Source organism: Cupriavidus sp. 01L415 (assembly GCF_056400065.1).
Map to the genome: position 1 here is coordinate 1 of NZ_JBFTSP010000036.1, position 48,103 is coordinate 48,103.

Annotated in this window: 49 protein-coding genes; 23 read left to right on the top strand and 26 right to left on the bottom strand. The window is 65.2% G+C overall.

The annotated features are described in order from the left end of the window. Positions 1 to 216 precede the first annotated feature (216 nt). The 4 genes from AC1DOX_RS27795 to AC1DOX_RS27810 form a co-directional block, all read right to left on the bottom strand. On the bottom strand, positions 217 to 1,023 hold the full coding sequence (locus AC1DOX_RS27795) for a TOBE domain-containing protein (RefSeq protein ID WP_441623398.1): 807 nt from the start codon (positions 1,021 to 1,023) through the stop codon (positions 217 to 219). A gap of 67 nt (positions 1,024 to 1,090) precedes the next feature. Continuing rightward, entirely contained in the window at positions 1,091 to 1,333 is a 243-nt protein-coding gene (locus AC1DOX_RS27800) for an RNA recognition motif domain-containing protein (protein ID WP_092136211.1), read from the bottom strand. A 247-nt stretch (positions 1,334 to 1,580) separates the two neighbouring features. Next, entirely contained in the window at positions 1,581 to 2,360 is a 780-nt protein-coding gene (fabI, locus tag AC1DOX_RS27805; protein WP_441623400.1) for an enoyl-ACP reductase FabI, read from the bottom strand. 33 nt (positions 2,361 to 2,393) lie between these two features. Next, entirely contained in the window at positions 2,394 to 4,646 is a 2,253-nt protein-coding gene (locus AC1DOX_RS27810; RefSeq protein ID WP_441623402.1) for a DUF3141 domain-containing protein, read from the bottom strand. 282 nt (positions 4,647 to 4,928) lie between these two features. On the opposite strand from AC1DOX_RS27810, the gene AC1DOX_RS27815 reads away from it, so the two are divergent. Together AC1DOX_RS27815 and AC1DOX_RS27820 are read left to right on the top strand one after the other, a co-directional pair. Next, the gene (locus AC1DOX_RS27815; RefSeq protein WP_441623404.1) at positions 4,929 to 5,879 is read left to right on the top strand and encodes a phosphate acetyltransferase; all 951 of its coding nucleotides are present in this window, start codon (positions 4,929 to 4,931) and stop codon (positions 5,877 to 5,879) included. A 35-nt stretch (positions 5,880 to 5,914) separates the two neighbouring features. Then, positions 5,915 to 7,159, top strand: a complete 1,245-nt coding sequence (locus tag AC1DOX_RS27820) for an acetate/propionate family kinase (RefSeq protein WP_441623406.1) — start codon at positions 5,915 to 5,917, stop codon at positions 7,157 to 7,159. Between the two features lie 71 nt (positions 7,160 to 7,230). Here the strand turns inward: AC1DOX_RS27820 and AC1DOX_RS27825 are convergent, their stop codons facing one another. Further along, complete coding sequence (locus AC1DOX_RS27825) at positions 7,231 to 7,995, bottom strand: tyrosine-protein phosphatase (protein WP_441623471.1); 765 nt, start codon at positions 7,993 to 7,995, stop codon at positions 7,231 to 7,233. Positions 7,996 to 8,480: 485 nt separating this feature from the next. Here AC1DOX_RS27825 and AC1DOX_RS27830 point away from each other — a divergent pair, with 485 nt between their 5' ends. From AC1DOX_RS27830 to AC1DOX_RS27845, 4 genes are all read left to right on the top strand, one after another. After that, positions 8,481 to 9,998 carry a DASS family sodium-coupled anion symporter gene (locus tag AC1DOX_RS27830; RefSeq protein ID WP_092136694.1) on the top strand — a complete coding sequence of 506 codons (1,518 nt, stop codon included), beginning with the start codon at positions 8,481 to 8,483 and terminating at the stop codon, positions 9,996 to 9,998. A gap of 25 nt (positions 9,999 to 10,023) precedes the next feature. Beyond that, complete coding sequence (locus tag AC1DOX_RS27835) at positions 10,024 to 11,073, top strand: Ldh family oxidoreductase (protein ID WP_441623408.1); 1,050 nt, start codon at positions 10,024 to 10,026, stop codon at positions 11,071 to 11,073. Between the two features lie 160 nt (positions 11,074 to 11,233). Continuing rightward, entirely contained in the window at positions 11,234 to 11,929 is a 696-nt protein-coding gene (locus AC1DOX_RS27840; RefSeq protein ID WP_441623410.1) for a transglycosylase domain-containing protein, read from the top strand. Positions 11,930 to 12,090: 161 nt separating this feature from the next. Further along, on the top strand, positions 12,091 to 12,561 hold the full coding sequence (locus AC1DOX_RS27845) for an MgtC/SapB family protein (protein ID WP_441623412.1): 471 nt from the start codon (positions 12,091 to 12,093) through the stop codon (positions 12,559 to 12,561). Positions 12,562 to 12,619: 58 nt separating this feature from the next. Here AC1DOX_RS27845 and AC1DOX_RS27850 read toward each other — a convergent pair whose 3' ends face one another. From AC1DOX_RS27850 to AC1DOX_RS27870, 5 genes are all read right to left on the bottom strand, one after another. After that, the gene (locus AC1DOX_RS27850) at positions 12,620 to 12,865 is read right to left on the bottom strand and encodes a formate dehydrogenase subunit delta (protein ID WP_441623416.1); all 246 of its coding nucleotides are present in this window, start codon (positions 12,863 to 12,865) and stop codon (positions 12,620 to 12,622) included. An 8-nt stretch (positions 12,866 to 12,873) separates the two neighbouring features. Then, on the bottom strand, positions 12,874 to 13,722 hold the full coding sequence (fdhD, locus tag AC1DOX_RS27855) for a formate dehydrogenase accessory sulfurtransferase FdhD (RefSeq protein ID WP_441623419.1): 849 nt from the start codon (positions 13,720 to 13,722) through the stop codon (positions 12,874 to 12,876). Between the two features lie 12 nt (positions 13,723 to 13,734). Further along, positions 13,735 to 16,605 carry a formate dehydrogenase subunit alpha gene (fdhF, locus tag AC1DOX_RS27860; protein WP_441623421.1) on the bottom strand — a complete coding sequence of 957 codons (2,871 nt, stop codon included), beginning with the start codon at positions 16,603 to 16,605 and terminating at the stop codon, positions 13,735 to 13,737. 75 nt (positions 16,606 to 16,680) lie between these two features. Beyond that, positions 16,681 to 18,237 (bottom strand): formate dehydrogenase beta subunit, encoded by a 1,557-nt coding sequence (locus tag AC1DOX_RS27865; protein WP_441623423.1) that lies wholly within the window; start codon positions 18,235 to 18,237, stop codon positions 16,681 to 16,683. Beyond that, positions 18,234 to 18,758, bottom strand: a complete 525-nt coding sequence (locus AC1DOX_RS27870) for a formate dehydrogenase subunit gamma (protein WP_441623425.1) — start codon at positions 18,756 to 18,758, stop codon at positions 18,234 to 18,236. Before AC1DOX_RS27870 ends, AC1DOX_RS27865 begins: the two co-directional genes overlap by 4 nt. 193 nt (positions 18,759 to 18,951) lie before the next feature. Between AC1DOX_RS27870 and AC1DOX_RS27875 the strand changes: the two genes are divergently transcribed. Continuing rightward, complete coding sequence (locus tag AC1DOX_RS27875; RefSeq protein WP_441623427.1) at positions 18,952 to 20,043, top strand: substrate-binding domain-containing protein; 1,092 nt, start codon at positions 18,952 to 18,954, stop codon at positions 20,041 to 20,043. Between the two features lie 87 nt (positions 20,044 to 20,130). On the opposite strand, the gene AC1DOX_RS27880 is transcribed toward AC1DOX_RS27875, so the two are convergent. From AC1DOX_RS27880 to AC1DOX_RS27890, 3 genes are all read right to left on the bottom strand, one after another. Further along, positions 20,131 to 21,873 carry a M30 family zinc metallopeptidase gene (locus AC1DOX_RS27880; protein ID WP_441623429.1) on the bottom strand — a complete coding sequence of 581 codons (1,743 nt, stop codon included), beginning with the start codon at positions 21,871 to 21,873 and terminating at the stop codon, positions 20,131 to 20,133. A 271-nt stretch (positions 21,874 to 22,144) separates the two neighbouring features. Continuing rightward, positions 22,145 to 23,095 (bottom strand): polyphosphate kinase 2, encoded by a 951-nt coding sequence (gene ppk2, locus AC1DOX_RS27885; RefSeq protein ID WP_092136181.1) that lies wholly within the window; start codon positions 23,093 to 23,095, stop codon positions 22,145 to 22,147. Between the two features lie 103 nt (positions 23,096 to 23,198). After that, positions 23,199 to 24,251 (bottom strand): transporter, encoded by a 1,053-nt coding sequence (locus AC1DOX_RS27890; protein WP_441623431.1) that lies wholly within the window; start codon positions 24,249 to 24,251, stop codon positions 23,199 to 23,201. Between the two features lie 258 nt (positions 24,252 to 24,509). On the opposite strand from AC1DOX_RS27890, the gene AC1DOX_RS27895 reads away from it, so the two are divergent. After that, positions 24,510 to 24,794, top strand: coding sequence for a hypothetical protein (locus AC1DOX_RS27895; RefSeq protein WP_092136177.1), 285 nt, complete (start codon positions 24,510 to 24,512; stop codon positions 24,792 to 24,794). Positions 24,795 to 24,820: 26 nt separating this feature from the next. On the opposite strand, the gene AC1DOX_RS27900 is transcribed toward AC1DOX_RS27895, so the two are convergent. The 5 genes from AC1DOX_RS27900 to AC1DOX_RS27920 all read right to left on the bottom strand — a co-directional run bounded on the left by AC1DOX_RS27900 (position 24,821) and on the right by AC1DOX_RS27920 (position 27,401). Next, entirely contained in the window at positions 24,821 to 25,090 is a 270-nt protein-coding gene (locus AC1DOX_RS27900) for a hypothetical protein (RefSeq protein WP_255371140.1), read from the bottom strand. A 41-nt stretch (positions 25,091 to 25,131) separates the two neighbouring features. Further along, positions 25,132 to 25,377 (bottom strand): hypothetical protein, encoded by a 246-nt coding sequence (locus AC1DOX_RS27905; RefSeq protein WP_441623434.1) that lies wholly within the window; start codon positions 25,375 to 25,377, stop codon positions 25,132 to 25,134. 187 nt (positions 25,378 to 25,564) lie between these two features. Then, the gene (locus AC1DOX_RS27910; protein WP_441623436.1) at positions 25,565 to 25,936 is read right to left on the bottom strand and encodes a hypothetical protein; all 372 of its coding nucleotides are present in this window, start codon (positions 25,934 to 25,936) and stop codon (positions 25,565 to 25,567) included. Between the two features lie 116 nt (positions 25,937 to 26,052). Then, complete coding sequence (locus AC1DOX_RS27915) at positions 26,053 to 26,340, bottom strand: hypothetical protein (protein WP_092136692.1); 288 nt, start codon at positions 26,338 to 26,340, stop codon at positions 26,053 to 26,055. Between the two features lie 599 nt (positions 26,341 to 26,939). Then, on the bottom strand, positions 26,940 to 27,401 hold the full coding sequence (locus AC1DOX_RS27920) for a hypothetical protein (RefSeq protein WP_441623438.1): 462 nt from the start codon (positions 27,399 to 27,401) through the stop codon (positions 26,940 to 26,942). Between the two features lie 219 nt (positions 27,402 to 27,620). Here AC1DOX_RS27920 and AC1DOX_RS27925 point away from each other — a divergent pair, with 219 nt between their 5' ends. The 3 genes from AC1DOX_RS27925 to AC1DOX_RS27935 all read left to right on the top strand — a co-directional run bounded on the left by AC1DOX_RS27925 (position 27,621) and on the right by AC1DOX_RS27935 (position 29,155). Next, the gene (locus AC1DOX_RS27925; protein ID WP_092136167.1) at positions 27,621 to 27,824 is read left to right on the top strand and encodes a cold-shock protein; all 204 of its coding nucleotides are present in this window, start codon (positions 27,621 to 27,623) and stop codon (positions 27,822 to 27,824) included. A 508-nt stretch (positions 27,825 to 28,332) separates the two neighbouring features. Then, positions 28,333 to 28,713: an SDR family NAD(P)-dependent oxidoreductase gene (locus tag AC1DOX_RS27930; protein ID WP_441623440.1), complete on the top strand. Its 381-nt coding sequence runs from the start codon at positions 28,333 to 28,335 to the stop codon at positions 28,711 to 28,713. Between the two features lie 7 nt (positions 28,714 to 28,720). Next, positions 28,721 to 29,155, top strand: coding sequence for an SDR family NAD(P)-dependent oxidoreductase (locus AC1DOX_RS27935; RefSeq protein ID WP_441623442.1), 435 nt, complete (start codon positions 28,721 to 28,723; stop codon positions 29,153 to 29,155). A gap of 148 nt (positions 29,156 to 29,303) precedes the next feature. Here AC1DOX_RS27935 and sodB read toward each other — a convergent pair whose 3' ends face one another. Further along, positions 29,304 to 29,885, bottom strand: coding sequence for a superoxide dismutase [Fe] (sodB, locus tag AC1DOX_RS27940; protein ID WP_092136163.1), 582 nt, complete (start codon positions 29,883 to 29,885; stop codon positions 29,304 to 29,306). Positions 29,886 to 30,050: 165 nt separating this feature from the next. Beyond that, positions 30,051 to 31,436: an exodeoxyribonuclease VII large subunit gene (gene xseA / locus AC1DOX_RS27945; RefSeq protein ID WP_441623445.1), complete on the bottom strand. Its 1,386-nt coding sequence runs from the start codon at positions 31,434 to 31,436 to the stop codon at positions 30,051 to 30,053. A gap of 1,089 nt (positions 31,437 to 32,525) precedes the next feature. Here xseA and AC1DOX_RS27950 point away from each other — a divergent pair. From AC1DOX_RS27950 to AC1DOX_RS27980, 7 genes are all read left to right on the top strand, one after another. Then, a complete protein-coding gene (locus AC1DOX_RS27950) occupies positions 32,526 to 33,146 on the top strand; it encodes a MotA/TolQ/ExbB proton channel family protein (RefSeq protein WP_092136160.1) in 621 nt (206 codons plus the stop codon). A gap of 16 nt (positions 33,147 to 33,162) precedes the next feature. After that, positions 33,163 to 33,594 carry an ExbD/TolR family protein gene (locus AC1DOX_RS27955; protein WP_092136158.1) on the top strand — a complete coding sequence of 144 codons (432 nt, stop codon included), beginning with the start codon at positions 33,163 to 33,165 and terminating at the stop codon, positions 33,592 to 33,594. Between the two features lie 167 nt (positions 33,595 to 33,761). After that, positions 33,762 to 34,880 (top strand): tetraacyldisaccharide 4'-kinase, encoded by a 1,119-nt coding sequence (lpxK, locus tag AC1DOX_RS27960; RefSeq protein WP_477101626.1) that lies wholly within the window; start codon positions 33,762 to 33,764, stop codon positions 34,878 to 34,880. Beyond that, a complete protein-coding gene (locus AC1DOX_RS27965) occupies positions 34,861 to 35,070 on the top strand; it encodes a Trm112 family protein (protein ID WP_092136155.1) in 210 nt (69 codons plus the stop codon). The genes lpxK and AC1DOX_RS27965 overlap by 20 nt, the downstream gene beginning before the upstream one ends. A gap of 25 nt (positions 35,071 to 35,095) precedes the next feature. Then, a complete protein-coding gene (gene kdsB, locus AC1DOX_RS27970; protein WP_441623450.1) occupies positions 35,096 to 35,905 on the top strand; it encodes a 3-deoxy-manno-octulosonate cytidylyltransferase in 810 nt (269 codons plus the stop codon). 348 nt (positions 35,906 to 36,253) lie between these two features. Then, complete coding sequence (adk, locus tag AC1DOX_RS27975; RefSeq protein ID WP_092136152.1) at positions 36,254 to 36,919, top strand: adenylate kinase; 666 nt, start codon at positions 36,254 to 36,256, stop codon at positions 36,917 to 36,919. Positions 36,920 to 37,090: 171 nt separating this feature from the next. After that, the gene (locus AC1DOX_RS27980) at positions 37,091 to 37,849 is read left to right on the top strand and encodes a 3-hydroxyacyl-CoA dehydrogenase (RefSeq protein ID WP_441623452.1); all 759 of its coding nucleotides are present in this window, start codon (positions 37,091 to 37,093) and stop codon (positions 37,847 to 37,849) included. A gap of 59 nt (positions 37,850 to 37,908) precedes the next feature. On the opposite strand, the gene AC1DOX_RS27985 is transcribed toward AC1DOX_RS27980, so the two are convergent. Next, a complete protein-coding gene (locus AC1DOX_RS27985) occupies positions 37,909 to 38,736 on the bottom strand; it encodes a helix-turn-helix transcriptional regulator (protein WP_441623454.1) in 828 nt (275 codons plus the stop codon). Between the two features lie 134 nt (positions 38,737 to 38,870). Here AC1DOX_RS27985 and AC1DOX_RS27990 point away from each other — a divergent pair, with 134 nt between their 5' ends. Next, the gene (locus AC1DOX_RS27990; protein WP_441623456.1) at positions 38,871 to 39,641 is read left to right on the top strand and encodes a class I SAM-dependent methyltransferase; all 771 of its coding nucleotides are present in this window, start codon (positions 38,871 to 38,873) and stop codon (positions 39,639 to 39,641) included. Here AC1DOX_RS27990 and AC1DOX_RS27995 read toward each other — a convergent pair. Continuing rightward, entirely contained in the window at positions 39,635 to 40,540 is a 906-nt protein-coding gene (locus AC1DOX_RS27995) for a LysR family transcriptional regulator (RefSeq protein ID WP_092136146.1), read from the bottom strand. The genes AC1DOX_RS27990 and AC1DOX_RS27995 overlap by 7 nt on opposite strands. A 94-nt stretch (positions 40,541 to 40,634) precedes the next feature. Between AC1DOX_RS27995 and AC1DOX_RS28000 the strand changes: the two genes are divergently transcribed. Further along, complete coding sequence (locus tag AC1DOX_RS28000; protein ID WP_441623459.1) at positions 40,635 to 41,660, top strand: bile acid:sodium symporter family protein; 1,026 nt, start codon at positions 40,635 to 40,637, stop codon at positions 41,658 to 41,660. A gap of 89 nt (positions 41,661 to 41,749) precedes the next feature. Here the strand turns inward: AC1DOX_RS28000 and AC1DOX_RS28005 are convergent, their stop codons facing one another. Together AC1DOX_RS28005 and tsaE are read right to left on the bottom strand one after the other, a co-directional pair. Next, the gene (locus AC1DOX_RS28005) at positions 41,750 to 43,252 is read right to left on the bottom strand and encodes an N-acetylmuramoyl-L-alanine amidase (RefSeq protein ID WP_477101627.1); all 1,503 of its coding nucleotides are present in this window, start codon (positions 43,250 to 43,252) and stop codon (positions 41,750 to 41,752) included. Next, positions 43,246 to 43,779 carry a tRNA (adenosine(37)-N6)-threonylcarbamoyltransferase complex ATPase subunit type 1 TsaE gene (gene tsaE, locus AC1DOX_RS28010; RefSeq protein WP_441623463.1) on the bottom strand — a complete coding sequence of 178 codons (534 nt, stop codon included), beginning with the start codon at positions 43,777 to 43,779 and terminating at the stop codon, positions 43,246 to 43,248. Before tsaE ends, AC1DOX_RS28005 begins: the two co-directional genes overlap by 7 nt. A gap of 16 nt (positions 43,780 to 43,795) precedes the next feature. On the opposite strand from tsaE, the gene queG reads away from it, so the two are divergent. Next, entirely contained in the window at positions 43,796 to 44,998 is a 1,203-nt protein-coding gene (gene queG, locus AC1DOX_RS28015) for a tRNA epoxyqueuosine(34) reductase QueG (protein WP_441623465.1), read from the top strand. Here queG and AC1DOX_RS28020 read toward each other — a convergent pair. Further along, complete coding sequence (locus AC1DOX_RS28020; RefSeq protein WP_441623467.1) at positions 44,991 to 45,884, bottom strand: AEC family transporter; 894 nt, start codon at positions 45,882 to 45,884, stop codon at positions 44,991 to 44,993. The two genes, queG and AC1DOX_RS28020, sit on opposite strands and share 8 nt — an antisense overlap. A 246-nt stretch (positions 45,885 to 46,130) precedes the next feature. Between AC1DOX_RS28020 and AC1DOX_RS28025 the strand changes: the two genes are divergently transcribed. Further along, a complete protein-coding gene (locus tag AC1DOX_RS28025) occupies positions 46,131 to 46,739 on the top strand; it encodes a chalcone isomerase family protein (RefSeq protein WP_255371138.1) in 609 nt (202 codons plus the stop codon). A 145-nt stretch (positions 46,740 to 46,884) separates the two neighbouring features. After that, positions 46,885 to 47,865: a tripartite tricarboxylate transporter substrate binding protein BugE gene (locus AC1DOX_RS28030; RefSeq protein WP_441623469.1), complete on the top strand. Its 981-nt coding sequence runs from the start codon at positions 46,885 to 46,887 to the stop codon at positions 47,863 to 47,865. Positions 47,866 to 47,988: 123 nt separating this feature from the next. Here the strand turns inward: AC1DOX_RS28030 and AC1DOX_RS28035 are convergent, their stop codons facing one another. Then, on the bottom strand, positions 47,989 to 48,099 hold the full coding sequence (locus tag AC1DOX_RS28035; RefSeq protein ID WP_441618306.1) for an IS3 family transposase: 111 nt from the start codon (positions 48,097 to 48,099) through the stop codon (positions 47,989 to 47,991). Between the last annotated feature and the right edge of the window lie 4 nt (positions 48,100 to 48,103).

The following is a 48,103-nucleotide window of genomic DNA, read 5'->3' on the forward strand; positions in this document are numbered from 1 at the left end:
CGGTTCGTGTCCCTCGGCTCGCAGCTTCGCTCCACGCTTCCTCCCCACGATCGGTCACCCTTTCGCAGTTGCGCTTCGCTTCGTTCGCGGTGATCAACTTACGGTGGGACTTGCACCCACAAGAGTGCGCCCATGCTGGGCGCACAAAGGAAACGGGCGCCCGCAAGGCGCCCGAAGTCCGGTCATTCTACACGCGGCTCCGGCGAGCCACGGTCCTCAGGCCATCGTTCCCAGGATCACGCTCGAGGCCTTGAAGATGGCCAGCGCCTGCATGCCTTCGGCCAGCCCGAGGTCGGTCAGCGCCGTGTTTGTGATGATGGCCGCCACGGTGCCACCGCCATCGAGGTCCAGCACGACTTCCGCATTGACAGCCCCGGGAACCACACGCGACACCACGCCCGGCAACTGGTTGCGCGCGGAAAGCCGCACGCCGGGATCCGGCAGGCCGATCATCACGGACGAGGCCTTGACGAGCGCGAAAGCCTCGGCGCCGGCCACCAGGCCCAACGTCTCGACACTCTCATGCGTGATCGTGGAGACGATGCGCTGGCCACCGGGCAGCGCCAGCGTGATCTCGTCATTGACCGCGCCGCCACGCACGGACTCCACCCGGCCGAACAACTTGTTGCGCGCACTGGTCTGGATCATGAATCGTTTCATCAGGTGAATATCGTCGGCATCCGCATCGGACAGCGTACTGCCCACCTTGCCGAGCCATGCGACGAAGCGCTGGTGCTCCTCCGCCATCGCGCGATAGGTGCGGATCAGCCGTTCGGCCCGGTCGGTCAGGCGCGTACCGCCGCCGCCCTTGCCGCCCGCCGCGCGCAAGACCAGCGGCTCCCCGGCACTGTTGTTCATCGCGTCGATGGCATCCCAGGCGGCCTTGTAGCTGATGCCGACCGCGCGCGCCGCCGCAGTAATCGATCCGTGCTCGCCAATGGCGGCCAGCAATGCAATGCGATCCTTGCCGCCCCAGTCCTGGGCACCGGCGCGAAACCAGATGGCGCCTTCGAGTTCAAGCATGAGCGAATGAGGAAGAGTCGGAAGAACGGCTATGGTAATGCGAATTGCCGCCAGCCTGACGGCGCCGCTAACTCTGGTGTGCCGGGATATACCAGCGCATGACGCTGCCAGCGAAGTACTGCTTGTCGAACTGACGCAGCAGGCGCCACGCGGTGAACGGGTCGATCGCCAGATCCACCCACGCCCACGGATGATCGGGGTCACCCTCCCGCACGATCTCCACGGAATTCACCGGTGCGTAGTCTTTCAGCTTGTCCCGCAGCATTTCCTCGGTCACATCACGATGCAGCCCGCGGATCAGTACCTGCATTGCAGCCTCTCCTGGATGCGGCCGGAAGTTGCCGTGGCGCACCATGCGTCGCCGCGCCGGCCATGCGAATATTGTAGGCCGCGTTGCGGTGTGCATCGCGGCAATGATGCATTTCAGTTCTGGAGGCTGTTTCAAAATGAAGCGAAGCGGTCCTGGCTAGACGCGCGGCCGCAGACAGTACAAGTGGTACGGCCAGCGAGTGTGGCAAGACCCGGCAACGACGCCAGGATCTTTCTGAAACAGCCTCCTAAGCCATGATGTGCACGCCACCATCCACGTACACCGTATTGCCCGATAGCCGGCGTGCGTACGGGGTAGCCAGGTAGGCCGTGGCAAAGCCGACGTCCATGATGTCGACCAACTCGCCCAGTGGCGCGCGGCCGGCGGCCTCCGCCAACAGGTGGTCGAAGTCCTTGAGACCCGATGCCGCGCGCGTCTTCAGCGGCCCCGGCGAGATCGCGTGCACGCGAATCCCTTGCGGGCCGAGTTCGTGCGCCAGGTAGCGGCAACTCGCTTCCAGCGCCGCCTTCACGGGCCCCATCAGGTTGTAGTTGGGCACCACGCGGTTGGCGCCGTCATAGCTCATCGCAAACAGCGTGCCGCCATCCGACATCAGCGGCACCGCACGGCGCGCCATGCGGATGAACGAATGGCACGACACATCCATTGCGCGCGCGAAGCCGTCCGGCGACGAATTCAGCAGGCCGCCTTGCAGGTCCGCCTTGGGCGCGAATGCCACCGAATGCACGACGGCATCGAGACGCCCCCATTCCTCCGCGATACGCGCGAACAGCGCGTCCATCTGCGCATCGTCCTCGACGTTCAGCGGCATCAGAATTGGCGCACCAACCTGTTCGGCGAGCGGCGCCACATGAGGCAGCGCCTTGTCGTTGAGGTAGGTCAACGCCAGATCGGCGCCCAGTTCGCGGAACGCGCGCGCGCAACCCCACGCAATGGATTCCGCATTGGCCACGCCGACCACCAGCACACGGGCGCCGGCGAGCGGCGGGTTGGGTACCTGTACCATGGGATGCTCCTCCTCGATGGCGGAAATCTGGAGTCAGGCTTCGTCTTCCTCGCCACGTGCGGCGCGGTTGTGGTCGGTGCCCAGCACGTCGGCCACCTCGCGGTAGCGCGCGAGCCAGTCGGTCTCCAGCGGGCCGCGCACGGTCAGCACGCGGTGTGCCAGCACCATGATGCGGCGGCGCTCCTTCATGTCAGGCACCAGCTGCGGCAGCGACTGCAAGGCCGCTTCGGGGTCTAGGGTCACCACATAGCTCTGGCGGCGGACGGCGTTCTTGAAATCAGCCAGGCTGACGCGCTTGTCCGGGGGATTTTCGCGCGCCAGCTTGCGCAGCAGGTTGAACGGACGTTCCTCGATGGCGGACCGGTTTTGCGTGACATACGCGAGGATTCTCAGGAACGCGTCGAGCGAAGTGCCCTCGCCGATTTGCGCCTGCGCCTCGCGCCGGCGCAGGTCGGCCACTTCCTTGCGCAGCGCGGTGACGGCGGGAGATTCCGCACGCCCGGTCGCGGCCTCCATGCCCAGCATCGCCGCCATCCAGGGCGTGGCGTAGAGCGACTCGAAAAATCGTTCCTGCCAGGCGTCCCGCACGTCGCGGTACTGGTTCAGCGAGCGCACGATATGGTCGGACATGGCGCGCTCCATCGCCAGGAACGGGTTGTCGTCATCGACCGGCTGGCGCGCGTCGCGCACGGCCGGTGCCATGGCGCCGATCCACGCCATCCACGGATTGACGTCGCTGGCCAGCGTCCGCTCCAGCCGCGCAGGATGCATCTCGCGCATGGCCTGCGCGGAGGCCTCGGTGGAGGCCGCCCGCACCAGCGGCGAGGCGAACGTGTCGTACAGGTGCTGGTTGATCTCGGCCACGCGGCGCACGACCTCGAACGGCTTCTCGTCGTCGCGTCCGTCATCGAGCGCCAGAATGTCGTCGATCGTCCGTCGCTCGAAGCGCACGAGATAGCGGCCCTCGATCAGATCCAGGTGCGAGGTACCCGGCGCCACGTCCTCGATCTTCGCTTCGTACAGGCCGGGCGGCAGCACGTCGATCAGGTCCAGCGCGCAGAAGAGTTCCGTGTGTTCGCGGTTGGCCACGCTGGCCGAGACAAAGATGCCGAGGTGACCAATCGACGGGTGCAGGCAGTAGACGATCGTCTGCTCGTTGGCCACGATGTCGTCGACGCTCTCGTACAAGTCCGGAATCCAGTTCAACGCCTGTTGCGGCGGCGTGATGTTGTCTCCCCATGATGCAAACACGATCACCGGCGAGCGCAGGTTGCGCAAGTCGATCACGGTCTTGCCATCGGCGCTGTGCACATCGCCCGCGGCCAGGTGATTGCCGACGAAGAGGTTCTGGACGATCCAGTCGATCTCCGCGCGGTTCATCAGGAAATGTCCGCCCCACCAGCGCTCGAATTCGAGGAAGCGCGGCCCCTCGGTATCGGCCCTGGCGTAGACGTTGTAGAGCTTTTCCCACAGCGAATTCGCGGGGTTGAGGCTCTCGAAGTTCTGCACGAGCCAGGCGCCGTCGAATCGTCCGTTGCCCAGGTCCGCGGTCAGCGAAGCCAGCCATGAGCCACCGAGCAATCCGCCGCTGTAGCGCATCGGGTTGCGTCCGCGTACGCCAGACCAGTACGCCACCGGGGCGCCGGCCAGCAGGATCGGCCCGGTCACGTCGGGCGCCGCGGCCGCCAGCATCAGCAAGGCCCAGCCCGCCTGACAGTTGCCCACGACGAATGGCTTGCCCGGTGCATCGGGATGTCGCTCGGCCACCGCGCGCAGGAAATTTCCTTCCGTGCGGGCCACATCCTCGATGGTCTGTTCCGGGCAGGGATCGCGATAGAACGTGATGAAGTAGCACGGGTGCCCGCTGCGGATGGCATTGCCGATCTCGCTGTCCGCCTTGAAGCCGCCGATGCCGGGTCCGTGGCCCGCGCGCGGGTCCATGACGACGAACGGACGTTTCTCCGGGTCCGTCGGGTGCGCCTCGGGCGGGACGATGCGCAGCAGCGCGTAGTTGACGGGCTTGGGCAGGTTGCGGCCATCGATCAGCACTTCGTAGTCGAAGACCAGCACGGGTGGCATGCCGCCGCGCTCATGTTCGGCGGACTCGTTGCCGCGGCGCCGCAGGATGTCGAGGAAAAGGATCGCGCGCTGCCAGGAATCCACGCCGTATTCCCAGGCTGCCTGCGGCAGCGCAAGTGGAGATGGCGGCATGGGGGTGGATTCGGGTGTGGCGGGCGAGGCTTGGTCGGCCGGCTGGATGCCGGTCACGGGTTGGCGTGCGTTCATTCCGGTTCTCCCCTCCGAGAGGTCAGACTCGTCAGATAGTCGCAGCGGAGCGGTTGCCTGCTGCAACGCAACACATAAAATCTATCAGCCTCCGCCGGCACTGACAACCGACGGAAAGGAATATTGAATATTGCAGTTTCTGTGCCAGACATGACGTTCACGTGTCATCGCCGCGCGCTGTACATTGGCCTATACTTGCCCCAGACGTTTGCGCAATGCAGCATCCGTGGCCCTCAGGATGCCTGCCCTTCAGAAGGTTTTCGGTTCCAGGGAACGCTGCCAATGCTCACACCATCGTCCACCGACAAGTACGCCAGGCTGCTGGCCCGCTGCGAGGGCCTGCCGCCGATTCCCACCGCCGTGGCGCACCCTTGCGATTATTCGTCGCTCGACGGCGCGCTGGAAGCGGCCCGGCTTGGCCTGATCGCGCCGCTGCTGATCGGGCCCGAGGTCCGCATCCGGCAGATCGCGCAGGAACACGGGCTGCCGCTGGGCGACACACCCATCATAGACGCCCCGCACAGTCATGCCGCCGCGTTGCGCGCCGTGGAGGCCGTGCGGAACGGCGAGGCCGAACTGCTCATGAAGGGTAGTCTGCACAGCGACGAGCTGCTGCACGCGGTAGCCAGCGGGTCCAGTGGCCTGCGCACCGGCCGGCGCCTCTCGCATGTATTCGCGATGGACGTGCCGAACTACCACAAGCCACTGTTCATCACCGACGCCGCGGTCAACATCTTCCCCACGCTGAACGAAAAGGCGGACATCGTCCGCAATGCGATTGACCTCGTGCGCGTGCTTGGCGTCGAACGGCCCAAGGTGGCGATCCTTTCCGCAGTGGAAACGGTCACCGACAAGATCCCGTCGACCATCGACGCCGCCGCGCTCTGCATGATGAGCCTGCGCGGCCAGATCGAGGGCGGCATCCTCGATGGTCCACTGGCATTCGACAACGCCATCAGCAAGGCGGCGGCGGACACCAAGGGCATCCGCTCCGAAGTCGCCGGCGACCCCGACATCCTGCTGGTTCCCGACCTGGAAGCGGGCAACATGCTGGCCAAGCAACTGACCTTCCTCGCGGGCGCGGAGTCGGCCGGCATCGTGCTGGGCGCGCGCGTGCCGATCATCCTGACGAGCCGTGCCGACAGCGTGCGCGCTCGCATCGGCAGCTGCGCCATCGCGGTCCTGCTCGCGCATGCGCGCCGTACCGCGGGCGACGCCGCGGTCAAGGCCTGAACCTGCAATCCCCATTCGACAGGAGCATCGTCAGCGTGAGTACCCCACACCCCGCAAATCGCGTCATCCTCGTCGTCAACGCCGGCTCGTCCAGCGTGAAGGTCTCCGTCTATGCCGTGCCGGACTCCGCGCACGACAACGTCGACATCCAGCCCACACTGGCCGCGCACGGCCAGATCGAAGGCATCGGCGTGGCACCACGGCTGATGGCGCGCATGGCCGATGGACGGGTCGTGGCCGACGAGCGCTTTCCCGTGGAACAGATCTCTGACCATGACGCTGCATTCCGTCTGATCCGCCTGACGCTGAGCGTGGGCTTGCGTGACACGCCACCGGTGGCGATCGGCCATCGCGTGGTCCACGGCGGTGCGGATTTTGCCGATGCGGTGCGTATCGACGACGAGGTGATCGCGAAGCTGGAGGCGCTGGTGCCACTGGCCCCGCTGCATCAGCCGCACAACCTCACGGCGATCCGTGCGGTGCGCGCGGCAGTGCCGGAACTGCTGCAGGTGGCCTGCTTCGACACGGCGTTTCACGCGGGTCACGATCCGCTGGCCCAGCTGATGGCACTGCCCTACGAATATTACGAACGCGGCGTGCGCCGTTATGGCTTTCACGGGCTGTCGTACGCATACATTGCGCGCCGGCTGCACCAGGTGGCGCCCGATCTGCTGGAAGGCCGCGTTGTCGTGGCGCATCTGGGCAATGGGGCGAGCCTGTGTGCGATGCGCGCCGGCAAGAGCGTGGATTCGACCATGGGGCTCACCGCGCTCGACGGCATGCCGATGGGCACGCGGTGCGGATCGGTCGACCCCGGTGCGATCCTGTGGCTGGCCGCACAGGGTATGGATGCCGATGCGATCCAGAACATGCTCTATGGCCAGTCCGGCCTCAAGGGCATCTCCGGCGTCAGTAGCGACATGCGGGCACTGCTGGCCAGCAACGATCAGCGCGCGAAGCTGGCAGTGGACTTCTATGCCTTCCGCGCCGCACAGGAGATCGGCAAGCTCGCCGTCACGTTGGGCGGACTCGATGCGCTGGTGTTCACCGCCGGCATCGGCGCCAATTCGCCAGAGGTCCGCGCGCGTATCTGCGCCCATCTGACCGGCCTGTTCGGCGTTGCGCTCGATGACGCGGCGAACAATGAAAACTGCCAGCGTGTCAGCCAGGATGCCAGCGGCGTACCGGTGCTGGTCTTACCGACCGACGAGGAAGGCATGATCGCGCTGTCCACGGCACGCATCCTGCGCGAATGCGGGAGACTCGGACCCTGCCCCTGAGCCCGACCCGGACCCTATTCCTGACTCTTGACGCGTCGACGCACGGGCCGGACGCCCGTCCAGGCCGCGGCTCAGTCCTCGAGGTAGTGCGCGCGTAGTCGATCGACGTCGACCTGCAAGCCGTCGGCCAGGAATCGCTCCACGCTGCCGTATGTCTGACTGATCGACGACATCGACGCCTCCAGGTACTCGGGCCGGACCTCCAGCAACGGCAAGATCGCCTCCGGTCGCACGCCGATCGGGCCCACCCGTGCCAGCACGTCGTCGTTGAATCGACGATTCCAGTGGTTGGACTCGAGGTAGTTGGCAACGATGTCGTCCTGCGACACGCCCAGCGCGGACAGCAGCAGCACCGATGCGAAGCCCGTGCGGTCCTTGCCGGCCGTGCAGTGGTAGTAGAGCGTCTTGCCCGCCTCCGCGTTGCGCAGGAACCCGCCGAATGCATCCCGGTATCGCACCGGAAAGTCGCGGTACACGTCAAGCATGAACGCATGCATCTGCGCCGGCGTGCTTTCCCGCAGGCGCGGCATCAGCACGTCCATCGCCATGCTGCCTTCCAGCACGGGCACGGACACCCAGTGGAAACGCTCTCCGAACGCCGACTCCGCGGGTGATTTCTCGCCCGGCGAGCGGAAGTCGATCACCATGTCGAGCCCCAGCGCATGCAGGCGGTCGAGATCGGCCGCGCTCGCCAGCGCGGGGTTGCCGCTGCGGAACAGCCGGCCATGGCGCACGCGGCGGTTGGATACGCCCACCAGACCGCCAAGATCGCGCGCATTGCTGATGGTCTCCAGCGGCAGGCACGGGCGGATGGACGATGCGCTACCGGGCGACATCGCTCGCAAGGGAATCAGCGCGTGGGCCAGCCACGCACACCAGGTCTGGATCATGTCGTTTTCTCGTGGATGGCGTCCCGGATGACAGGTTCGTGGACACCATGCGTTGTACGTTGGGGCTAATGTGGTGGTCGGTGCGGTGCGACGCGCTGGCCGACAGTCGTGGCCGGCAGATTGCCGCAAGTGGCGCGCAGGCCACGACGGCGATGCGGCGTACCGCAAACTAAAAACCTTCAACATCGATACCAATTATTTCAGATCGTGCGAGCGCGCGGGCGTCACTTGCCTGCCGGGGACCGCGAGCCTTTGCGCTATCTCACTCGTGAGTTTCCCACTAACTTCGCAGAGTCTTGATCTGGGGCATTCGCACGGCAGTGGCCACCTTGGCACGCTTCATCGCGCTTCACATAATGAAGCGCATGCCGAACGCAGCACCCGCGCATGGCAACGCGTCCGGCAGGATCTATCCACCCAGGGATTCCATGATGCCTGATTCGCACACATCTCCCGCCGCCCTTCCATCCACCGCGGCGACCAAGCCCCTTGCTCCCAAGGTCGCCCTGCACTGGGGCCTGTTTCTGGCCATCGCCGCACTGATCGGTGTTCTGCTGATTCCTACCCCCGCCGACCTTCCCGTGGCCGGGCACCGCATGCTCGCCATCCTGGCCTTCGCCGTGGTGGTCTGGATCACCGAGGCCGTGACCTACGAGACCAGCGCGATCATGATCACTTCGCTGATGGCCGCGTTGGTCGGCTTCTCGCCAACGGTCAACGATCCCGCCACGCAATATGGCACGTCAAAGGCGCTCGGCATGGCGCTGGCCGGGTTCTCCAACACGGCGCTCGCGCTGGTGGCCGCGGCGCTGTTCATCTCGGCCGCGATGACCGTGACGGGGCTTGACCGCCGCATCGCACTGGTCACGTTGTCCGCCATCGGCACCAGCACGCGGCGCATCCTGATCGGCACGATCGCCGTCACGATCCTGCTGAGCCTGGTTGTGCCAAGCGCCACGGCGCGCAGCGCCTGCACGGTGCCGATCATGATGGGCGTGATCGCGGCGTTCGGCGTGGACAAGAAGTCGAACATCGCGGCCGGCATCATGATCATGGTGGCGCAGGCGACCAGTGTATGGAACGTCGGCATCCAGACAGCCGCCGCGCAAAACCTGCTGACCATCGGGTTCATGGACAAGCTGCTCGGGGACCGCGTGACATGGCTGCAATGGCTCATCGCCGGTGCGCCCTGGGCCATCGTGATGTCGGCTGTGCTGTACTTCCTGGTGCGCTGGCTGCTTCCGCCCGAAACCGATGCCATCGTCGGCGGCAAGGAAGCGGTGCAACGCGAACTGGCGGCGCTCGGTCCCATGACCGCCCCGCAGAAGCGCCTGGCCGCCGTCGCCATCGGCCTGCTGCTGTTCTGGGCCACCGAGGGCAAGCTGCACCAGTTCGACACGGCGAGCATCACCTTCGTGGGGCTGGTCATCCTGATGCTGCCGCGTATCGGCGTGATGGACTGGAAGACCATGCAGCAACGCACGCCCTGGGGCACGCTGATCGTGTTCGGCGTGGGGATCAGCCTGGGGACCGCGCTGCTGACCACGCAGGCCGGCCAGTGGCTCGGCAAGTTCGTGGTGACGCATTCCGGCCTGGCCGACCACGGCACGCTGATGGTCTTCGCGGTGCTTGCCGCGTTCCTGATCCTGATTCACCTGGGCTTTGCCAGTGCGACGGCGCTGACCGCCGCTCTGCTGCCCATCCTGATCTCCGTGCTGCAGACGCTGCCCGGGGACATGAACAAGGTCGGCATGACCATGCTGCTCGGCTACACGGTCAGCTTCGGCTTCATCCTGCCGATCAACGCGCCACAGAACATGGTCTGCCTGGGCACTGACACGTTCAACGGACGACAGTTCGCCCGCATCGGCATCCCGGTCACGATCATCGGCTACGTGCTGATGCTGGTGTTCGCCACCACCTACTGGCGCTGGCTGGGCTGGGTCTGACCACAACCAACTACGCCGCCCCCTTATGAAAATCACCCTCGACTCCGCACAACGCTTCGCGCGCGATATCCTCACCGCGCAGGCTGTCCCTGCTGACATTGCCGATGATGTGGCCGAGCACTTGGTCGAATCCGACCGCTGCGGCTACATCAGCCACGGGCTGTCGATCCTGCCGAACTACCGCCGCGCCATCGATGGCGGCAGCGTCAACCCCGATGGCCGCGCGGACTGCGTGCTGGACAAGGACACGCTGATGGTCTTCGACGGCAATGGCGGCTTTGGCCAGCACGTGGGCAAGGTCGTCATGGCGCGGGCCATCGAGCGCGTGCGGCAGCATGGGCATTGCATCGTGACGCTGCGCAAGTCTCACCACCTTGGCCGCATGGGCCACTACGGCGAGATGGTCGCCGCAGCCGGCTTCGTATTGCTCAGTTTCACCAATGTCATCAACCGCCCGCCCGTGGTGGCGCCGTACGGCGGTCGTGTGGCAAGGCTGACCACCAACCCTCTCTGCTTTGCGGGCCCCATGCCAAATGGTCGGCCGCCCCTGGTGGTGGACATTGCCACCAGCGCGATCGCCATCAACAAGGCGCGCGTGCTGGCCGAAAAAGGCGAGCCGGCGCCCGAGCACAGCATCATCGACGCCGATGGCAACCCGACGACCGATGCCTCGGTCATGTTCGGCGAGCGGCCCGGGTCACTGTTGCCGTTCGGTGCGCACAAGGGGTACGCGCTGGGCGTGGTGGCGGAATTGCTGGCCGGTGTGCTGTCCGGTGGCGGCACGATCCAGCCGGAGAATCCGCGGGCCGGTGTGGCCACCAACAACCTCTTCGCCGTACTGCTGAACCCGCAGTTCGACCTCGGGCTGAACTGGGAGCGTGGCGAGGTGGAAGCGTTCATCAACTACCTGCATGACACACCCACCGCGCCCGGCTTCGACCAGGTGCAGTATCCCGGCGAATACGAAGCAGCCAACCGGGCTGCGGCCGCCACGCATCTGGAAATCAACCCGAACATCTGGCGAAATCTGGAAACGCTGGCGTTATCGCTGGGGGTGGCGGTGCCGACGGAATAGAGGTTGTTTCAAAATGAAGCGCAGCGGTCCTGGCTAGGCGCGCGGCCGCAGACAGTACAAATGGTACGGCCAGGCCGCGCAACGACGCCAGGATCGTTTTGAGACGACCGCCTAGGCGTTTTCCGATGGCGGCGTCCGTGGCAATGGCACAATACGTGCCATGCAACGTCTCTGGTCCGCCTTCGTCAAGCTCGTCCTGCTCGCCGTCATCGGCGGCGCGTTGCTGGCCACCCTTGCAGTTGTCATGGCCAGCCGGCAATTGCCGTCGCTCGATGCGCTCACTGCGTTCCGCGATACGCCCGACTACATCCAGCTCAGACAGTTCCCACCGGCGCTGTCCGAGGCCGTGGTCGCCATCGAGGACGACCGTTTCTACCTGCACGATGGCGTCGACTACGTGGGCGTGATGCGCGCCGGCATCGCCAATCTCTCCGACGACCTGTCGCAGGGCGCCTCCACCATCACCATGCAGGTGGCTCGCAACTTCTTCTTTTCGCGCCAGAAAACCTATACGCGCAAGCTGTATGAGGCGCTGATGGCCTATCGCATCGAGCACTCGCTGACCAAGGACGAGATCCTCGAGCTCTACCTGAACAAGATCTACCTCGGCCAGGGCGCCTACGGCTTTGGCGAAGCGGCGCAGACCTACTTCGGCAAGCCCGTGGCGCAGCTCTCGCTGGCCGAATGCGCGATGCTGGCCGGCCTGCCCAAGGCACCTTCGGCCAACAATCCCGTGGCCAACCCCCGTCGCGCACGCCAGCGCCAGGCGTACATCCTGCTGCGCATGATGGAACTGGGCCGCATCACGCGCACCCAGTACGACGCGGCCCTGCTGGAACCTCTGCGGCTGCGCTGAGCACGCCACATTTCCCGCGCACCTCCGGCATCGTTCTTGCCGCTTTCTCGCGGCTTGCGCGCGCCTTTCCCCCGATGCTTGTCAGCCGGCGCCCGACTGCGGAGCGCCGCAGCCGCATGCTAGCTTGCCTACCATCGAAAGACGCCGGACGGGAGGCCGCTATGGAAAGCCTGTGGGGAGATGTCTACGGCACGCTGCGCGCCGAATTTGCCGACGTGCCGGATGTCAAGGAGCTGACCCGTATCCTGCTGCGGCTCACGCTGGCCGTATTGCTTGGCGGGATGATCGGCTACGAGCGCGAGGCGGCCGGCAAGGCCGCCGGCCTGCGCACGCACATGCTGGTGGCATTGGGGTCGGCGTTGTTCGTGCTGGTGCCGTTGCAGGCAGGCGTGCCGCTGCCGGACATGAGCCGCGTGCTGCAAGGACTGGCATCTGGCATCGGCTTCCTGGGCGCCGGCGCCATCATCAAGCTCAACAGCGAGGAAGACATCCGCGGCCTGACCACGGCGGCCAGCATCTGGACCGTCGCCGCCATCGGCATCGCCTGCGGACTGGGGCGGGAGAGCACCGCCGTCGTCGCCACGCTGTTCGGGCTGACGATCCTGCAAGTGCTTTACTGGTTCAAGAAATAGCGCGGCCGAAATCAGGTGCCATTCGGGGTGCCATTCAGGATGCTGTTCAGGGCGTCATTCAGGCGGCCGCCGGTTGCGCGACCTCAAGCTTCTCGCGGTGACGTGCGATGGCCGTCAGTACGATCGCATCCAGCCCTTCGCCACCGTGCGCATCCACGTGGGCCAGCAGCGCGCGCCGCATGCGCGGCTCCCAGAAACGCTTCAGGTGGCTGGCGATGTCCGCGAGCGCTTCGTCCCGGTCCGGCATCGCTTCAAAGAAGCCGCCGATCTGGTTGGCCATCTTGATCAGGTTTTCGATATGCATGCCAGGCTCTAGGAAATCTTCAGTCGATGAGAATGGGCGTAGGCAACGAAGCTGCCGGCACGAACGAACCCGGCCAGCGTGACGCCCGCGGACTCGGCGAGACGCACGGCCAGCGCGGTCGGGCCCGACACTGCTGCCAGCACGCCCGCACCGATCGTCGCCGTCTTCAGGACCATCTCGTAGCTGGCGCGACTGGTCACGATCACCGCGCCGCGCGAAACATCTTCGTTACCGTTCGCGAGCGCGCCCGCCAGCTTGTCCAGCGCATTGTGCCGGCCGACGTCCTCGCGCACCAGCGCGACGGTGCCGTCCGCACGCAGCCAGCCCGCCGCATGCGTGGCGCCGGTATCGCGCAGCAGCGCCTGACGCGCCTGCAACTGTGCAAAGGCGGCATCCAGCAACGCCGGTTCGAACGACGCCGCGCTGTGCACCGCGGCCGGTACGCGCATGACCTCGTCAAGCGATTCCGTGCCGCACAGCCCGCATCCGGTGCGGCCGGCCAGCGCGCGGCGCCGCGCCTTGAGTCCGACAAAGGCCTCCGTCGCGATCTCCAGCTTCACGGCCACGCCGTTCGGCCGGATCTCCACATCGATGCCATACACGTCGCGCGGACTGGCCACGATGCCTTCGCTCAGGCTGAAACCCAGCGCGAAGTCTTCCAGGTCCGCCGGCGTGGCCAGCATCACCGCATGAGAGACGCCGTTGTACTCCAGCGCCACCGGGACTTCCTCGGCGATGTGGTCGATCTCGGCCATCGCCGCGCCATTCCGCCAGCGGTTGACGGCGAAGGTATTGCGCGTCGCCGGCAACGCCTCGTCGGACGGCTCGGTCTCCTGCGGCAGAATGCAGCGCTTCATGGCGTGGCTCGCTTATTCCGCCGAAGCCTGCGCCGGCTCGCTGGCCGCGCGCAGGTGCGCCAGCTGTTCCTCGTTGAACGCCTGGTACTCGCGTTGCCACGTGGACGGCTGCGCCACCGGCATCACCTGCACCGCGGTCACCTTGTACTCCGGGCAATTGGTCGCCCAGTCCGAGTTGTCGGTGGTGATGACGTTGGCGCCCGACTCCGGGAAGTGGAACGTCGTGTACACCACGCCCGGCTGCATGCGCTGGCTGACGATCGCACGCAGCACGGTTTCCCCTGCCCGGCTTTGCACGCCGACCCAGTCGCCATCCTTGATGCCACGCTCCTCGGCGTCGTGCGGGTGAATTTCCAGCCGGTCTTCATCGTGCCAGTGCACGTTGTGCGTGCGCCGCGTCTGCGCACCCACGTTGTACTGCGACAGGATGCGACCCGTGGTCAGGATCAGCGGGTACTTGCGGTTGACCTTCTCCGTGGTCGCCACGTACTTGGTGATGATGAACTTGCCCTTGCCTCGCACGAAGGCGTCGACGTGCATGGTCGGCGTACCTTCCGGCGCATCGGCGTTGCACGGCCACTGGATGCTGCCCAGTTCGTCCAGCTTCTTGTAGCTCACCCCGGCAAACGTCGGCGTCAGCCGCGCGATCTCGTCCATGATCTCGGACGGATGGTTGTAGTGCATCGGGTAGCCCAGCGCATTGGCCAGCAGGATCGTCGCCTCCCAGTCGGCATAGCCGCCTTTCGCGGGCATGACCTTGCGCACGCGCGAGATACGGCGCTCCGCGTTGGTGAAGGTGCCATCCTTCTCCAGGAACGACGAACCCGGCAGGAACACGTGCGCGTACTTGGCGGTTTCGTTCAGGAAGATGTCCTGCACGACGATGCACTCCATCGACGAGAGCGCCTCCGCCACATGCTGCGTGTTGGGGTCGGACTGGACGATATCCTCGCCCTGGCAGTACAGGCCCTTGAACGAGCCCGTCAGCGCGGCCTCGAACATGTTCGGGATACGCAGGCCCGGCTCCGGATTGATCTCGACATTCCACGCCGCCTCGAACGCGCCGCGCACGGTGGAGTCCGACACGTGGCGATAGCCCGGCAACTCGTGCGGGAACGACCCGATGTCGCAGGAGCCCTGCACGTTGTTCTGGCCGCGCAGCGGATTCACGCCGACGCCTTCGCGACCGATATTGCCCGTGGCCATTGCCAGGTTGGCGATGCCCATCACGGTCGTCGAGCCTTGCGCGTGCTCCGTCACGCCGAGGCCGTAGTAGATTGCCGCGTTGCCACCAGTGGCATACAGGCGGGCCGCGCCGCGGAGCTGGTCCGCCGGCACGCCGGTCACCGACTCCATCGCCTCCGGCGAGTTCTCTGGCAGTGCGACGAAATCGCGCCATTGCTGGAACGCGCGGTCTTCGCAACGCTCGGCGATGAACGCCTCGGCCAGCAGGCCTTCGGTGACGATCACGTGCGCCATCGACGTCACCAGCGCGACATTGGTGCCCGGGCGCAGTTGCAGGTGGTAGTCGGCGCGGATATGCGGGGAATCGACCAGGTCGATGCGGCGCGGATCGGCGACGATCAGCTTTGCCCCGGCGCGCAGGCGCTTCTTCATGCGCGAGGCGAACACCGGGTGGCCATCGGTCGGGTTGGCGCCGATGACCATGATCACATCGGCCTTGGCCACCGAGCGGAAGGTCTGCGTGCCAGCCGATTCGCCGAGCGTGGTCTTGAGTCCGTAGCCGGTCGGCGAGTGGCAGACGCGCGCGCAGGTATCGACGTTGTTATTGCCGAACGCCGCCCGCACCAGCTTCTGCACCAGGTAGCCTTCTTCATTCGTGCAGCGCGACGACACGATGCCGCCGATCGAATCCTTGCCATGCTCGGCCTGGATGCGCTTGAACTGCGACGCCGCGTAGCCGATCGCTTCCTCCCACGACACCTCGCGCCACGGATCGGTGATCTTCGCGCGGATCATCGGCTTGAGGATGCGGTCCTGGTGCGTGGCATAGCCCCAGGCGAAGCGGCCCTTCACGCAGGCGTGGCCTTCGTTGGCCTGGCCGTCCTTGTACGGCACCATGCGCACGACCTCGTTGCCCTTCATCTCGGCCTTGAACGAGCAGCCCACGCCGCAATAGGCGCAGGTGGTGACCGTGCTGTGCGATGCCTGCCCCAGCTTGATGACCGAGGTTTCCGTCAGCGTGGCCGTCGGGCAGGCCTGCACGCAGGCGCCGCACGACACGCAATCGGATTCCATGAACGACTGGCTGGTGCCGGCCGCCACACGGGAGTCGAAGCCGCGGCCGCTGATCGTCAGCGCGAACGTGCCTTGCGTCTCCTCGCACGCGCGGACGCAGCGGTTGCAGACAATGCACTTGGACGCGTCATACGTGAAATACGGGTTCGACTCGTCCTTCGCCAGCTGCGTATGCGTGGCGATCGGCGCGGCGCCGTCGTTGTAGCGCACCTCGCGCAGACCCACCACGCCGGCCATGTCCTGCAGCTCGCAGTTGCCATTGGTCGGACAGGTCAGGCAATCGAGCGGGTGGTCGGAGATGTAGAGTTCCATCACGCCACGGCGCAGGTCGCCGAGCTTGTCGCTCTGCGTCTTCACCTTCATGCCCGCTTCCGCCGGCGTCGTGCACGAGGCTGGATAGCCGCGGCGGCCTTCGATCTCCACGAGGCACAGCCGGCACGAACCGAAAGACTTCAGCGAATCCGTGGCGCACAGCTTGGGCACGCCCACGCCGGCCTCGGCGGCGGCGCGCATGACCGAGGTGCCGGCCGGCACGGTGACGGGCACACCGTCGATCTCCAGCGTGATCAGCGTTTCGGATTCGCTGGGCGGGGTACCGTAGTCGAAATCGTCGCGAGCGTTCAAGGGATGTCTCCCGTTTCTAGATCTGTAGGGTGCGTGCCCCTGAGGGGCACGTCGTTGTCATGGACCGGAGCGAGCTCAGGCGGCCCGGGCCGGCTTGGCGGCCAGGCCGAAATCCTCTGGAAACTCGTTCAGCGCGGACAGCACCGGATAGGGCGTCATGCCACCCATCGCGCAGAGCGATCCGTTGAGCATGGTGTCGCAGAGATCGCGAACCAGCGCCACGTGCTTCACCGGCGCCTCGCCCGCGATGATGCGGTCGATCACCTCCACGCCTCGCGTGGAGCCGATCCGGCACGGCGTGCACTTGCCGCACGACTCGATCGCGCAGAACTCCATCGCGTAGCGCGCCATCTTCGCCATGTCGACGGTTTCGTCGAACACCACGATGCCGCCGTGACCCACGACCGCGCCAAATGCGGCGTAGGCCTCGTAGTCCAGCGGCGTATCGAAGCGCGATTCGGGCAGGTAGGCACCCAGCGGGCCACCCACCTGCACGGCGCGGATCGCGCGGCCGCTGCGCGTGCCGCCGCCGAAGTCGATCAGTAGTTCACGCAGCGTGATGCCGAACGCCTTCTCCACCAGACCGCCATGCAGGATGTTGCCGGCAAGCTGGAACGGCAGCGTACCGCGCGAGCGGCCCATGCCGAAGTCGCGATAGAACGTGGCGCCGCGCGCCAGGATCACCGGCACCGTGGCCAGCGAAATCACGTTGTTGATGACGGTCGGCTTGCCGAACAGCCCTTCCAGCGCCGGCAGCGGCGGCTTGGCACGCACCACGCCGCGCTTGCCCTCCAGGCTTTCGAGCAGCGCGGTTTCTTCGCCGCAGACGTAGGCGCCGGCGCCCTTGCGCACTTCCAGCCGGAAGCGCCGGCCGCTGCCACGGATGTTGTCGCCGAGCCAGCCGGCCCGGGTCGCGATCTCGATGGCAGCCTCGGTGGCGGCAATCGCGTGCGGATATTCGGAGCGCGTGTAGATGTAGCCCTGCTCGGCGCCGACGGCCAGCCCAGCAATCGTCATGCCCTCGATCAGCATGAACGGATCGTCCTCCATGACCATGCGGTCGGAGAACGTGCCGGAGTCGCCCTCATCGGCGTTGCAAACGATGTACTTGATGTCGGAGGCCGCGCCCAGCACGGTCTTCCACTTGATGCCCGTGGGAAACGCCGCACCGCCACGTCCCCGCAGGCCGGAGTCGGTGACCTCCTGCACGATCTGCGCGGGGGCCATCGACAGCGCGCGTGTCAGGCCGGCATAGCCTTCGTGCGCGATGTAGTCGTCCAGCGACAGCGGATCGGTGATGCCGACGCGCGCGAAAGTCAGTCGCTCTTGCTTCTTCAGGAACGGAATCTCACCGGTGGGGCCATGCGCCAGCGCGTGCGTGCCACCGGCGAGAAACCCGGCGTCGAACAGCGCGCCCACATCCTCCGCCGTCACCGGGCCGTAGGCGACACGGCCGGCATCGGTCTGCACTTCAACCAGTGGCTCGAGCCAGAACATGCCGCGCGAGCCATTGCGGACGATGCGGACATCGGCGCCGCGTTTGGCGGCCTCCTGGGCGATGGCGTGCGCGACGTCGTCGGCGCCAAGCGCCAGCGCGGTGGAATCGCGGGGAACGAAGATCGTGGTGCTCATGCCTGGGTCTCCACGGATTGCGCGGGCTGTACCGCCGGTTCGCGCAGCGCGCCGGTCAAGGCGTCGAAGCGCCGGGCGTCGACGCGGGCGTGGAGCCGGTCGCCAATCATCACGGCGGGGCCGCACGCGCACTGGCCCAGGCAGTAGACCGGCTCCAGCGTGAACTGGCCGTCGGCCGTGGTCTCGTGGAATTCGCAACCCAGCGCCTTGCTGGCATGCGCGGCCAGCGCGTCGGCGCCGACGGACTGGCACGCCTCGGCGCGGCAGACCTGCACGACGTGACGGCCGGCCGGTTGGTCTCGGAAGTGGTGATAGAAGGTGATGACGCCGTGCACCTCGGCGCGCGACAGGTTCAGAGCCTTGGCAATGACCGGCACCGCCTCGGCCGGGATGAATCCCTGGCTGTCCTGGATGTCGTGCAGAATCGGCAGCAATGCGCCGGGCATGTCGCGCCGTGCGGCAACGATGCGTGCGATGGCGTCGCCGTCAGCCGGCGCAGCGGGGGTGGCGATGTCTGGCATGGTGTCTCCGTGCTTATATCGTCGTGGTCCGGCGAGCCCATGCTGACCCGCCAACCCGCTAGCCGTACGTGTCGGCTGCTGACACGATATAGGCTTTTTTTTTCATATTCGGGGGCGTTGCAGCGGGCTCTTTGGCCTGTTTGTGCGACTATAGGCGGGTGATTTGGCCCATTCAATATGCTATTTTTCGCATATGCTACGCATCTCGATTCTTCCCCATCTCCAGATCCGTGACGACACCGCCCCGACGCCCGCGCCGGGCCTCGATGTATCGCGTCTGGTCGCCCTGCTGGGCCATATCGAGGCCACCGGCAACATCGCGCAGTCGGCCGAGGCCGTGGCGTTGTCATATCGCTACGCCTGGGGCATCTTGCGCGACGCCGAAACCCTGTTCGGCGGCGCGCTGATCGCCAAGACCCGTGGGCGCGGGTCCACGCTGACGCCATTGGCGCAGCAGCTGGTCTGGGCCAGCAAGCGGATTGCGGCGCGCCTGTCGCCGACGCTGGACAGCCTGGCGTCCGAGCTGGAAATCGAGCTGAAGAAGCTGATGGCGGAATCCGACCCCGCGGTGCGCATCCACGCCAGCCATGGATTTGCGGTGGCCGCGCTGCGGGACTTCCTCGACGAGCACAAGGTGCGGCACGACCTCAAGTACTGCGGCAGCCTGGAGGCCGTGGCGGCGCTGGCCGAGGGTGCTTGCGACGTGGCGGGCTTCCACGTGCCGATCGGCGAGTTCGAGCAGGAAACGTTGCGGCGCTTTACCGCCTGGCTGCGGCCGGAAACCCATTGCCTGATCCATCTGGCGGTGCGCTCCCAAGGCCTGTTCGTGCGGCCCGGGAACCCATTGGGTGTGCATTCGCTGGACGACCTGGTGCGATCCGACGTGCGATTCGTGAACCGGCAGGTTGGCTCCGGCACGCGGCTGCTGCTGGATCTCATGCTGGCGCGGCGGGGGATCGATCCCAACCGGATCGAGGGTTTCAGCAATGGCGAGTTCACCCATGCCGCAGTGGCCGCCTACATCGGCAGCGGGATGGCGGATGTCGGCTTCGGCGTGGAAACCGCGGCGCGACGGTTCGGGCTCGAATTCGTGCCCGTGCTGAAGGAACGGTATTTCTTCGCGATCGAGAAGAAGATGCTGGAGAGCCCGGCACTGGTGGGCGCCGTCTCGGCCATGAATAGCAGGAATTTCCGGGAGCGGGTGGATGCCCTGCCCGGCTACGAGGCCGAACTGACCGGCGTCGTGCAGACCTTCGGGGAAGCGTTTCCCGGCATACCGCTGTAGTACCGGGACACGGCCCGCCGGGCGGCGGGCCATGCAATGGAGGAAGACTCCGCAAGGCGTTCCCGCTCGCGCGGGAACGTCAGACGGTCAGTACACCACCACGGACAGCGTCGCGCCGGCCGGGACGCGTACCTTGTCGCTGTACACGCCGTTGGTCGCGCTGCGAGCGACCGGGAACGTGCCATACGCTTCCAGCAACGAAGGCAGCACCACCGGCAGCTTGCGCAGCGACGCATACACCGATGCCGACGGATCGATCTCCGGCAACACGTACGTGCCATCGGTGCGTGCCGGATAGCCATAGCCAGTCGGTGACTTGGCCGCCGGCATGCCGCTGCTGGTCGTCACCTTCCAGCGCAGCAACTGCTGCTCGAAGCTGGAGCCCGCCTGCGCCGCGACGATCGCCTGGTTCAGTGCCGTCTTCGAATCCGCCGTCTGGCGGGTCAGCAGGTCCTTGTAGAACGCGAGGCCAAGCTGGCGATCCAGGAAGCCACCAAAGCTGCCGGACACCGAATAGCTCTCGCACGGCGTGCCAAAGCCCGTGAACTGCAGGATGTTGCAGTTGTAGCTGCTGTAGCGATAGAAGTCCGGGAAGCGCACATTGCTGATGGCATTGAAGGTCGGGTCGATGCTGTGGCTCAGGAAGTCCTCCATCTGCATCGCCGTCATTTCCTCGAGCCAGTCGGCATACACGTACGACGGGCCCATCATGATGCCGCGACGGTAGAAGTTCTGCATGTGCGTGCCTTCATGCGCCATGGTCAGCTTCATCGCCTGCATGCCGGCGCTGCCGCCCAGCGCCAGCGTCTCGCTGTCCAGGTAGAGCGAGATCGACTCGTTGCTGCGCGGATCCGTGGTCTTCGACAGGTTGTGCAGGCCCCAGAAATAGGCCACGCTGCCGTACGGCTTGCCGTCGTTATTGAAGTTCAGGATGACGATGTCGATGGGCTGGCCGGTAGCCGGCACGACCTGCGTGCCGTAGCTGTTCGGACCCCAGACCGGCCCCCCAATGTCTTTCAGCATGTCGTAGATCTGGCCGGTCCCGGCGAAGGCCGTCGCCAGCGTGCCAACCGTGGTCAAGCTGATCTGGTTGGCGCCGACACCGAACTGCGAGTTTTCAACCCAGAGGTTGACGATGGTCCCGTCGGTGGCGGTCACCTGCTGCTGCAGCGTGGCCAGCCGCATGGTGGCATCGGTGTGATACCAGGTCTTCGTGGCGCCCACGCCCAGCCCTGCCGTCGATTGCTGTACCGGCGGCGCGCTCATCGAACGCAGCATCGGCTGCGATGCCTGAATCGCGTCGATCCAGCCCGTGCGGTTGAAATCGCCGATGGCGCGCCGGGAGGCCTCGTCGTCGGCCTCGGCGGTCAGCGCCTGCGGCGACAGCCGTGCCAGCGACGATGCGTCGACCATGCTCGACAGCGGCACCGACGGCATGGCGACCGACTGGCCCGTCAGGTTGGTCAGCATCATCGCGATGGATTTGCCGGCCACACCCGAGATCGAATACTGCACGTCCTGGGCGGCGGTGGACGCGTTGGCGCGGCCCCAGATGCCGGTGCCGGAGCCGGAATAGCTGGCGGCGGTGGCCGCGCTGCACTGGCCACCGGCGCTGCAGGCCTGGTCCAGGCCGTTGACCAGCAGCGGACCGCTCGAGCCCGGCGACCCGGCAGGACCCTGCGTCGCCGATCCGCTGTCACCACCCCCGCCGCAGGCGGCCAGGGTCAGCGCGGCCACGGCCGTGAGCGCCGGCAAGGCGCGAGACAACAAATTCCGGGAAAAAATACGGGAAGACGTACGGGTAGACGTACGCGCAGCAATGCGACCCATCAGGAACACTCCGTCAAAAGTATTGAGCACCGGTGTTATGGCGCGCTACACGCACCAATCCGGGGAACGTCCCGATTTATCGGCGCGCGCGAAGACGCGCTTGAGATGACTTTTCGACGCCCCACGCAAGTGGGGCATCGCGCGCGCCGCATCCGGCATTAGTGCTTCGCACGCAAAAAGTATTGAAAATGAAGTTTATTGGACATGACGAACCCCGCACAATATGTTCGGGGTCCGTCCGCGCATTGCACGCGAGTAGGGTTGACAGTCGTCAATAGACTTCAGGCACGATCAAACTCGCCGGCACAGGCTGACGCGTGTAGTCGGCGTGGCGCTCGCGCTCGGGCAGGACGATGGTCGGCTGCGGCGGTTCCACGTAGGGCATCTGTTGCAGCAGGTGATGGATACAGTTCAGGCGCGCGCGCTTCTTGTCCACGGCCTGCACCACCCACCACGGCGCCTCCGCGATATGGGTGCGCTCCAGCATGATTTCCTTGGCGCGCGTGTAGTCTTCCCAGCGACGGCGCGACTCCAGGTCCATCGGGCTCAGCTTCCACTGCTTGAGCGGATCATGGATACGGCTCAGGAAGCGCAGGTGCTGCTCCTCGTCCGATATCGAGAACCAGTACTTGATGACCTGGATGCCGGAACGCACCAGCATGCGCTCGAATTCCGGCACGGAGCGGAAGAATTCCTCGTACTGGTCGTCCGAGCAGAAGCCCATCACGCGCTCCACGCCGGCGCGGTTGTACCAGCTGCGGTCGAACAACACCATCTCGCCGGCCGCCGGCAGGTGCGATACGTAACGCTGGAAATACCACTGGGTCTGCTCGCGATCGTTCGGCGCCGGCAGCGCAGCCACGCGGCACACGCGCGGATTCAGGCGCTGCGTGATGCGCTTGATCACCCCGCCCTTGCCGGCGGCATCGCGCCCTTCGAAGAGGATCACGACCTTGTGCCCGGTGGCTACCACCCAGCTCTGCAGCTTGACCAGCTCGCCCTGCAAGCGGAACAGCTCGCGGAAGTACATGTGCCGTTCGGCACGCTCGGCGTCGGTGTCGCCAATATCGCTGTTGTCGCCAGGACCACCCGACTCCCCGGACAACAGGCTCTGGACGAGGCTCGGATCGCGGTCCTCGAGCTCCAGTTCGAGTTCCTCGTCGTAGTAGTCCGCTACCTCGCGGTGAATGCGCCGGATCAGCGCCTCGTCGTTGTAATCCATGTTTTGCTCCGTCACGGAGATCGGGTCGATTGCCGATCGCACAGCAGTGACCAGATATCGTACGCCCGTGCCGTGGCAATTGCATGAAAAAGCACGGCGGACGTCACTCCGTCTGCTTGCGGAACGCCCACCGCCCCGCCAGCACCGTGAAGCTGGCAACCAGCACCACCAGCACCCAGAAACCGTGCGGATGATCGGCCAGCGGAATGCCGCCCACATTCATCCCGAAAAAGCCCGCCACGATGTTGATCGGCAGTGCCAGCACGGTCACCAGCGTCAGCGTGAACAGCGTACGGTTGGTCTGCTCATTCAGTTTGGCAGCAATTTCTTCCTGCAACAGCTTGATGCGCTCCACCAGCGCGGCCAGATCGTTGAGCACCAGCGAGAACTCTTCGGTGGATTCACGCAACTCCTGCAAGTCGCCTTCCTGCAGCCAGGCCGGCGGGCGATTCAGCAGCCGGAACAGCGCGCCCGGCTCCGGCGCCAGCAGCCGCTGCAATCGCACCAGCCCGCGCCGCATTGCCCCCAGATCCGCGCGGTTGCCCTTCAGGCGCTGCGACAGCAACTGGTCCTCGATCTGGTCAACGCCGCTCCCCGTCTCCCGCACGATCTGCACCAGCACGTCAGCCTGGTCGCGCAGCAGGTGCACGACGAGATCCAGTGGCGACCGGAAGGCCTCCCCGCGACGCACGGCGGCGCGCAACCTGTCGACCGAGCGGAGCGGCCGGGCGCGCGCTGTCACCAGCAACCGGTGGTCGGCGTTTGCCCAGAGCGTGGAGATATCGGTGGACGTGACACCGAAGTTGTAGATGACGTCGTTGACCACGGCGAGCAGGGCCCTGTCCTGACGCTCGATACGCGTCGATCGCGAGCCCTGGCGCAGGGCCTCGAAGTAATCGTCAGGCAGGTCGAGCTGGCTCCTCATCCAGCGCTCGCAGGCACTGTGGGAAAGGTTGAAGTGGAGCCAGAGAAAGGGGCGATCGTGCGTGGACGCCGCATCGGACGCGGCTTGCGATCCGGCATCCTGCTGCCGCAACCACGCCACCGCGGCATGGGAGTCGATTTCCCGGGTCGGCTGCCCAGGAGCGAACAAGAAACCGCTGACCATCCCGACCGGATCGGAACCATAGCCGGATTCGACAATGCCGGATTGCATGAAGTCTCCCACCTGAGAATGCCTGAAACGATACGCGCCAGCGCGCGACGCTAGCACAGCTCGATGACAGTGCTGGAGATCCTCGGAAGGAGGCATGCCTGCCCGATGGGAATGCGTGCCCCGCATGACGTACATGAAAAGCCGCTCTCACGTTCAGGTCGAGGCAAAAGCGTGTTCGACACATCATGCGGAAAATAATCAGCAGTGCGGTGATTCAAGGGGCGTACAGTGACCGAATACCCTCATCGGAGAGCGGCCATGGACACATCACCCAGCGCCAACTACAAGGGCTATGACATCTATCCACTGATCTACACCTACCACGCGACACGCGAGTGGTATGAACGGCGGCCGGATCGCACCTACAGTGCGTCTGTCGTCATTTGCAAGGAAGGCCAGGATCCCGCCTCGGATCAGGTCAGGCTCTTTCCGATGCTGTCCAACCAATGGGATAGCCTGGGCGGCGCACGGCGTGCAGCGGTGCAAGCCGGCGAGGACATCATTGACGGTTTCGTGCCCGGACAGTCGATCACAGGGCTGTAGTCTGAGCGGCGTGCCGCATGCTCCGTTCAGTGCATGTCACGAAGCACATCTATTGCAAGCTTCCCATAGTGCAATGCGGCCTGCTCCGCAGCCTCCGCGGTGTAGTAGTCGTCCTGGTCCTGCTCCAATCCGATCCCACGGTCTGATGGCCGCGCGCTAAAGCTGATCGCCAGGACATAACCCCATCGTTGCCCCGGCAATGTTGCGCTCTCCCGCTCCTCGTCGATCCGGATGGCGAGCCCGTGGGCATACATGCCACGATAGGGCTCAGTGACCCAGCGCGGATCTTCGCTCATGAACGGCCTCTGGCATCGGGGCAATGTCGGCCATGGCGGCGTCAAGGCGCCTGAATCTGGCTGTCGGCGGGCAACGTCTGCAGATCGGTCCAGCCCTGAAGGTTGCCGTCGGGCCGGTCGCGATAGACCCACGTGGCGCCGCACGTGCCGCAGACGAACGTGCTGATTGTCACAGCGCGCGCCTTGCTCAGCTTGCGCCGTTGGGTATCCGTGATGCGCAGCCCCACGTGACCCGGCGCACCGATCTCCCCCTGCCTGATCGCCCGGCATTCATCGCAGTACGTCACGATGTTCCCCCAGCTTGACGTCGCGCCCGCCGGAGGGGCGTGGAACGCTGGCTTGCAGGTTTATTCATGCGATGGTGTCCTACTCAAACGACTGCGACATTCGCGTGATTGCCTGTGTCGTACATTGAATCCTGCATTGACCACGTGTACACCCGGGGTGCTGCCCGCCCGAATAGCCGGAGCCCGATCAGAATCGATTCGGCAGATTCACGCTCGTGCGGACATGCTTGCCCACTGCCTTGAGCTCCCCCGTCCAACGCTCGGAGGAAGGATCCAGAACAAAATTGCCTACGCCGAGTTTGTCGTGCAGGTTGTCCCGGATGACCTGGCCGATCGCGATGCGACAAATCGCTTCGTAATTGCCTGCGCCTGGCTCGAGGGGAAGCGTTACGTCGGATGCCTGGACTTCGAAAGAACGCCTGCCGGCGCCCACAAAGCTCGTGAAAATAACCTTCGTGGGCCGGGTGTCATCAAGCAGGACTGCCAGGTGATAGGCAATGTTCCCGCTCGGGCCAGGCAAATCGCAAATGAAGGTCGGTGAAGAGCGCGATGCTTCCATGCTGAAGTCCCTCTATCGACAAACATTGGCCGGAATAACCTGCCAGCCCGGCCTGGAAAGCCATTGGGTCCCTGACAAGAGGTGGAAACCGCTGGCATGCATGGGTCGCCCGATGATTACAACGCAGACACGGATTCGCCCGGCACCAGGCCGTCGATCACGCGCTGCCCGAATTCGATCGCGCCGCGTCGCGCCGAACCGATGTTCTCCCATGGGGCGCTCTCGATCCGGAATACGCGTGTGGGGTCCTCGCCATCGGGGCGCCCCCCCTCCCGGCAAATCACCACGGAGGCGTTGAACGTGCGGTCCGGCTTGGTGCGAGGCCACGACGCGACGGGAGGAATCCGATACACCAACGGATAGAGGTCGAAACCTTTGTAAGTTGCCGACGGTTTGTTATCCAAAATCAGCTCCAGGATGCGTAAGAGGTTCGCCACGCGGCACATGCTGCGCGGCTGTTGAGTTCTGTTGCTTGACTGGGATCCGGCGCCGCCGCAAACAAGCCGGAGGCGTACGCGGCCGGCCGAAGCAAGCAGGGCCAATTGCCGCTGCGCCGAATGTAATCCGGCGCTTGTCTGCGTCAGTGCCAGCGAGACTTCGCGCAATGCTGATCGCGGTGACACGACCCCATCACACCAAACGAGCACCACGCGCCAGACGAACATCAGGCGTGGACGGCAGGAGGAATCCTTGTGTTCCGCCCGAGCCGTAGCAATAGGGTTGAATGCTGTGGAAGGGCCAGACCACGTTCACGCGAGCGCTGACCATCCCTGTATCTACGCTTATACAGGGCCACCGGTAGGGCGTCAATGAAGGGGCCTCATGCCGGATCGAATTCCGGAGCGCACGTCGAACAGGTGCGCCGCGTTGATTCGTCGACCATGATCCGGGCGACCGGCACGGGGTTTCGTCACGTCCAATGCCAATCGGCGCCGACTGATTCTCGCCGCCCAATGGCCCGCTTAATTCGGAGAACGCTATCGGACAAACCCCATGAGCAATCTCAACCGCGACTACTCTCTTCCGGAATATTGAATTGCTGCTGCAAGGAGATGACCAGGGGTTGGATGGCATCCACGCAGGCGGCGCTGTTTTCGCCTTCCATCCTGGACAAACTCCAGTTGCAGCCATCCGCATCGGGTTGGTGCCAACAGACATCGCCAAAGCAAGTGCCCGCGCATGCCGGCAGCTTCTCTTGTGCCGCGCGGATCATCGCGCGCAATTCCGCCTTGTTCTTAATCTGTCTCGCCATACTTGCCTCCCTGGTTTCAGTAAGTATTGATTTGAGACTTATCTTTCGCGGTCCTTGAGCCAGCATACGCTGATTGCCACCGAGTGTCCGTTCTTTCGTTGACGGGTCTGCAGCACTTTGCACCGTCAATTTGACGAGGCGGGCTTGCAGCGGGATGCGTGACAAGTGCGGCGACTGCGCCAAATGCGATGCGTCGGGGGCATGCGCGCCCAAGGATAAAAACGCCGCCCGGCACAGACCAGGCGACCGACAGACTTGCATTGACGCCCCACCATGGAGGCTGTATAAGTGGATGTGCAGGACCCTTCAAGCAGTTACACCTAGATGTTTGTGGGTCGTCTACGTGCGATTCATTGCTCCATGTGCCTTCCTTGATAGTCATGCCTGATGGGCAATTTCTCGTCCATTCAGAACTCAAAAAGGAATTCCAGCATGGAAACCGGTACCGTAAAGTGGTTCAACGACTCCAAGGGCTTCGGCTTCATCACCCCTGACGCAGGCGGTGAGGATCTCTTCGCACACTTCTCCGAAATTCAAGGCAGCGGGTTCAAGTCGCTGCAAGAAGGCCAGAAGGTGCGTTTCGTGGTGGGCGTCGGCCAAAAGGGCCCGGCAGCAACCAAGATCGAGCCGATCTGAACGCTCTGAAATCAGCGCGAGCTGATGGATGACAGAAAGGGCTGAGTCCTGCAACGCAGGGGACTCAGCCCTTTTCCATTCCGGGCTTCGGCAAATTGCCTCCACCGCCCATTCACCCTGCATGTCATCTGATGCGCCGCTGCACGGTGGCGACGCTCGCTCGGGGTTAACGCCGAATATGCGAGCAAGACAATAACGAGTGACGCCGGGATAAATTGCATCGCCTCTTCGCGCCCATAATTCCCGACATGCGCGACAGCCAACCGACAGGGCTCTGCAATTCCGATCCCGCATGGTCCGGGACACTTCCCAGGATACAGACGGCGACCCGGATCTGAGCAACAGGCTGGCGCGCAATCATTGCGTCCCGCAAGCCACCGGGGCCGACCAAACGGTCAGGTCGATCGGAAGGGAACAACCTGTTCCCGCGCTCGCGGCTTCATCCGCCGAGACCTCGCACACGCCGCTGGCGCGAGAACCGGCCTCACCTCAACATGAAGATGTTCCTATGCGAATGCAGGACAAGGTTGCACTCGTGACCGGCGTCGGGCCGGGCCTGGGCAAGGCGATCGCCATCACGCTCGCGCGCGAAGGTGCCAGGGTCGTGATCTGCGACGTAAACGAGGCCTCGCCGGCCGACGCCCGCGACGCGGTGGAGGCGGCAGGCGGCACCTGCCTCGCCGTGCGCTGCGATGTGTCTTCGAGCGCCGAAGTGACCGACATGTTCGCGACCGCGGCGGCGCACTTCGGCACCGTGCATGTGCTCGTCAACAACGCCGCGCCGGTGCCGAACCGGCCAATCGATACCGAACACCGAAACAGGTTCTACGCCTACATGCAAACACCGGTGGCACGTGACACGCTGAACTTCCAGCGAAATCACCGATGACGAATGGATGCGCTATTGGGGTGTCAACGTGCATGGCGTGTTCTTCTGCACGCGCGAAGCACTCAGGCTCATGCAACCGCAACGCTACGGACGCATCGTCAATATTGCGTCGGTTGCCGGCACATCGCCCAAGAGTGCGCATAGCCCGCACTACAGCGCGACCAAGGGCGCGGTGATCGCGTTCAGCCGCTCGGTGGCGATGGAAGTGGCCGGCGCCAACATCTACGTCAATGTGATGGCACCCGGCGGCGTCGCAACGCCCGATTTCAACGCTTATCTCGACCAGATCGGGGACACCGGCCGCAACCGGCTCTGGCAGGGCTGCCCCTCGGGACGTTTCGGCACGCCTGAGGAATACGCCGCAACGGTGCTGCACCTCGCCACCGACGAGCACTACCTGGTCGGACAGGTCATCAGCCCGAATGGCGGCTCGGTGATGTGATGGCCGGCCACGAATCACGGCCCTGAAAGCAAAAAAAGAGTCCCTGGAAAAGGACTCTTTCGATGGCCTGGACTTCGCCGCAGCGCGTAGCCCGATTGCAGGCTATCGCGCCGCGTTCCAAACCATATTGCCACGCGACAACAGGGAATCAGCCGGCGAAGTTCTTCGACGCGAAGTCCCAGTTCACGACATTCCAGAATGCCTCGACGTACTTCGGACGGGCATTGCGGTAGTCGATGTAGTAGGCATGTTCCCACACGTCGCACGTCAGCAGCGGCTTGGCGTCGGTGGTCAGCGGGGTGGCGGCGTTGGAGGTGGAGACCAGGTCCAGCGAACCGTCGGTCTTCTTCACCAGCCAGGCCCAGCCCGAACCGAAGGTGCCCACGGCGACCTTCGTGAACTCTTCCTTGAACTTGTCGAACGAGCCCCACTTGGCGTTGATGGCATCCGCCAGGGCACCAGCCGGCTGGCCGCCACCGTTCGGCTTCATCGATTCCCAGTAGAACGTGTGGTTCCACACCTGGGCAGCGTTGTTGAAGATGCCACCCGACGACTTCTTGACAATGGCTTCCAGCGAATCGTTCTCAAATTCGGTGCCCTTGATCAGGTTGTTCAGGTTCGTGACGTACGTCTGGTGGTGCTTGTCATGATGGAACTCCAGGGTCTCCTTGGAGACGTGGGGAGCGAGCGCATCATGTGCGTAGGGGAGCGGGGGGAGCTTATGTTCCATTGTTCTGTCTCAGCGGATTTGAGTGGTGGGGAGTTGCCGATTGTAGGTGACTTGCCAGACCCGCGCAAACGCGCGCGCAAAGCCCCCTGGAGTCATGTTAGTTTGCCCTGCAGCGGTCGGCGGATCGATTGAGAATCAATCGCGGAACGCCTGAATTCGCAGCATTCAGAACGCGGCGAGCTTGGCCTGCACACCGGCGATCTCGATATCGGCCACGCCCTCGGCCAGATGCGCTTCCACCACGCTGCCTGCGCGCAAATCCGTGGGCGAGCGCAGGGCGCGGCCACGATTGTCGAGCAATACCGCGTAGCCGCGTTCCAGCGTCCGCTGCGGTGCGAGCAGCTCCAGCGCGCCTGCCACGCGCGCCAAGTGCAACCTCTCGCGCTCCTGCCGACGCGCGGCCGCCGCTTCCATGCGTGCGGCAAGGCGATCCAGGTCGGCTTGCGCCGCGGCCACATCCGGCCGGCAGGCCTGCCAGCGCATAGCCAGCATCTCGTGCCGATGGCGGTGCCCGGCCACCGTATCGCGCAATGCGGCACGCAAATGTCGGGCCAGATTGTCGACCTGCGCAAAACGCTCCTGCAACTGCGCCCGCGGGCTGCGCAGCCTTCGTGCCAGCCAGTCCAGGTGCTGTGTGCGGCGTTCCATCTGGCGGTCCATGCATTGCGCCAGCGCATCGCGCGCGCGGCGAGCCGCCTGCAGCAAGTGCGCGCGGTCCGGACTGACCAGCTCGGCCGCGCCAGTGGGCGTGGGGGCTCGCACATCGGCAACGAAATCCGCGATCGTGAAATCGGTTTCATGACCTACGCCCGACACAACGGGCACCGTGCTTCGCGCAATCGCGTGGGCCACCACTTCCTCGTTAAACGACCACAGGTCTTCGATACTGCCGCCGCCGCGGCATAAGATCAGCACGTCGCATTCGCCGCGCGCCGCCGCCACGTCCAGCATCGCCGCGATCTTCTCCGCGGCGCCGGCGCCCTGCACCGGCACGGGATAGACGATGACGGGCACGTGCGGTGCACGACGCTGCAGGGTCGTCAGCACGTCGCGCATGGCCGCGGCCTGCAGCGATGTCACCACGCCAATCGTGCGCGGATGCGTGGGCACGGGGCGTTTGCGCTCGGGCGCGAACAGCCCGGCCTGTGCAAGTTTTTCCTTGAGCCGGAGAAATGCCTCGTAAAGATTGCCGAGGCCGGCGCGGCGCATGGCTTCGACGCCGAGCTGCAGTTCGCCGCGCGCCTCGTACATGGATACCACCGCGCGCACTTCCACGGCCTCGCCCTCGCGTGGCGTGAAGTCGACATGCTGGTTGCGCCCCCGGAACATCACGCAGCGAATCTGCGCACGCGCGTCCTTGAGGGAAAAGTACCAGTGCCCGCTGGCCGCCCGCGTGAAGTTTGAGATTTCTCCCCTCACCCATGCCAGCGGAAAGCTGCGCTCCAGCACGCCGGCAATCGCGTGATTCAGTTCGCTCACCGGAATCACCTCCCGGGTGCGGGTGGGCAGCGTAGGCGGCATCTGGCGCGAAGAGTTCTCGAAGTCTGGCATGGCGCACGGCCGCACAGGCGGCGTGGAATGGACATGTCCACAGCATAACCGCTATGTCAAGAGGCATAGCGCAAGGCACATGGACTCGGCCCAGCCCCGCATGGGCCCGTACAAGCCTTTGATTCTTATGATTTTTCGGGCGGACCAAAAAAGTGGCAGCGTAAGAGAAAACCTTACGCGTCAACGACTTACCGCCAGCGCCCAAGTCTTGTTCACAAAGTTATCCACAGAAGCTTTGGATAAATCATCTGTCAAGGGCCCGGCTGTGGAAAATACACGCGAGTGTCCCCGACTTGCGCTGTAGCAACGATCCGCGATAGCGATGTCGACCTCTCCGCACTGCCGTTTTCCAGGGCCATTTCTGCCTATTTTTTCATCAAGCATCCGGCACTCCATACGGATCAATGGTTTACGTCGCTTCTCCATGCTTTATCCACAGACGCTCCACAGTCCTGTCCCGAAACAGTGTGGAAAGCGGGCGACTTTTCCCATTGCCACCTCCTCGAAAACGACTGACCTACCCTTTTTCAGCCGTGTCGCCCGCCCAGGGGCCATCTGCCATGCCATCGGCGACCATTTGCACGTTTTTTAAGCACCCGAAGTTTCTTCCTTACAGATCAACGACTTGAGAGGCTTCTCAGCCACCTTTCCACAACCGGTCCACAGCACTGTCCCGCGTGGTTGTGGAAAGACCTGATTGCCGGCCGCAGCGTCGGCGCGGACTGGCACCGTGCAGGCCACGAGCATGCGGTTTACCCGTGCTGGCCACGATTGCCTAAATTTGTGGCAGAGGCGACCACTACCTTTTCGATCAAGGGGTTAGCGCGCTTTTCCGGCAGCTGTCCACAACCGGTCCACAGCACTGTCCCGTATCTGTGTGGACAGCCGCCCGGGGCCGGCGATGCGCGCCGGAGACAGCACGTATGCGAGTGTCTTGCCGCGCGCCGAGGGCCGGGGTAGAGTGGCGCCTGCATTTTTCGAGCATTGCCGCTGCGCGTGGCGTGATGACGCGCATCAAAGGCTGCCACGCACCGCTGTTTCAAGTCCATTTCGGGTCTGTCGTTGGTTGTGTAGATTTCGGGGGTCCACGTGTTTTCCATCATTCAAGCGGCCGGCTGGCCGATCTGGCCGCTGCTGCTCGCCTCGGTCATCGCGCTTGCGCTGATCGTCGAACGTTTTCTTTCCCTCAAGCGCAGCAAGGTCTTGCCGCCGAAGTTGTACGAGGAGGCCCTGTCGGCCGCCCAGCAACGCAAGGCGACGCCTGAGGTCGTCAACAATCTCGAAAAGAACTCCCCGCTCGGCCGCGTGCTGGCCGCTGGCCTGCGCCATGTGGTGCTGCAGCCCCACACTTCGCGCGACGCCGCGAAGGACGTGGTGGAAGAAGCCGGCCGCGTCGTGGCGCACGAGCTGGAGCGCTACCTGAACGCGCTGGGCACGATCGCCTCGGTGGCGCCGCTGATGGGCCTGCTGGGCACCGTGATCGGCATGATCGAGATCTTCGGTAACCAGGGCGGCACTGGCGCCAATCCGGAGCAGCTCGCACACGGCATCTCGGTGGCGCTGTACAACACGGCGTTTGGCCTGATCGTGGCGATTCCGGCGCTGATCTTCTGGCGCTACTTCCGCCGTCGCGTGGACGACTACGTGGCCGAACTGGAATTCCGGGCGACCGCCTTCCTCGACGCCATCCTGCCGCAACGGCGGGCGTAAGCCGCGGAGACGCGCCATGCATTTCCGTTCCCGTCAGCGCCGCGAGGAGCCGGAGATCAACCTGATCCCGCTCATCGACGTCCTGCTCGTGATCCTGATCTTTCTCATGATCACGACCACCTATTCGCGCTACACCGAGCTGCAGATCCAGCTGCCCACCGCCGAGGCCGAACGCGCCCAGCAACGGCCCAGCGAGATCGTGGTATCCGTCTCGGCCCGTGGTGTCTATTCCGTCAACAAGCAGGTCCTCGAGCAGAAGGACGTGACCAGCCTGGCCGACCAGTTGCGCAACGCCGCCGGCCCCGCCGGCAACGGGCCGCCGCCGGTGGTGATCGTCAATGCCGACGCCCAGGCCACGCACCAGGCTGTGATCAATGTGATGGAAGCCGCGCGCGTGGCTGGCCTGTCGCGGCTGACCTTCGCCACGCAGAGCGCCCAGCAGCGCTGACCTGCGGCAGTTGGGGCGACCGGCACCAGGGTGGCGCCGGTCATTCCTGTACTATCCGCACCGGGCTTGCGGCATGCGCCGCCCAATGCCCATAATGTTTGCATTCGTGCGATTCCCTGCGCGATCCCGCTCCTGTAGCGGCATCGCGCTCCTCTGCCGCCCCGCCCATGCCCGCTCCCCGACACGCCCTTGCCGACTTCGTCACCTCCCAGTGGCAGCGCCGTGGCTGGTTTGCATGGCTGATGTGGCCGGCCTCGCTGCTGTTCGGCCTGATCGCACGCATTCGCCGGCATGGCTATCAGAAGGGCTGGTTCAGGTCGACACGCCTGCCAATGCCGGTCGTCGTGGTCGGCAACGTGACCGTGGGCGGCACTGGCAAGACGCCGGCCGTCATTGCCTTGGCGCAGGCACTGGCCGAAGCCGGGCTGCGCCCCGGTGTGGTGTCGCGCGGCTATGGCGTGACACTCGCGCATCCACGCCGCGTCAAGCCGACGTCGAAGGCGTCTGACGTCGGCGATGAACCGCTGCTGATTGCGCGCGCCGCGGACGTGCCCGTCTGGGTGTATCCGGACCGCGCCCTCTGCGCCCAGACCATGCTGGTCTCGCATCCGGGTGTGAACGTGCTGCTGCTTGACGATGGGCTGCAGCACTACAAATTGCAGCGGGACTTCGAAATCGTGATGTTCGATACCCGGATGGGGGGCAATGGCATGTTGCTGCCGGCCGGGCCGCTGCGCGAGCCGCTGACCCGTCCGCGCGACGCGACGCTGATCAACGATCCCAATTTCCGCGCCACGCCAGACCAGCCCGATGTCTACGGCATGCGGCTCGAGCTCGACGACGCCTGGCAGCTGAACGACCCGACGATGGCGCGCCCGGTGTCCGCATTCGCGGACCGGCGCGTGCTGGCGGCGGCCGGCATCGGCAATCCGGAACGATTCTTCGCCAGCCTGCGCAAGGCCGGGCTCAACCCAGCCACCTTGCCGCTACCCGACCACTACGACTTCGCCGACGACCCGTTTGCGGGCCATCCGGCAGCGCTCGACGCCGACATCATTCTGATCACCGAAAAGGATGCCGTAAAATGCGAGCGCTTTGACGACCCGCGCATCTGGGTCGTGCCCACCACGCCCGTGATCGACGCGGGCCTGATCGACAAAATCCGCCGCGCCATTGCCGCGCGCAACCCGGCCGTCGCCACGCCCGTCACTGTGGGGCAAGCCGCCAATCCCGGCGCGACGAACGGTTTCGACAAGGAACACCAGGATGGACAACCGGCTGCTTGAAATCCTCGTCTGCCCGCTGTGCAAGGCCAAGCTGGAATACGACCGTGCCGCGCAGGAGCTGATCTGCCACGCCGACAAGCTGGCCTACCCGATTCGCGACGGCATCCCCGTCATGCTCGCGGACGAAGCACGCCAGACCGTGCCGGGCCGCGTCGTGCCAGTGGAGCCGTCGGCGCCTGCCGGCAACTGATCTCACTGCGACCGAATTCACGGCAATGAGCATTCCCGCCTTCACCGTCGTCATTCCCGCCCGGCTCGCCTCGACCCGTTTGCCCGACAAGCCGCTCGCCGATATCGGCGGACACCCGATGATCGTGCGCGTGGCCGAACGCGCTCATGCGTCATCGGCGCAACGCACCGTGGTGGCCACCGATGCCCCGGCAGTGGCCGTGGCCTGCGCCGCTCGCGGCGTGGAAGCGATCATCACGCGCGCCGACCACCCTTCGGGTACGGACCGACTGGCGGAAGTGGCCACCCGGCTCGGCCTGGCTGACGATGCCATCGTCGTCAACGTGCAGGGCGACGAACCGCTGATCGACCCAAACCTGATCGACGAGGTGGCCCTGCATCTGGCCTCGCATCCCGATTGCGCGATTGCGACGGCTGCCCATCCGCTCGACGACGTGGCCGACGTCTTCAATCCCAATGTGGTCAAGGTCGTGTGCGACAACGCCGGACGCGCGCTGTATTTCTCGCGCGCGCCAATTCCCTGGGCGCGGGATGCCTGGGCCGGCGTGCCCGCCCAGCCGGCCGCCAGTGCCAGCGTGCCGCTGCCCGCCATGCCCGTGCTTCGCCATATCGGCATCTACGCCTACCGCGCAGGCTTCCTGCGCCGGTTTCCGACCCTCGCCGCCGCGCCGGTCGAGCAGACAGAAGCGTTGGAACAGCTGCGCGCGATGTGGCACGGCGAGCGCATTGGCGTGATGGTGACGGCCGCGGCCCCCGCCCCCGGCGTGGACACGCAAGCGGACCTGGACCGCGTGCGTGCGCTCTGGGCACAGGGGATGGCGCAGGAAGGTCCGTGACCCGCGGGCGGGGGAAGACTGCAATCGCCCGCTAAAGTTCATACTGCTGCAACCGAAGCAGGGTTCGAATCTGCACTACGCGTGGCATAATGCTTGCCGAACAGAGCCCGCTGGCGCGCCAAGCACGCCGGCAAAGGCTCGGTGGGGAGATAGAGATTGAGCCGACCGGATGTCGCCGCTGCCGCCAGGCAGGCGTTGCGCCCGGGCGTCGAGCATGACCTGACTCCGGCATATGCCTCGACCGTCACGTCGCGGCTTTGCCGTCGTAAGTCTTGCGTCAAGTTGCGGCGTTACCCTCCTTCCGACCCTCCCGCCAGACCGAATTCAAAAACTTCTGAGGACCCGTAAATGCGTTTGATCCTGTTGGGCGCACCTGGCGCCGGCAAAGGCACGCAAGCCAAGTTCATCTGCGAGAAATTCGGCATTCCGCAAATCTCCACGGGCGACATGCTGCGCGCCGCGGTGAAGGCCGGTACGCCGCTCGGCATTGAAGCCAAGAAGGTCATGGACGCGGGCGGACTGGTGTCGGATGACATCATTATCGGCCTGGTGAAGGACCGTCTTAAGGAATGCGATTGCGATCAGGGATACCTCTTCGACGGATTCCCGCGCACGATTCCGCAAGCCGAAGCCATGAAGGAAGCCGGCGTGGCCATCGACTACGTGCTGGAAATCGACGTGCCGTTCGACGCGATCATCGAGCGCATGAGCGGCCGTCGGGTACACGTGGCCTCGGGCCGTACCTATCACGTCAAGTACAACCCGCCCAAGGCGGACATGCTGGACGACGTCACGGGCGAGCCGCTGATCCAGCGCGACGACGACAAGGAAGAGACCGTACGCAAGCGCCTGGACGTCTATTCGCAGCAAACCCGCCCGCTGGTGGACTACTACTCGAACTGGGCCGCCAACGGCGACGCTTCGGCCAAGGTGGCAGCGCCGAAGTACCGCAAGATCTCTGGCCTCGGCGACGTCGACAAGATCACGGCCAGCGTGTTCGACGCGCTGAAGTGATGTGATGTAGCGACGCGGCGCGGCCATGCTGGCAGCACGTGCAAAAGGCGACCTCCGGGTCGCCTTTTTCATTGGTGCTTGCATCGGCGATTTGCGTCCGTACAATAGGCCTCGATTTACGTTAACGTAAACGGCAAATGCTTTCGGCACGACCAGCGAGGAGACAGACGGATGGATATCCAGAACAACGTATTTATCGTGACCGGCGGCGCGTCGGGACTGGGCGCTGGCACGGCCCGCATGCTGGCCGAAGCAGGCGGCAAGGTCGTGATCGCCGACCTGAATGAGGCCACCGGCACGGCGTTGGCCAAGGAGCTGGGCGGCCAGTTCGTCAAATGCGACGTGGCGTCCGAGGCGGACGGCCAGGCGGCGGTCGACGCGGCACAAAAGCTGGGCCGCCTGTCGGGACTGATCAACTGCGCGGGCATCGCGGTTGCCGCCAAGACAGTGGGCAAGAATGGCCCGCACCCGCTCGACGCGTTCGACAAGACCATCCGCGTCAACCTGATCGGCACATTCAACATGATTCGCCTGGCCGCCGCGGCCATGGTGCAGAACACGCCGGACGCCGAGGGCGAGCGCGGCGTGATCGTCAATACCGCGTCGGTGGCGGCATTCGACGGCCAGATCGGCCAGGCCGCCTATGCGGCATCGAAGGGCGGCGTGGTCGGCATGACGCTGGCGATTGCCCGCGACCTCGCGCGCGACGGCGTGCGTTGCATGACCATCGCCCCGGGCCTGTTTGAGACGCCGATGCTGCTGGGCATGCCGCCGGAAGTGCAGGACGCACTGGGCAAGATGGTGCCGTTCCCGCCACGCCTGGGTCGTCCGGTCGAGTATGCGAAGCTGGTCAAGGCGATCCTCGGCAATACGATGATGAATGGCGAAGTGATCCGCCTGGATGGCGCCATCCGGATGCAGCCGAAGTAAATTGCGACCTCGGTGCCTGGTGCGGGTCGTCGACTCGCATCGGGACTCGCGCTGGAACGCTAACCTGCCGCCAGCTCCGACGCCATCCGTTCCGCGGGCAGCAGCATCCCGAGCATCAGCCCGGGCGCGGCGGGCGGCACCAGCGCGAGCTGTTCAAAGTAGATCAGGCCGTGCGTCGGGTGATGGAACCCGCGCCGGCCACCCTGGCGCTCCTCCACATCCTGCGATCGCCATGCCGCCTGGAACGCCGGGCTTTCCGCCAGCAACGCCTCCACCAGTGCCCGCGTAGGGGGTTCTTCGGCATGGCGCAGGCTGTGCACGCGAAATTCCGCCACCAGCCGCGCCGCACGGTGCGGCCAGTCTTCCACCAGTGCCTGCAGCGCCGGCGACAGGAACATCGCGCGGAGCAGATTGCGATCCTGACTCCTCTCGTCGAGCCAGCCGACAAACAGCTCGGCCGCTGCCGCATTCCACGCCAGCGCCGTCCACTGACGATCAAGCAAGTACGCCGGACCGGCGATCGCATGCACGCTGGCCAGTAGCGCGGGCGGCACGGCGGGATCGGCATCCTGCCGGGGCTCCGGCCTGCCGGCGAGCGCAAACAGATAGGCACGCTCCGCTCGGGACAATTTCAGCGCCTGCGCCAGGCTGGTCAGCGCCCGCGCCGACATCATCACGGACCTCCCCTGCTCCAGCCACGTCACCCACGTTGCACTGAGCCCCGCCAGTTGGGCGACTTCCTCGCGCCGCAAGCCGGGCGTGCGCCGGCGGCGACCGGGCGGTAGGCCCACGTCGGCCGGCGTCAGGCGTTCCCGGTGGCTGCGCAGGAAGGCGCCCAGCTCGGCCTCGCGGCGCGCGTCGGCAATGATTGGAGGTTCGGGCGACATGGCTGGTGGCTTTTATACCAGGATAAAAGTGTGACTTGTACCGGGAAAACGCGCCCACTACAGTACGTGAACCCCCGGGCCCGGGCAAGCGTCCTTCCCACGACAACCGTCTCACACAAGAACGAGGCAACCCCATGCAACAACAGGAACTCGTCGCCGCACAGTTCGGCGCCACCGCCAACGCCTACCTCACCAGCGCCGTCCATGCGCAAGGCGCGGACCTCGAGCAACTCAAGGAAGCGCTCGCTCACCTGAAACCCGTGGCGCATAGCCGGGTGCTGGACCTGGGCTGCGGCGCAGGCCACGCCAGCTTTGCCGCGGCGAGCATGGCCAACGAAGTCGTCGCCTACGACCTGTCGGCCGAAATGCTCGAGGTGGTGGCCGGTGCCGCACAGGCGCGCGGTCTCGCCAATATCCGCACGCAACAAGGGGCGGCGGAACAACTGCCCTTCGATGACGCCAGCTTCTGCGCGGTGGTCTCGCGCATGAGTGCCCATCACTGGCGCGACCTGCCCGCCGCGCTGCGCGAGATCCGGCGTGTGGTCAAGCCGCAAGGCAAGGTGGTGCTGGTCGACATCGCCGGCGCGGAAGACCCGCTCTGCGATACGTGGCTGCAATCGGTGGAGTTGCTGCGCGATCCGTCACACATCCGCGACTACACGCCGGCTGGCTGGGCGCAGATGTTCGAGGCCGCCGGGTTCGATGTCGAGGTGTCGCCCGTCTGGCGCATCGACATCGAATTCCGCAGTTGGGTGGCGCGCATGCGCACGCCGGAGGTGGCCGTGGCCGCCATCCGCCACCTGTGGCAGGTGGCGCCGGCCGAAGTGCGCGACCGCTATCGCGTCCAGGCCGATGGCAGCTTCGCGCTCGATGCGATCATGGTGACCGCCAGGCCTCGTCAGTAAGCGACGGCTTCCGCCGGGATCGGCATCGTCTGGACCATCTGCCAAACGGCGGCGGCGGCGGGCGACAACGACCGGTCCTCCCGCCGGACCATGACGATGCTGCGCTCCTCGCGCGGCGTCAGCGGCCGCGACACCAGCGGCGATGCCGCCGGCAGCGGCAGCGAGAACGACGGCAGCACGGACGCGCCGATCCCCGCCTCCACCATCCCGAATACGCTGGCCGAGTGGCCCAGCTCTTGCACCACATGCGGCGCCACACCGTGACGCGCCAGGATGCGGTCGATCAGCGGCCGGCTGCCCGAAGCAAAATCCAGCAAGACCAGGCGCTGCCCATGCAGCGCGCTCCACGGGACCGAATCGGCTGCGGCAAGCGGATGGTCGCGACGGCAGACGAAGCAGAACGGGTCGGTTGCCAGCGGGGCGATGGTCAGGCCCTCGCGCCCCATCGGATCGATCAGCACGCCGAAGTCCACTGCGCCGGCGCGGATCTGCTCCAGACCGTCAGCCTGCACGTTGTCGCGCACGAACAGGCGGATTTCCGGGTATTGGCTGGCGCAGGCCGCCACATACATCGGCATCAGCCGTGCCGAAATGGTCGGCGCGCTGGCAATCACCACCCGACCGCGATAGCGCTCACCCAACTGCCGGGTCTCTTCCAGAGTATCGTCAAGTTGCCCGAGCAGCCGTTCCAGCGCCGGGACCAGCGCCGTGCCGGCGTCGGTCAGGATCACTTCGCGCGTGGTGCGATCCAATAGCCGCACGCCAAGTGCTTCTTCCAGCTCCGCCACGCCCCGGCTGACGGCGGGCTGCGTCAGGCCGACGGCATCCGCTGCCCGGCTGAAACTGCCATGCGCCGCTACTGCCAGGAAGACCCGCAACTGCCGCAATGTGTAATTCATGCAACGATCAGATGAATGGATGAGATAAATGAATTTGCATTCTAGACACCATTGGCGTCCAATACCAAGCGGAAACCCTTAAGCAATATCCCCAATGTCTGCCATTCTCGCTCCCTTCAAGAAAATCTATGACCTGATCGACGGATTCGTCCTGATCATGTTGACCGCCATCGGCGTGGCGCTGGTCGCGCCGGAACTCGGTACCGGCAACGGTCCGCTACACCTTGGCATCGTGACCAACATCGGTGTGGCGCTGGTCTTCTTCCTGCACGGCGCCGCGCTGTCGCGCGAGAAGCTCGTGTCCGGCGCGCGCCACTGGCGGCTGCACGTATTCGTGCAGGCATTTACGTACGTCGTGTTTCCGATTGTCGGCGTGCTGCTGATGCTCTCGCTGCGCAACACGCTACCGGCCGACCTGCTGCTCGGCGTGTTCTATCTCTGCGCACTGCCTTCGACGGTATCGTCCTCCGTTGCCATGACGTCGATGGCGCGTGGCAACGTGCCCGGCGCCATCTTCAACGCCACCATCTCCGGCCTGATCGGCATGGCCGCCACGCCGTTGCTGATGGGCCTGGTCATCAGCGCCAGCGGCGCCTCGATGCCGCTGGGCCGCGCGCTGATGGGCGTGGCGCTGCAACTGCTGCTGCCGTTTGCACTGGGCCAGATCGCGCGCCCGCTGATCGGCAACTGGCTCGCCAAGAAGAAGCAGATCACCAACAAGATCGACCGCGGCGTGATCGTGCTGATCGTCTACTCGTCGTTCTGCGATGCCACCGCCGCTGGCCTGTGGCACCAGTATCACTGGCAGACCATCGGCGCCGTGATGGGCATGGCCGCCGTGCTGCTGTTCGTCGTGCTGGGCACCACCACCTTCACCGCGCGCCGCCTGGGCTTCTCCGTGGAAGACGAGATCACCGCCGTGTTCTGCGGCTCCAAGAAGAGCCTGGCCAACGGCATCCCGATGGCCAAGATCCTGTTTGCCGGCCACCCGGCGCTGGGCCTGCTGGTGCTGCCGCTGATGGTGTATCACCAGCTGCAGCTGATCGTCTGCTCGGTGATTGCCGCACGCTATGCCAGCCGCGACGACGCCGTGGAGAACCACACCGCCGTGCGCGCCTGACGACGTTTCCCGCTCGAGCAAAAAGCGGCGCCTCGGCGCCGCTTTTTGTTTGTGCCTGCCGCGCAGGCCATCGCCACACCGAAGTGCCGTCACACCGACGGATTCTTCGATAACGGCGGGTTGCGCGCAAAGTACGACCGGATGCCGCGCAGGATGGCGTTGGCCAGTTGTTCCTGGTGAGCGTCGTCGTTGAGCTTGCGCTCTTCCTCGGGATTGCTGATGAACGCGGTCTCGATCAGGATCGACGGAATGTCCGGCGCCTTCAGCACCGCAAACCCGGCCTGCTCCACCGCACCCTTGTGCAGCTTGTTGATGCCGCCGATTTCGGACAGCACGGCCCTGCCCACCTGCATGCTGTCGTTGATCTGCGCCGTGGTGGACAGGTCGAGCAGCACGCGCGCCACTTGGGCATCCTTGTTGCCCATGTTGGTGCCACCGATCAGGTCGGCATTGTTTTCTTTGTTGGCCAGCCAGCGTGCGGCCGAACTCGACGCACCCCGCTCCGACAGCGCAAACACCGATGCGCCGCGCGCTTCCGGCGACAGGAACGCATCCGCGTGGATCGACACAAACAGGTCTGCCTGCACGCGTCGCGCCTTCTGCACGCGCACGTTCAGCGGCACGAAGAAGTCGGAGTCACGCGTCATCATCGCGCGCATATTGGGCTGGGCATCGATCTTGGCGCGCAGCCGATGCGCGATCTGCAACACCACGTCCTTCTCGCGCGATCCCGCGGCACCAATGGCGCCCGGGTCCTCGCCGCCGTGGCCGGGGTCGATGGCCACCGTCAACAGGCGACGCATCTTGAACTGGCTCGGCGGCGGCACGTTGGTCTGCGCCATCGGCGGCGGCACGGGTGGCGCCGATGGCGCAGAAGGCGTAGGCACCGGCTTCGGCTTCACGGTTGCCACGACGGGCGGCGGCGCGGTGGTTGCCGGCGGCAACTGATCCTTGTCCTCGAACTTGCGCACCAGCGCGCCAATGGCATCTTCCTCGGCACCGGCCGGGGCACCGGACACGCCTTCGCTGCCCGATGGCGGCGGATTCGACGCGAAGCGACGCTGCTTTTCCTCGGTATCGCGCACCAGCTTCCAGAGCGGATCAGGCGGATTGACCGGATACAGGTCAAACACGAGACGGTTGCGGTAGTCGCCAATCGGCGCCAGCGTGAACACCTGCGGCGAGACATCTTCCTTCAGGTCGAACACCATCCGCACCACGCGCGGCCGGTTCTGGCCCACGCGCACGGTCTGGATATAGGGGTCATTGGGGGTGATCTTGGCAACCAGCTCGCGCAGCGTGGGCGACAGGTCCAGCCCGTCGATATCCACTACCAGGCGGTCCGGATTACGGATCATCTGGTGCGCGGCGGCAAGCGGCGAATCGGATTCGATCGTGACGCGCGTGTAGTCCTCGGCCGGCCAGACCCGCACCGCCACGATGCCGGCGCCTGCCGCGATCTGTGGCCCCGCCAGGGTCAGCACCACCGTGCCGGCACCCAGCTTCAGGGCCTGCGCCATCCACTTGCGCCGGGCCTGCAGCAGTCCGTCGGGTCCATCGGGTCGGTCGGTGGCAAGTCGCTTGATCAGCATGCGGTCAGCAGGGTAAGTCCAGTGGGAGTATAGGCGCGCAACATGGCCATGCGGCGATCGGCGCCGTCGATGTCGACGTGCCCGGCGGCATCCGGCGCACGATTGTCCGATTGGAGCAACACGTGGAGATCCGGTTCCCCGAGCAGGCGGCCGGCCTTTTCCGGCCATTCGACAAGATTGAACGCGGGCTCGGCAAAACAATCGCGAAACCCCGCGTCGATCCATTCCTCGGGATCGGCAAATCGGTACAGGTCGAAGTGGTAGACGGTCAGCGGCGAGCCATCGGCGCGAGACACCTGGTACGGCTCGCACAGCGTGTAGGTGGGGCTGCGGACCTTGCCGGCGTGCCCCAGCGCGCGCAGCACGGCGCGAGACAGCGTGGTCTTGCCGGCGCCCAAGTCGCCGGACAGCTGTACGTGCACCGTGCGCGGCGACATGACGCGCACCGCGCCGGCCAGCGCGGCACCGAACCGGTCGGTGGCGGCTTCGTCCGGCAGCAACAGGATGCGTTCTTCAAGCAGGGGCATTGCGTACAATTCAGGGATGATCGACCGCGCAGTACCCGCCTCCGTCCCCTCGAAAGACTTGCCACCAGCGCCTCTGGGCACCGCATCCGGCACCTCCGGCATTTCCGGCGGTTCGCCGGCTGCGGATGACCTGGCGTCGCTGGTGCAATCCATTCGTGACTGGGGCGCCGAGCTCGGTTTCGATGCGATCCGCATCGCCGATGTGGACCTGAGCCACGCGGAAGCGGGCCTGTTGGCGTGGTTGCAGGCGGGTTACCACGGCGACATGGATTATATGGCTAACCACGGCACGCGGCGCGCCCGTCCGGCGGAACTCGTGCCCGGCACCGTACGCGCGATCGTCGCCCGCATGCCATACCTGCCGGCCCAGGGCCCCGACGACTGGCGCCGCCATGAATTCGCGCGGCTCGAGGACCCCGCCACCGCCGTCATCTCGCTTTACGCGCGTGGCCGCGACTATCACAAGGTCCTGCGCAACCGGCTGCAGCAGCTCGCGGGGCGCATCGAGACCGCGATCGGCGCGTTCGGCTACCGCGTCTTCACCGACTCCGCACCGGTCATGGAGGTGGCACTGGCCAGCCAGGGCGGGCTGGGCTGGCGCGGCAAGCACACTTTGCTGCTGGACCGCGAAGGCGGATCGATGTTCTTCCTGGGCGAAATCCTGGTCGACATTCCACTGCCCGCCGACCCAGCCGAAGATCCCCATTGCGTCTCGTGCCGCCGCTGCATCGACATTTGCCCGACCGGCGCCATCCTGGCCCCCTACCGGTTGGACGCCCGCCGTTGTATTTCTTACCTGACGATCGAGCACAAGGGCCCGATCCCCGTGGAATTTCGCGCACCGATGGGCAACCGCGTCTATGGCTGCGACGACTGCCAGTTGGCCTGCCCGTGGAACAAGTTCGCGCATCGCGCCGCGCTGCCCGACTTCGACGTTCGCAATGGCTTTGATGCGCCGGACATGGTCGAGCTGTTCCTGTGGACCGAGGAAGCCTTCAATCAGCGGCTAGAGGGCAGCCCGATCCGCCGGATCGGGCATGAGCGCTGGCTCCGAAACCTGGCAATCGGGCTGGGCAACAGCCTGCGCACGGCCTCGGCGACCGATGCTGCGCTGGCGGATCGCATCCGCAGCGCCCTGTTGGCCCGGCGGGACGACGCCACGCCGCTCGTGCGCGAGCACATCGACTGGGCGCTGGCCCAGGACGCCGCGGCTAGCTGACCAGCGCCAGCCAGAACGGCGTGGTGACGATGGCCGTCACGGTCATCAACGAAATCGTGGCTGCAACCATCGGCCCATTGCCGCCCATGCGCACGGCCAGGATATAGGCGCTCGATGCCGTCGGCAGCGATGCGTAAATCACCACGATCTGGTACTGCAGCGCGGTCAGCGGCAGGTGCCGTCCGACGAGCCACGCAAAACATGGCATCGCCAGCAGCTTGACCCCGCTCCACCACGCAACCGGGCCGACGGTGCCCGTGGCGCCGCTCATCTGCAGCCCCGCCCCGACCGTCATCAGGCCCAGGGCCGTGGATGCCGACCCGAGCCGGCTGAGGGTCATCGCCACCACTTCGGGCGGATGCAGGCCAAGCAGATTCGTGATCAGCCCGCCAGCCGTGGCCAGGATCAGCGGATTCCGCGCCAGCTCGCGCAGCAGCCGGGATTCACCGTGCTTCGCCAGCGCCCACACGGCCACCACATTGCACAACGGCACGGTCACGCCGACCACCAGCGCCATCATCGCCAACCCTTCGCTGCCACCCAGCCGCGATGCCAGCGCCAGCGCGATATAGGAATTGAAGCGGAACGCAGTCTGCAGGCCCGAGGCGAAATCCAGCGGCGCCGGGTGCAGGACCCATTTGACGAGATAGCCGCCGATCATGCCGAATGCGGTCGTCGCCAGCGCCAGGCCGAGCATGGCCGACGTGGAAGAGAAGTCGAAGGTTGCGCTGTTGGTGGACTGCAACAGCAGCGCGGGAAACAGGACGAAATAGACCAGACGTTCCACACCGGACCAGAACGCACGGTCGAACGGCGTGTAGCGGACGAGTAGCCAGCCGATCAGGATCAGGCTGAAATCCGGCACCAGCAACAGGGCTGAGGACATTTGTCTCTATTTTGTTCTAACGGTGTCTCGACCGTGGTCTTGAGCGTTGTCGTGACAGGCGCGACGCCCGGGGAGAGGGGGAGGTGGCGCGTCCGATGACGGCGGAGGCACCCTAGCCTGACTATGCAAATGTGCAGACTAGGGCAGATACGGATGGGTATTGTTTCAGAAATCCGGCAACATGGCATGCCAAATCTTGCCTGCCGTTTTACGCAGCCTCGCCGTACCACGCAGCCCCGTCGCACCATGAAGTACGCAATCCGCCGATCCGCCCTTCCCCGCAAGCTTGTCGCCGCGATCTGCGCGACGGTGGCACTGGCCGTGCTGGCGCCGCAGGTGTCGGCCATGGAAATCGAGGGCGTGCGCTTCGATGATGCCGCGCGCCTGGGCGGCAAGGCACTGCAGCTCAACGGCACCGGCCTGCGCTCGGTGTTCGTGATCAAGGGCTACGTGGCCGCGCTCTACCTGCCCGAACGCGCGCGCAACGCAACGGTGGCGCTCGGCACGCGCGGCCCCAAGCGGCTGCAGATCCGTCTGCTGCGCGAGGTGGAATCCGACACCTTCGTGAAGGCGCTCAACGAGGGCCTGCGCGAGAACCACTCCGAACTCCAGATGAGGATGCTGGGGGACCGCGTCACGCAACTGGAGAGCGCCATGAACGAGGTAGGCACGGCGCGCAGGGGCGACATCATCAATTTCGACTTCACGCCTGACGGCGGCACGGTGGTGGCCATGAACGGCATCCCGCGCGGCCGGCCGATTCCGGGCGAAGACTTCTACCAGGCCGTGCTGCGCATCTTCCTGGGCGAACATCCGGTGGACCGCGCGCTCAAGCGCGGCCTGCTGGGCGGCTGATCGCGACGCATGCCGCCGCTTTGCCGACAACATGCCCGCCAATATGCCCGCCGATGTGCCGCAGCGAACCGCGCGCGGCACACCGGCGTTTTATGACCTCCCCGGGCGCGATCCGCTCGGCTTTACCGACGGGAGATTTCCTTCCATGCAAGCTGGCAAAACCGCACTGACCCTGGCCCTCGCGGCCACCGCCGCCGTTGCCTCCGTGGCCCATGCGCAGAGCACCTTTCCGACCAAGCCGATCCGCCTGATCATCCCGTTCGCGCCGGGCGGCACCACCGACATCGTCGGCCGCGGCGTGGCCGACCAGATGAGCCGCATCCTCGGTCAGGCCGTGGTGGTCGAAAACCGTGCCGGCGGGGGCGGTTCGATCGGGGCGGACGCCATCGCCAAGGCAGCGCCCGATGGCTACACGATCGGCATCTCCACCGTGTCGACGATGGCCGTGAACCCGGCCTGCAACCCCAAGCTGTCGTATGACCCGATCAAGGACTTCAAGCCGATCACCAACGTGGCCAACGTAGCCAACGTGATCGCCGTGAACCCGAATTTCCCGGCCAAGGACTACAAGGAATTCCTGGCCGTGCTGAAGGCCAACCCGGGCAAGTACTCGTACGCGTCGTCGGGCACCTGCGGCTTCGGCCACATGCTGGGCGAGCAGTTCAAGGTCTCGACCAAGACCTTCATGGTCCACATCCCCTACCGCGGCGCGGGTCCGGCTCTGAACGACGTGCTGGCCGGCCAGGTGCCGATCATGGTGGACAACCTGCCGTCGTCGATTCCGTACATCAAGGCCGGCAAGCTGCGTCCGCTGGTGGTGGCATGGAACAAGCGCGTGGAGGGCTTGCCTGACGTGCCGACGTTTGCCGAAGTGGGCCTGAAGGAGCCGAACGATCCGGCCTGGTATGGCCTGGTGGCACCCGCCGGCACGCCTGACGACGTGATCAACAAGCTGAACGCCGCCGCCGTGAAGGCGCTGCAGGACAAGGACTTCGTCCAGCGCCTGCGCACGGCGGGCGCCGAGCCGTCGGGCAATACCCCGGCCCAGCACGCCGCCGAGATCAAGAAGGAATTCGACAAGATGAAGAATCTGGTGAAGGTGCAGAACATCAAGCTGGAGCAATAAGCGAGCAGGCGCGCGTCAGGCCGGCATCGCTCGATGCGGACCTGACGCGCGGTGGCATCGCGAAAGCGACGCATGGCAGAAGGACCTCCCGGTGAACTGACCCCGTAAAGTTGGACGGGTAAGTTATGCGGCCAAGGGCTGAGTCCTGTATTGCACAGGGCTCAGCCCATTTAGCTTTAGCTTGATGCGGTCGTGATTGTAATACCGGATGTATTCGGCAATGCTGCGTCGCAGTTGG

Coding starts and splice junctions, on each gene's coding strand:
- AC1DOX_RS27795 (WP_441623398.1), bottom strand. CDS start 1,023: ATGCTTGAACTCGAAGGCGCCATCTGGTTTCGCGCCGGTGCCCAGGAC.
- AC1DOX_RS27800 (WP_092136211.1), bottom strand. CDS start 1,333: ATGCAGGTACTGATCCGCGGGCTGCATCGTGATGTGACCGAGGAAATG.
- fabI (WP_441623400.1), bottom strand. CDS start 2,360: ATGGTACAGGTACCCAACCCGCCGCTCGCCGGCGCCCGTGTGCTGGTG.
- AC1DOX_RS27810 (WP_441623402.1), bottom strand. CDS start 4,646: ATGAACGCACGCCAACCCGTGACCGGCATCCAGCCGGCCGACCAAGCC.
- AC1DOX_RS27815 (WP_441623404.1), top strand. CDS start 4,929: ATGCTCACACCATCGTCCACCGACAAGTACGCCAGGCTGCTGGCCCGC.
- AC1DOX_RS27825 (WP_441623471.1), bottom strand. CDS start 7,995: ATGTCGCCCGGTAGCGCATCGTCCATCCGCCCGTGCCTGCCGCTGGAG.
- AC1DOX_RS27830 (WP_092136694.1), top strand. CDS start 8,481: ATGCCTGATTCGCACACATCTCCCGCCGCCCTTCCATCCACCGCGGCG.
- AC1DOX_RS27835 (WP_441623408.1), top strand. CDS start 10,024: ATGAAAATCACCCTCGACTCCGCACAACGCTTCGCGCGCGATATCCTC.
- AC1DOX_RS27840 (WP_441623410.1), top strand. CDS start 11,234: ATGCAACGTCTCTGGTCCGCCTTCGTCAAGCTCGTCCTGCTCGCCGTC.
- AC1DOX_RS27845 (WP_441623412.1), top strand. CDS start 12,091: ATGGAAAGCCTGTGGGGAGATGTCTACGGCACGCTGCGCGCCGAATTT.
- AC1DOX_RS27850 (WP_441623416.1), bottom strand. CDS start 12,865: ATGCATATCGAAAACCTGATCAAGATGGCCAACCAGATCGGCGGCTTC.
- fdhD (WP_441623419.1), bottom strand. CDS start 13,722: ATGAAGCGCTGCATTCTGCCGCAGGAGACCGAGCCGTCCGACGAGGCG.
- AC1DOX_RS27865 (WP_441623423.1), bottom strand. CDS start 18,237: ATGAGCACCACGATCTTCGTTCCCCGCGATTCCACCGCGCTGGCGCTT.
- AC1DOX_RS27870 (WP_441623425.1), bottom strand. CDS start 18,758: ATGCCAGACATCGCCACCCCCGCTGCGCCGGCTGACGGCGACGCCATC.
- AC1DOX_RS27875 (WP_441623427.1), top strand. CDS start 18,952: ATGCTACGCATCTCGATTCTTCCCCATCTCCAGATCCGTGACGACACC.
- AC1DOX_RS27880 (WP_441623429.1), bottom strand. CDS start 21,873: ATGGGTCGCATTGCTGCGCGTACGTCTACCCGTACGTCTTCCCGTATT.
- ppk2 (WP_092136181.1), bottom strand. CDS start 23,095: ATGGATTACAACGACGAGGCGCTGATCCGGCGCATTCACCGCGAGGTA.
- AC1DOX_RS27890 (WP_441623431.1), bottom strand. CDS start 24,251: ATGCAATCCGGCATTGTCGAATCCGGCTATGGTTCCGATCCGGTCGGG.
- AC1DOX_RS27895 (WP_092136177.1), top strand. CDS start 24,510: ATGGACACATCACCCAGCGCCAACTACAAGGGCTATGACATCTATCCA.
- AC1DOX_RS27900 (WP_255371140.1), bottom strand. CDS start 25,090: ATGAGCGAAGATCCGCGCTGGGTCACTGAGCCCTATCGTGGCATGTAT.
- AC1DOX_RS27910 (WP_441623436.1), bottom strand. CDS start 25,936: ATGGAAGCATCGCGCTCTTCACCGACCTTCATTTGCGATTTGCCTGGC.
- AC1DOX_RS27925 (WP_092136167.1), top strand. CDS start 27,621: ATGGAAACCGGTACCGTAAAGTGGTTCAACGACTCCAAGGGCTTCGGC.
- AC1DOX_RS27930 (WP_441623440.1), top strand. CDS start 28,333: ATGCGAATGCAGGACAAGGTTGCACTCGTGACCGGCGTCGGGCCGGGC.
- AC1DOX_RS27935 (WP_441623442.1), top strand. CDS start 28,721: ATGCGCTATTGGGGTGTCAACGTGCATGGCGTGTTCTTCTGCACGCGC.
- sodB (WP_092136163.1), bottom strand. CDS start 29,885: ATGGAACATAAGCTCCCCCCGCTCCCCTACGCACATGATGCGCTCGCT.
- xseA (WP_441623445.1), bottom strand. CDS start 31,436: ATGCCAGACTTCGAGAACTCTTCGCGCCAGATGCCGCCTACGCTGCCC.
- AC1DOX_RS27955 (WP_092136158.1), top strand. CDS start 33,163: ATGCATTTCCGTTCCCGTCAGCGCCGCGAGGAGCCGGAGATCAACCTG.
- lpxK (WP_477101626.1), top strand. CDS start 33,762: ATGCCCGCTCCCCGACACGCCCTTGCCGACTTCGTCACCTCCCAGTGG.
- AC1DOX_RS27965 (WP_092136155.1), top strand. CDS start 34,861: ATGGACAACCGGCTGCTTGAAATCCTCGTCTGCCCGCTGTGCAAGGCC.
- kdsB (WP_441623450.1), top strand. CDS start 35,096: ATGAGCATTCCCGCCTTCACCGTCGTCATTCCCGCCCGGCTCGCCTCG.
- adk (WP_092136152.1), top strand. CDS start 36,254: ATGCGTTTGATCCTGTTGGGCGCACCTGGCGCCGGCAAAGGCACGCAA.
- AC1DOX_RS27980 (WP_441623452.1), top strand. CDS start 37,091: ATGGATATCCAGAACAACGTATTTATCGTGACCGGCGGCGCGTCGGGA.
- AC1DOX_RS27985 (WP_441623454.1), bottom strand. CDS start 38,736: ATGTCGCCCGAACCTCCAATCATTGCCGACGCGCGCCGCGAGGCCGAG.
- AC1DOX_RS27990 (WP_441623456.1), top strand. CDS start 38,871: ATGCAACAACAGGAACTCGTCGCCGCACAGTTCGGCGCCACCGCCAAC.
- AC1DOX_RS27995 (WP_092136146.1), bottom strand. CDS start 40,540: ATGAATTACACATTGCGGCAGTTGCGGGTCTTCCTGGCAGTAGCGGCG.
- AC1DOX_RS28000 (WP_441623459.1), top strand. CDS start 40,635: ATGTCTGCCATTCTCGCTCCCTTCAAGAAAATCTATGACCTGATCGAC.
- AC1DOX_RS28005 (WP_477101627.1), bottom strand. CDS start 43,252: ATGCTGATCAAGCGACTTGCCACCGACCGACCCGATGGACCCGACGGA.
- tsaE (WP_441623463.1), bottom strand. CDS start 43,779: ATGCCCCTGCTTGAAGAACGCATCCTGTTGCTGCCGGACGAAGCCGCC.
- queG (WP_441623465.1), top strand. CDS start 43,796: ATGATCGACCGCGCAGTACCCGCCTCCGTCCCCTCGAAAGACTTGCCA.
- AC1DOX_RS28020 (WP_441623467.1), bottom strand. CDS start 45,884: ATGTCCTCAGCCCTGTTGCTGGTGCCGGATTTCAGCCTGATCCTGATC.
- AC1DOX_RS28025 (WP_255371138.1), top strand. CDS start 46,131: ATGAAGTACGCAATCCGCCGATCCGCCCTTCCCCGCAAGCTTGTCGCC.
- AC1DOX_RS28030 (WP_441623469.1), top strand. CDS start 46,885: ATGCAAGCTGGCAAAACCGCACTGACCCTGGCCCTCGCGGCCACCGCC.